The organism is Candidatus Dojkabacteria bacterium, from assembly GCA_016927995.1.
In the GTDB taxonomy this organism is placed as follows: Bacteria; Patescibacteriota; Dojkabacteria; order JAFGLO01; family JAFGLO01; genus JAFGLO01.
This window is the reverse complement of record JAFGLO010000007.1, coordinates 1-56,607: the sequence shown is the minus strand read 5'-3', so window position 1 is coordinate 56,607 and position 56,607 is coordinate 1. Positions and strand designations below refer to the sequence as shown.

At 37.4% G+C, this 56,607-nt stretch carries 63 protein-coding genes and 1 tRNA gene (1 of these 64 only partly in view); 18 read left to right on the top strand and 46 right to left on the bottom strand.

Annotated elements, in window-relative coordinates:
* Nucleotides 1-870, bottom strand: partial view of a DHH family phosphoesterase gene (locus JW962_02050; protein ID MBN1374094.1) — the 5' portion only. The gene continues 150 nt to the left of window position 1, outside the view; 870 of the gene's 1,020 nt are visible here — the first part of the coding sequence; its start codon is at nt 868-870; its stop codon lies beyond the left edge, outside the window.
* A 109-nt stretch (nt 871-979) separates the two neighbouring features.
* On the opposite strand from JW962_02050, the gene JW962_02045 reads away from it, so the two are divergent.
* Nucleotides 980-1,537 (top strand): HD domain-containing protein, encoded by a 558-nt coding sequence (locus JW962_02045; protein MBN1374093.1) that lies wholly within the window; start codon nt 980-982, stop codon nt 1,535-1,537.
* 42 nt (nt 1,538-1,579) lie between these two features.
* Here JW962_02045 and JW962_02040 read toward each other — a convergent pair whose 3' ends face one another.
* From JW962_02040 to JW962_02015, 6 genes are all read right to left on the bottom strand, one after another.
* Complete coding sequence (locus tag JW962_02040; protein MBN1374092.1) at nt 1,580-2,080, bottom strand: hypothetical protein; 501 nt, start codon at nt 2,078-2,080, stop codon at nt 1,580-1,582.
* Nucleotides 2,081-2,259: 179 nt separating this feature from the next.
* Nucleotides 2,260-2,661 (bottom strand): hypothetical protein, encoded by a 402-nt coding sequence (locus JW962_02035; GenBank protein MBN1374091.1) that lies wholly within the window; start codon nt 2,659-2,661, stop codon nt 2,260-2,262.
* Nucleotides 2,661-3,113, bottom strand: coding sequence for a hypothetical protein (locus JW962_02030; GenBank protein ID MBN1374090.1), 453 nt, complete (start codon nt 3,111-3,113; stop codon nt 2,661-2,663). The genes JW962_02035 and JW962_02030 overlap by 1 nt, the downstream gene beginning before the upstream one ends.
* A gap of 100 nt (nt 3,114-3,213) precedes the next feature.
* A complete protein-coding gene (locus tag JW962_02025) occupies nt 3,214-3,753 on the bottom strand; it encodes a hypothetical protein (GenBank protein ID MBN1374089.1) in 540 nt (179 codons plus the stop codon).
* Nucleotides 3,754-3,758: 5 nt separating this feature from the next.
* Nucleotides 3,759-4,898, bottom strand: coding sequence for an ABC transporter permease (locus JW962_02020; protein MBN1374088.1), 1,140 nt, complete (start codon nt 4,896-4,898; stop codon nt 3,759-3,761).
* A 63-nt stretch (nt 4,899-4,961) separates the two neighbouring features.
* Nucleotides 4,962-5,723 carry an ABC transporter ATP-binding protein gene (locus tag JW962_02015; GenBank protein MBN1374087.1) on the bottom strand — a complete coding sequence of 254 codons (762 nt, stop codon included), beginning with the start codon at nt 5,721-5,723 and terminating at the stop codon, nt 4,962-4,964.
* A 307-nt stretch (nt 5,724-6,030) separates the two neighbouring features.
* Between JW962_02015 and JW962_02010 the strand changes: the two genes are divergently transcribed.
* Together JW962_02010 and JW962_02005 are read left to right on the top strand one after the other, a co-directional pair.
* Entirely contained in the window at nt 6,031-7,647 is a 1,617-nt protein-coding gene (locus tag JW962_02010; protein MBN1374086.1) for a hypothetical protein, read from the top strand.
* 195 nt (nt 7,648-7,842) lie between these two features.
* A complete protein-coding gene (locus JW962_02005; protein ID MBN1374085.1) occupies nt 7,843-9,555 on the top strand; it encodes an ABC-F family ATP-binding cassette domain-containing protein in 1,713 nt (570 codons plus the stop codon).
* Between the two features lie 48 nt (nt 9,556-9,603).
* Here the strand turns inward: JW962_02005 and JW962_02000 are convergent, their stop codons facing one another.
* The 3 genes from JW962_02000 to lysS all read right to left on the bottom strand — a co-directional run bounded on the left by JW962_02000 (nt 9,604) and on the right by lysS (nt 13,921).
* Entirely contained in the window at nt 9,604-10,521 is a 918-nt protein-coding gene (locus JW962_02000) for a 2-oxoacid ferredoxin oxidoreductase (protein MBN1374084.1), read from the bottom strand.
* 4 nt (nt 10,522-10,525) lie between these two features.
* Entirely contained in the window at nt 10,526-12,271 is a 1,746-nt protein-coding gene (locus JW962_01995) for a 2-oxoacid:acceptor oxidoreductase subunit alpha (GenBank protein MBN1374083.1), read from the bottom strand.
* A 117-nt stretch (nt 12,272-12,388) separates the two neighbouring features.
* A complete protein-coding gene (gene lysS / locus JW962_01990) occupies nt 12,389-13,921 on the bottom strand; it encodes a lysine--tRNA ligase (protein MBN1374082.1) in 1,533 nt (510 codons plus the stop codon).
* A 77-nt stretch (nt 13,922-13,998) separates the two neighbouring features.
* On the opposite strand from lysS, the gene JW962_01985 reads away from it, so the two are divergent.
* Nucleotides 13,999-14,430, top strand: coding sequence for a hypothetical protein (locus JW962_01985; protein ID MBN1374081.1), 432 nt, complete (start codon nt 13,999-14,001; stop codon nt 14,428-14,430).
* 273 nt (nt 14,431-14,703) lie between these two features.
* Here the strand turns inward: JW962_01985 and JW962_01980 are convergent, their stop codons facing one another.
* The 4 genes from JW962_01980 to JW962_01965 form a co-directional block, all read right to left on the bottom strand.
* Nucleotides 14,704-15,360, bottom strand: coding sequence for a hypothetical protein (locus tag JW962_01980; protein MBN1374080.1), 657 nt, complete (start codon nt 15,358-15,360; stop codon nt 14,704-14,706).
* Between the two features lie 406 nt (nt 15,361-15,766).
* The gene (locus JW962_01975) at nt 15,767-16,339 is read right to left on the bottom strand and encodes a signal peptidase I (protein MBN1374079.1); all 573 of its coding nucleotides are present in this window, start codon (nt 16,337-16,339) and stop codon (nt 15,767-15,769) included.
* A gap of 9 nt (nt 16,340-16,348) precedes the next feature.
* The gene (locus JW962_01970; protein ID MBN1374078.1) at nt 16,349-18,433 is read right to left on the bottom strand and encodes an acetate--CoA ligase family protein; all 2,085 of its coding nucleotides are present in this window, start codon (nt 18,431-18,433) and stop codon (nt 16,349-16,351) included.
* A gap of 77 nt (nt 18,434-18,510) precedes the next feature.
* On the bottom strand, nt 18,511-19,308 hold the full coding sequence (locus JW962_01965) for an undecaprenyl-diphosphate phosphatase (protein ID MBN1374077.1): 798 nt from the start codon (nt 19,306-19,308) through the stop codon (nt 18,511-18,513).
* A gap of 81 nt (nt 19,309-19,389) precedes the next feature.
* Here JW962_01965 and JW962_01960 point away from each other — a divergent pair, with 81 nt between their 5' ends.
* Nucleotides 19,390-19,773, top strand: a complete 384-nt coding sequence (locus tag JW962_01960; protein ID MBN1374076.1) for a hypothetical protein — start codon at nt 19,390-19,392, stop codon at nt 19,771-19,773.
* A gap of 9 nt (nt 19,774-19,782) precedes the next feature.
* Here JW962_01960 and JW962_01955 read toward each other — a convergent pair whose 3' ends face one another.
* Genes JW962_01955 through JW962_01945 form a run of 3 tightly spaced genes read right to left on the bottom strand, consistent with a single transcriptional unit; the run spans nt 19,783 to nt 21,919 of the window.
* Nucleotides 19,783-20,511 carry a hypothetical protein gene (locus JW962_01955; protein ID MBN1374075.1) on the bottom strand — a complete coding sequence of 243 codons (729 nt, stop codon included), beginning with the start codon at nt 20,509-20,511 and terminating at the stop codon, nt 19,783-19,785.
* A gap of 25 nt (nt 20,512-20,536) precedes the next feature.
* Nucleotides 20,537-21,238 carry an SAM-dependent methyltransferase gene (locus JW962_01950; GenBank protein ID MBN1374074.1) on the bottom strand — a complete coding sequence of 234 codons (702 nt, stop codon included), beginning with the start codon at nt 21,236-21,238 and terminating at the stop codon, nt 20,537-20,539.
* A gap of 18 nt (nt 21,239-21,256) precedes the next feature.
* Entirely contained in the window at nt 21,257-21,919 is a 663-nt protein-coding gene (locus tag JW962_01945) for a M48 family metallopeptidase (GenBank protein MBN1374073.1), read from the bottom strand.
* 292 nt (nt 21,920-22,211) lie between these two features.
* Here JW962_01945 and JW962_01940 point away from each other — a divergent pair, with 292 nt between their 5' ends.
* Nucleotides 22,212-23,018: a GGDEF domain-containing protein gene (locus JW962_01940; protein MBN1374072.1), complete on the top strand. Its 807-nt coding sequence runs from the start codon at nt 22,212-22,214 to the stop codon at nt 23,016-23,018.
* Nucleotides 23,019-23,051: 33 nt separating this feature from the next.
* Here the strand turns inward: JW962_01940 and JW962_01935 are convergent, their stop codons facing one another.
* The 4 genes from JW962_01935 to JW962_01920 form a co-directional block, all read right to left on the bottom strand.
* On the bottom strand, nt 23,052-23,702 hold the full coding sequence (locus JW962_01935; GenBank protein MBN1374071.1) for a GyrI-like domain-containing protein: 651 nt from the start codon (nt 23,700-23,702) through the stop codon (nt 23,052-23,054).
* A gap of 49 nt (nt 23,703-23,751) precedes the next feature.
* The gene (locus tag JW962_01930) at nt 23,752-24,543 is read right to left on the bottom strand and encodes a hypothetical protein (protein MBN1374070.1); all 792 of its coding nucleotides are present in this window, start codon (nt 24,541-24,543) and stop codon (nt 23,752-23,754) included.
* A 19-nt stretch (nt 24,544-24,562) separates the two neighbouring features.
* Entirely contained in the window at nt 24,563-25,060 is a 498-nt protein-coding gene (locus JW962_01925; GenBank protein MBN1374069.1) for a hypothetical protein, read from the bottom strand.
* 62 nt (nt 25,061-25,122) lie between these two features.
* Nucleotides 25,123-25,551, bottom strand: coding sequence for a hypothetical protein (locus JW962_01920; protein MBN1374068.1), 429 nt, complete (start codon nt 25,549-25,551; stop codon nt 25,123-25,125).
* Between the two features lie 270 nt (nt 25,552-25,821).
* Between JW962_01920 and JW962_01915 the strand changes: the two genes are divergently transcribed.
* From JW962_01915 to heR, 5 genes are all read left to right on the top strand, one after another.
* Nucleotides 25,822-26,079 carry a GIY-YIG nuclease family protein gene (locus JW962_01915; GenBank protein ID MBN1374067.1) on the top strand — a complete coding sequence of 86 codons (258 nt, stop codon included), beginning with the start codon at nt 25,822-25,824 and terminating at the stop codon, nt 26,077-26,079.
* Nucleotides 26,057-26,130, top strand: a tRNA-Pro gene (locus tag JW962_01910). The genes JW962_01915 and JW962_01910 overlap by 23 nt, the downstream gene beginning before the upstream one ends.
* Before the next feature lie 222 nt (nt 26,131-26,352).
* On the top strand, nt 26,353-26,814 hold the full coding sequence (locus JW962_01905) for a hypothetical protein (GenBank protein MBN1374066.1): 462 nt from the start codon (nt 26,353-26,355) through the stop codon (nt 26,812-26,814).
* Between the two features lie 47 nt (nt 26,815-26,861).
* A complete protein-coding gene (locus JW962_01900; protein MBN1374065.1) occupies nt 26,862-27,362 on the top strand; it encodes a nitroreductase family protein in 501 nt (166 codons plus the stop codon).
* Between the two features lie 63 nt (nt 27,363-27,425).
* The gene (gene heR, locus JW962_01895) at nt 27,426-28,187 is read left to right on the top strand and encodes a heliorhodopsin HeR (protein ID MBN1374064.1); all 762 of its coding nucleotides are present in this window, start codon (nt 27,426-27,428) and stop codon (nt 28,185-28,187) included.
* A 40-nt stretch (nt 28,188-28,227) separates the two neighbouring features.
* Here heR and crtI read toward each other — a convergent pair whose 3' ends face one another.
* Both crtI and JW962_01885 read right to left on the bottom strand, forming a co-directional pair.
* Nucleotides 28,228-29,685, bottom strand: coding sequence for a phytoene desaturase (crtI, locus tag JW962_01890; GenBank protein MBN1374063.1), 1,458 nt, complete (start codon nt 29,683-29,685; stop codon nt 28,228-28,230).
* Nucleotides 29,682-30,302: a carotenoid biosynthesis protein gene (locus JW962_01885; GenBank protein MBN1374062.1), complete on the bottom strand. Its 621-nt coding sequence runs from the start codon at nt 30,300-30,302 to the stop codon at nt 29,682-29,684. The genes crtI and JW962_01885 overlap by 4 nt, the downstream gene beginning before the upstream one ends.
* A 161-nt stretch (nt 30,303-30,463) precedes the next feature.
* Here JW962_01885 and JW962_01880 point away from each other — a divergent pair, with 161 nt between their 5' ends.
* Nucleotides 30,464-31,327 carry a hypothetical protein gene (locus tag JW962_01880; GenBank protein MBN1374061.1) on the top strand — a complete coding sequence of 288 codons (864 nt, stop codon included), beginning with the start codon at nt 30,464-30,466 and terminating at the stop codon, nt 31,325-31,327.
* A gap of 41 nt (nt 31,328-31,368) precedes the next feature.
* On the opposite strand, the gene JW962_01875 is transcribed toward JW962_01880, so the two are convergent.
* The 5 genes from JW962_01875 to JW962_01855 all read right to left on the bottom strand — a co-directional run bounded on the left by JW962_01875 (nt 31,369) and on the right by JW962_01855 (nt 35,574).
* Complete coding sequence (locus JW962_01875; protein MBN1374060.1) at nt 31,369-31,587, bottom strand: hypothetical protein; 219 nt, start codon at nt 31,585-31,587, stop codon at nt 31,369-31,371.
* 54 nt (nt 31,588-31,641) lie between these two features.
* The gene (locus tag JW962_01870) at nt 31,642-32,622 is read right to left on the bottom strand and encodes an NAD-dependent epimerase/dehydratase family protein (GenBank protein ID MBN1374059.1); all 981 of its coding nucleotides are present in this window, start codon (nt 32,620-32,622) and stop codon (nt 31,642-31,644) included.
* Nucleotides 32,623-32,924: 302 nt separating this feature from the next.
* A complete protein-coding gene (locus JW962_01865) occupies nt 32,925-34,238 on the bottom strand; it encodes an AAA family ATPase (GenBank protein MBN1374058.1) in 1,314 nt (437 codons plus the stop codon).
* Between the two features lie 11 nt (nt 34,239-34,249).
* Nucleotides 34,250-35,272: a tRNA-dihydrouridine synthase family protein gene (locus JW962_01860; GenBank protein ID MBN1374057.1), complete on the bottom strand. Its 1,023-nt coding sequence runs from the start codon at nt 35,270-35,272 to the stop codon at nt 34,250-34,252.
* Nucleotides 35,269-35,574 carry an RNHCP domain-containing protein gene (locus tag JW962_01855; GenBank protein ID MBN1374056.1) on the bottom strand — a complete coding sequence of 102 codons (306 nt, stop codon included), beginning with the start codon at nt 35,572-35,574 and terminating at the stop codon, nt 35,269-35,271. The genes JW962_01860 and JW962_01855 overlap by 4 nt, the downstream gene beginning before the upstream one ends.
* 53 nt (nt 35,575-35,627) lie before the next feature.
* Between JW962_01855 and JW962_01850 the strand changes: the two genes are divergently transcribed.
* From JW962_01850 to JW962_01825, 6 genes are all read left to right on the top strand, one after another.
* Nucleotides 35,628-36,917: a serpin family protein gene (locus JW962_01850; GenBank protein ID MBN1374055.1), complete on the top strand. Its 1,290-nt coding sequence runs from the start codon at nt 35,628-35,630 to the stop codon at nt 36,915-36,917.
* Nucleotides 36,918-36,960: 43 nt separating this feature from the next.
* On the top strand, nt 36,961-38,067 hold the full coding sequence (locus JW962_01845; GenBank protein MBN1374054.1) for a tyrosine-type recombinase/integrase: 1,107 nt from the start codon (nt 36,961-36,963) through the stop codon (nt 38,065-38,067).
* An 88-nt stretch (nt 38,068-38,155) separates the two neighbouring features.
* Nucleotides 38,156-39,190: a type IV pilus assembly protein PilM gene (pilM, locus tag JW962_01840; protein ID MBN1374053.1), complete on the top strand. Its 1,035-nt coding sequence runs from the start codon at nt 38,156-38,158 to the stop codon at nt 39,188-39,190.
* Nucleotides 39,191-39,194: 4 nt separating this feature from the next.
* A complete protein-coding gene (locus JW962_01835; GenBank protein MBN1374052.1) occupies nt 39,195-39,788 on the top strand; it encodes a hypothetical protein in 594 nt (197 codons plus the stop codon).
* A 53-nt stretch (nt 39,789-39,841) separates the two neighbouring features.
* On the top strand, nt 39,842-40,558 hold the full coding sequence (locus tag JW962_01830; GenBank protein ID MBN1374051.1) for a hypothetical protein: 717 nt from the start codon (nt 39,842-39,844) through the stop codon (nt 40,556-40,558).
* Nucleotides 40,555-42,159, top strand: a complete 1,605-nt coding sequence (locus JW962_01825) for a CapA family protein (protein MBN1374050.1) — start codon at nt 40,555-40,557, stop codon at nt 42,157-42,159. Before JW962_01830 ends, JW962_01825 begins: the two co-directional genes overlap by 4 nt.
* Nucleotides 42,160-42,236: 77 nt before the next feature.
* Here the strand turns inward: JW962_01825 and JW962_01820 are convergent, their stop codons facing one another.
* From JW962_01820 to lepB, 18 genes are all read right to left on the bottom strand, one after another.
* Nucleotides 42,237-42,419 carry a hypothetical protein gene (locus tag JW962_01820; GenBank protein MBN1374049.1) on the bottom strand — a complete coding sequence of 61 codons (183 nt, stop codon included), beginning with the start codon at nt 42,417-42,419 and terminating at the stop codon, nt 42,237-42,239.
* A gap of 200 nt (nt 42,420-42,619) precedes the next feature.
* Complete coding sequence (locus JW962_01815; GenBank protein ID MBN1374048.1) at nt 42,620-42,853, bottom strand: KH domain-containing protein; 234 nt, start codon at nt 42,851-42,853, stop codon at nt 42,620-42,622.
* Nucleotides 42,854-42,968: 115 nt separating this feature from the next.
* Nucleotides 42,969-43,547 carry a 30S ribosomal protein S16 gene (gene rpsP, locus JW962_01810; protein ID MBN1374047.1) on the bottom strand — a complete coding sequence of 193 codons (579 nt, stop codon included), beginning with the start codon at nt 43,545-43,547 and terminating at the stop codon, nt 42,969-42,971.
* 129 nt (nt 43,548-43,676) lie between these two features.
* Entirely contained in the window at nt 43,677-44,369 is a 693-nt protein-coding gene (rnc, locus tag JW962_01805) for a ribonuclease III (protein ID MBN1374046.1), read from the bottom strand.
* Nucleotides 44,335-44,802 (bottom strand): hypothetical protein, encoded by a 468-nt coding sequence (locus tag JW962_01800; protein MBN1374045.1) that lies wholly within the window; start codon nt 44,800-44,802, stop codon nt 44,335-44,337. The genes rnc and JW962_01800 overlap by 35 nt, the downstream gene beginning before the upstream one ends.
* On the bottom strand, nt 44,786-44,941 hold the full coding sequence (rpmF, locus tag JW962_01795) for a 50S ribosomal protein L32 (GenBank protein MBN1374044.1): 156 nt from the start codon (nt 44,939-44,941) through the stop codon (nt 44,786-44,788). The genes JW962_01800 and rpmF overlap by 17 nt, the downstream gene beginning before the upstream one ends.
* Nucleotides 44,942-44,981: 40 nt before the next feature.
* Nucleotides 44,982-47,297, bottom strand: a complete 2,316-nt coding sequence (locus JW962_01790) for a hypothetical protein (GenBank protein MBN1374043.1) — start codon at nt 47,295-47,297, stop codon at nt 44,982-44,984.
* Nucleotides 47,290-47,622, bottom strand: coding sequence for a hypothetical protein (locus tag JW962_01785; protein MBN1374042.1), 333 nt, complete (start codon nt 47,620-47,622; stop codon nt 47,290-47,292). Before JW962_01785 ends, JW962_01790 begins: the two co-directional genes overlap by 8 nt.
* Entirely contained in the window at nt 47,622-48,212 is a 591-nt protein-coding gene (locus JW962_01780) for an RsmD family RNA methyltransferase (GenBank protein MBN1374041.1), read from the bottom strand. Before JW962_01780 ends, JW962_01785 begins: the two co-directional genes overlap by 1 nt.
* A gap of 255 nt (nt 48,213-48,467) precedes the next feature.
* Nucleotides 48,468-49,316, bottom strand: a complete 849-nt coding sequence (gene miaA / locus JW962_01775; GenBank protein ID MBN1374040.1) for a tRNA (adenosine(37)-N6)-dimethylallyltransferase MiaA — start codon at nt 49,314-49,316, stop codon at nt 48,468-48,470.
* The gene (locus JW962_01770) at nt 49,309-49,752 is read right to left on the bottom strand and encodes an RNA methyltransferase (GenBank protein MBN1374039.1); all 444 of its coding nucleotides are present in this window, start codon (nt 49,750-49,752) and stop codon (nt 49,309-49,311) included. Before JW962_01770 ends, miaA begins: the two co-directional genes overlap by 8 nt.
* A 103-nt stretch (nt 49,753-49,855) precedes the next feature.
* Nucleotides 49,856-50,497, bottom strand: coding sequence for a hypothetical protein (locus tag JW962_01765; protein ID MBN1374038.1), 642 nt, complete (start codon nt 50,495-50,497; stop codon nt 49,856-49,858).
* 41 nt (nt 50,498-50,538) lie between these two features.
* Nucleotides 50,539-52,026: a bifunctional (p)ppGpp synthetase/guanosine-3',5'-bis(diphosphate) 3'-pyrophosphohydrolase gene (locus JW962_01760; protein ID MBN1374037.1), complete on the bottom strand. Its 1,488-nt coding sequence runs from the start codon at nt 52,024-52,026 to the stop codon at nt 50,539-50,541.
* A gap of 2 nt (nt 52,027-52,028) precedes the next feature.
* Complete coding sequence (locus JW962_01755; protein MBN1374036.1) at nt 52,029-52,373, bottom strand: YraN family protein; 345 nt, start codon at nt 52,371-52,373, stop codon at nt 52,029-52,031.
* 82 nt (nt 52,374-52,455) lie between these two features.
* A complete protein-coding gene (dnaA, locus tag JW962_01750; protein MBN1374035.1) occupies nt 52,456-53,814 on the bottom strand; it encodes a chromosomal replication initiator protein DnaA in 1,359 nt (452 codons plus the stop codon).
* A 147-nt stretch (nt 53,815-53,961) separates the two neighbouring features.
* Complete coding sequence (locus JW962_01745; GenBank protein ID MBN1374034.1) at nt 53,962-54,843, bottom strand: ParB/RepB/Spo0J family partition protein; 882 nt, start codon at nt 54,841-54,843, stop codon at nt 53,962-53,964.
* 23 nt (nt 54,844-54,866) lie between these two features.
* Entirely contained in the window at nt 54,867-55,634 is a 768-nt protein-coding gene (locus JW962_01740; GenBank protein ID MBN1374033.1) for a ParA family protein, read from the bottom strand.
* Between the two features lie 64 nt (nt 55,635-55,698).
* Nucleotides 55,699-56,319 carry a signal peptidase I gene (lepB, locus tag JW962_01735; protein ID MBN1374032.1) on the bottom strand — a complete coding sequence of 207 codons (621 nt, stop codon included), beginning with the start codon at nt 56,317-56,319 and terminating at the stop codon, nt 55,699-55,701.
* Nucleotides 56,320-56,607: the final 288 nt, after the last annotated feature.

Here is a 56,607-nt window from a genome sequence, read left to right as displayed (position 1 = left end):
AAACGAAACTCTAAAAGTTTTTTTATTATCAGTATGTGGAGTAATAGTAAATCCCCATTTATTTCCATTTGCGGCACGTAAATATGTATGAACATATGAATGATTTGCCTCCCCTGCCTCATATTTTGTGCCCTTTGTTTCCTTAAACCAATTATTTAAAAATTCACGACTATAAAAACTGTATGTATAATCAGATGTAACTACAGTATTTTTTAAGAGTTCTGCAATAATAAGTAGTTGAGACCGTGTATATCGCACCATTTTGTTTGATAGTTCTTCAATTAGAATTCCGTGTTTAAAACATTCTGTTACCAATGCAAATGTTGACTTTGGATACCTTAGGGGGTATAGAAATCGCCCGGTATCGGCGACAATTGAAGTAAGTAGTGCTTCTGCGGAATCTCGATCAAGTGTTATTATGTCGTTGAGTATTTCGTAGATCAATTCGGCTGTTGAAGAGGTCTCTTTCTGAATGTATAGGTCAACACCCATTTTATTAATAATTGGATGGTGGTCAATAATCACTGTTTTAATTTTAGCTTTTGTTATCTTGGCTTTTAGCTTCTCCGGATCTTCCTTGGCAAATCGTTTAAACTCATTTCCGTCAAGGAAAATTAATAAATCAGGCTTTTGATCCGCAATTGTTTTTACTAAGGGCTGTAGTTTTATTTTATCGGAAAATTTTATAAACGATAGATTTTTTGCAAACCCATCGTCTACCGACATAATAATCTTCTTGTCAGGATAGTTGGATTTTAATATCTGATATAAAAAGGAAAGGGAACCAATTGCGTCAGGGTCAGGGGAAATATGTGCAGTGATTGCAATCTTCCTTGCAGATGAAAGGACATCTTTTAATTGTTTATCCACAGTTGAGCAGTTGATGAGTTTAAGTCGAATTTTTGATTATAGTTAATACGTAATATTAAGTAAAGTCTGGTATACTAGCTTGAGCAGATAATATAAACAGGCGATACATATGACACGTGAAGCTGCAATGCAAATTGTCGATGAGCTTATCGACAAACCCAATCTTAAAAAGCATATGCTTGCTGTAGAAGCAGCTATGATAGCTTATGCCAAAAGATTTAACGAAAATCCTGAGCTTTGGGGAATTGCCGGACTTTTACATGATGCTGATTGGGAGAAATATCCGGATGAACATCCTGCAATTATTGTAAAGAAGTTAAGGGAAATGGGCGAAACTGACCTTGCTCATGCTGTTAATTCTCACGGATACGGATATAAAGACTGGGATAAGCGTGGCGGAGAAAAGCCCGAAAGTTTAATGGCTAAAACGCTTTGGGCTGTCGATGAACTTACTGGATTTATTATTGCTTGCTCACTTGTTCGGCCTGACAAAATTGATGGATTAGAGGTTAAATCGGTTCTTAAACGGTTTAAAGAGAAAAGTTTTGCCTCAAACGTTGATCGGGATGTGATTTCCAAAGGGGCTGCGGAGATAGGTGTTTCAATAGAAGAGCATATTCAAACGGTTATTATTGCTATGCGAGGAATAAAGGATAAATTATTTTAGAAACGTCCCTGCTACGCAGGACAAGTCGCGGACATGTCCCTACTATTTCACTACTCTATAAATCCATAAATACTCATTGTGACGAGTTGGAAAACGATATTCCTTTAAAAGTAGCTTTTTGTAAAGCCTTAGGTTTTTGGTTTTGGGTATTTCGAACATATTGCTAATTACCAAAACACCAGGTTTAAGTTCTTTTTCGATTTTAGGGATTATTATCTGTTTCATAAATTCAGGCATTAAGAAAACATATAAAACATCGGCCTTGCTTATATCAACATTTCTTATATCACCGAGGATTAGCTTTAAATCTTTTGATCTATTAAGTAAAAACAGCTTTCTAATCCAGGCGAGTGGAAACACAATTGGGTCTTTTTCCACGCCAACTCCCTTGACTCCAGGTATCTTTTTTATAAGACAGGCTAGAACTTTTGCGTCTCCACAACCTAGATCGTAAATAATCGAGGCACGAGGAATAATTTTATGCTCTAGAATCTTTTGAATTGCAAGCTTCCCTGATGGAACAAATGGGACTTTGTCTCCCACCCTAAATGAAACAATTAAATATACAACTCTTATTACAATTAATATAAATAATAGTTGGCAGAGTAGTCTAATTGTTATTAGTACAGTGTAAAGACTCAATATTTTTATAATTCAAATACATTTTACGTGGTTCCACGGTTTAATCATTGAAACAGTAAAGGATTTTACAAGAATATTTTTTACTCTATGCAACAATCTACTGCTTCTTTTACCATTTTGCCAAGTTTTGACCAAAAATTTGATGATTTCTTCGAAGATTCGGTAGCTTTTGTTTGGGACTCGGTGTTTTTTGACAAAGTTATCGGGGTGGAATCCGATGCTAAGTTCTTTTTTGAGTAGATTGTAATTTCGATATCGCCTATCTCTAATTCAACCGATTCAATATATTCTTTGTTATTAAGTCTTGTATGTTCGAGTTCTGTATAGTCCGGAAATGTTTCACGCAGAAGTTTTGCAGTTTTTTTAAAATCACCAGGGTTTACTGAAAGTTTTAACGAACCGTTTGGTTCTTTTTTTATAACAGAAAAGGAGATATTAGCACGGCTGAGTGCTTCAAGAAATAAGGTAATAGCATTTTTCATTAGGATTTAGAGGTTGTTTTAATGTCAGTTACTTTGATTACTCCCATATTTAATGCCCAAAAGAGTGAGTATAAACCATAAGCTTTATCAAATAGATCCGTTGCTTCCTGAGAATCTCCCTGGGACAATTTTTTGGTTCCAACTTCCATTAGGCGATAACTTGCGGCCAAAAGATGCTTAGAAATACACCAGACTTCGCCTTCATAAGCCTTAATAATCTTTTTAAGAAGTTCTTTTCGCATCTCACGAATTTGATCTAACAGTTCGTAGTAAGCTGAATCACCCGTCTTGGCTCCGCTAAAGAAAAGATGTTCTTCAATACTGATTAAGTTCATAATTGCAATAGACAAGTCCTGATCTGCTGATAAATCCAGCTTGTTTTTCTTTTTAAGACTGTCATATTTTTCGACAAGTTCTTCTACATCTTTAATTTTTACGTCGGATTCTTTCATTTGCATTGAATTTTAGTTTAAGTGTTGGATTATACAGTGAAACAGTGAAACAGTGAAGTAGTAGAGACATGTCTATGACTTGCCTAGTAAAGAAGTGAAACTATTTATAAATGAAATAAAGAATGATGCTTGTTAAAAGTAATCCCGCAACCGGTAAAACGACCTTCTGAAACGGAAAAAAGCTTTTACCATTGTTTTTTTGTTTTAACAGATTGTGAATGTTGCTAAAAATTACAAAAGTGATTGAACCTACAGCCATTCCAAAAAGAAGCTTATCAATACCCCAAGGTATAGAGTAAGAGATAACATTTTGTGGATTACCTACAAGTCCAGTTAGGGTAAGCGGAATTAAAAACGCAGTAAAAACAGACAGAGTTATTAACAGATTTCTTCCTGGGAACTGTTTTCCTTTTTTATCGAATGCCGAAATAATCATAAAAATAATTGTAACGGCAATTGCACCTAACCATGTTCCTGTAATTGTGTCGTCAACTCCAAGGTATTTTGACAAGCCTGCACTTGCGGAAACGGCGACCAAACAAAGCGGACAGGCGGCGGTGAGTGCATTTACAAGAATAATAGATCCAACGGTTGCAATAACTCCTCCAGTGGTGCCTTTTGCTTTGTTTTTTTCTGTCATGATTGTTAGTCTGCTTCCCATTTAAAAACTCTGATGGCAACGAAATATATACCAATTCCCCATACGGATAAGGCTAAAAGTTCGGGCCATACGTCGACAAGGCTTAAGCCTTCAAATGCGATTTTCCTCATAGCATCATTAAAATATGTAAGTGGCAATGCTTTCCCAATTGATTGTAGCCAAGTCGGAAAGAATTCCATTTCAAAAAATGTGCCCGACAAAAGCATTTGAGGTAAAGTGATAATGTTTGCAAAAGGTGAAATTGCTGCATCTGTCTTTGCAATTCCGGATATCATAAAGCCGAATCCCATGAAGATTATAAGTCCTATAGCCGATAAAAGTACCATGCTTATAAATGTCTCCACTCCATTACTCAGAGTAAATCCAAGGAAGAAATATCCAAGTAAAATTACAAGCATTGCCTGAAGTAACGAAATGCTGAGTCTACTAAATGCTTCACCAACTATAACATAAAGTTTTTTAACAGGTGTTGCAAAAAAACGCTTTAGAACAAGGGTTTCTCGTAGTCTTAGGAATACAAACGCAGTTGCAAAAACACCCATGTTAAGTAGTGAAAAGCCTAATTGTCCTGGCAGGATAAAGTCTATTGCTTTGTATTTTCTACCCTCGACCTCCGATACTGAAAGTGATGTTAGGAATCCGTCTACCGGAGCTGCAGCAAGATTTATTTTGTCTGAAATTCCTGAAACAACATGTAAGAACTGTCCAGACATTTGGGAGGCGTTACTTACGGTGACCGTAATTTCGTACATCGGCAATTGATAGTCTCTTCGCTCGATGAAAATTTCCGCATCGAGTTTTCCCTTCTCAAGCTTTTCCAAGATCTCTGTATCTGAAAGGTCATATTCAAAGGTTACGCTTTCTGACTCACTAAGGCTTTCGAATATTGGGTTTGTTGTATCTGATCCTTTGCGAAGTGCTACGTCAAATGAAAGTCCCTGATCATCCAAAAGTCCAAAGATGCTTACAAAAATTATCGGGAAGATAAGTCCAAAAATTAGACTGCTTGGGCTTCGCAATGTTGAGATCATGCTAGCCTTTGTAATTGCAAGGAGTGCTTTTAGTTGATTATATTTTCTAGGAACCGGTTTTGTTTTTTTGTCTTGCTTTGTGCTTTTTGCCATTTAGTTTTTTTTTAAGTTATTGTTAACTTTCGGACAGGTTTTTAACCTATCCTTACGAAGATCTTATTCTCTAAGTTCTTTACCTGTTAAGTCAAGAAAAACATCGGCCAAACTTGCAGGTTTTATTACCTTTTTAGATTTGAATCCACGGTCCAGAAGCTCCTGAACAAGATTTTGGGGTGTGTCAATGGCTACAAGCTTACCATTATCCATAATTCCTACCCTATCGCACAGCTCTTCAGCTTCTTCCATGTAGTGGGTAGTCATAATTATTGTTACTCCTGTATCACGAATAGATCGTATTAAATCCCAAATGTTTACGCGAGTTTGCGGATCAAGACCTGTTGTTGGCTCGTCTAGAAATATTATCCTGGGACGGTTTATGAGCGTTACTGCAAGAGAAAACCGTTGCTTTTGTCCGCCTGACATTTTAGAAAATTCGACCTTGGCCTTGTCGCCCAGTCCAACAGAGTCAAGAACTTCTTTTGTATCAACCTTTACACCATAAAGTCCTTCAAAGAGTTGGATAAGTTGAGTTAAATTGAGTTTGGGATAAAATCCTGACTGTTGAAGCTGAATTCCAATAAGTCTTTTTATTTTGTTTGGATCTTTGTTTATTGAATACCCGGCAATGGTTACGTCGCCATCTGTTTCATCCCGGAGTGTTTCCATTATTTCAAGGGTTGTAGTTTTTCCTGCACCGTTAGGACCTAAAAGTCCAAAAATTTCGCCTTTATAAACATCAAAGCTTATGTCATTTACTGCGACTAGATTTCCGTACCGCTTAAAAAGGTTTTTTACTTCTATAATTTTTTCGCTTTTCATTTATTGAGGTAGATTAACTTACAAAACCTGTAAGTATACATTGTTTATTAAAATGAGTAAACAGTGCTTGGTGGATAGTTAGTGTGTGTTAGCCCTGGGGCCTGGGGAGCAAAATTAGCTAAATGACAGTACTCGTCGATTTCACAGAGAGATATAATGACACGTATCTTAAAATTGTCAGAGTTTGTACACACGGGAACATCTAATTTTGCTCCCCAGGCCCCAGGGCTAACACACCCTAGAGCCCATAGTTCACTTTTTTGTCACTAACTGATATAATGTTATCATTAACTTTATTCATTCATAAATGAAGAAATTCAATATAAAGGTTCTTGCCGGTGTTTTGACCGGACTTTTCTTGTCTGTATTTAGTTCTTTAGCCTTGGGATTTACAGGGCTTGTGGGATTTGCAGCACTTACAAATATTGAAGTCCCGTTAGCATCCCCCGTTATTGATTATACCGAAGGGCTTTTAAATGTTTCTTCATTTGTTCCATATCCATATGAGTTTACCGATATTACCGAGTCTTTACTTCCTGAACTTAAAAAAGCTACGGAGGAAGGTGGATATACCCTTGAAGAGCTTCTGAAAGAAATCGGACTTAACAATAAAGATATAAGTAGTATTCCGGAGAAAGATCGCCCATCGAAGGCAACATATGAATTTTCCTTTTCATCAGAGGAGAAAGATCTCGATACTCGAGAAACCTCTCTTGAAAGTTTTTCGATGACAATGAATATGCTAACCGACATAAGAACCCAGGATATAAAAGGTGATTTAACCGTTAATGTGAAGTCTTCTGAATGGGATGACACAGAAGAAGAAGAATACGATGCAATAAACGAAATGAATCTTGAATATGGGTATATTACAACAGACGAAATTATATTTGGAAAGGTCACAATAGATGAAGATTATGTGAAAGAGAATATGGACTCCGAAGCTTTAGAGTATGTTAACAAGTGGGTTTATTATGATATATCCGAGATTATTGAAATCTACAATGAACGATATAGCGATCAGATTGAAACAATAAATGAACCAACGGCTTTCGAGCTTACTGACGAAGAGTACAAGCTTATTGAGAAAATTCTAACAAGTGATGAAATTCAGCCTGAGATTGTTGACTTGCCCGGTAAGACATTTGATGACGGGCGTGCTCGTTGCTATATGTGGTACTGGGATGAGAAAAAGATTTCAGATTTTGTTGATTATCTTGAGAAGGAAATAGATTCCGAGGGTGATTTTTCAGATTTTGATGATCTTAAAGAGATGCACGTTTCATTTTGTACTGATAGAGTTACAATGAAACTTTATGAGATTGAATTTGGAATGACCATTGAAACCTCGTACTCCGGCTGGAATAATACCATTAAGATGAATTTTTCAATTGCCGTGGACGGATACGGAAAATACCTTGACATTTCCCTTCCTAAAGAAGCAAAAGATCTGGGTCCAATAATTGATGAAAATATTGACTGGGAAGAAGTTTTTGACGAACTTGAGCGTGGTGGATTTCCCGGTATGTTATCCCTTCCTGTAAGTGGTCTTGATGTTTCTTATGATCTGTCATATTACAACTACGAGGAAGACGTTGGTAATTATACTTTTAAATTTGAGTATGACGAAGAATTTAACTCAACAATATACAAATGTTTAAACGATGATTGTGTGTTGTCGGATTACGATGAGTACTATGACATGTTGGATGCTGCTAGGGGCTACATTTATGATTATGATTACGACGATGATGCAAACCGATATTACGAGTATTATACAACAGCTGATTATGTCTACACATTAACCTATGATTTAGATACATACGACTTTATTTCCGGGAAGAAGTGTCCGATAGGATCAAGTACCGGTTGTATTGAAATTACCGAGGATCAAACCTACGAAGAAATCGGGTATTGGAATTAGAACAGAAAAGAAGTGAAATAGTGAAGCAGTAAAATAGTTAGGACGTGTCTCTGACTTGTCCGGTAAAATAGTAAGCAGTAACTGTTTTGGGGTTCACTTAAGTATTTCTCATTGGTTATCTGACTCACGTATTCATCAACTTTCTAGCTTACCTCAGCCAACGGCTGATCCGCCTTTGGCAGAAACCTATTAACTATGGAACTTATTAAACTTGAAAATATACAAAAATATTACGGCACTACGCTGATTTTTGAAGATGTAAATGCTACTGTGCTAGATCGATCAAGAATTGGGCTTCTGGGTGCCAATGGTATAGGGAAAAGTACATTTTGTAATATTATTGCCGGTATTGATACTGAAATTGCAGGTAGTGTTTGGCAGAAGCCGGGGTGTGAAGTTGCTTACTTTCGTCAGTTGTATAGAGATTACGAAACTTCTGAGCTTAATAAAACTGTTTATGACTACGTTGTTGAGTCACAAAAGGCTCTCTTGGATATAGAAACCAAGTATTATGAAGCTTTAAAAACAATTTCCAATGACTCCTCCCCTAAGAATATGCAGAAACTTGCTGTTGCGCAGGCAGAATATGAACGTCGCGAAGGCTACTCACTTATTGATCGGGTTGAGAGTACGTTAGAAGGATTAGGAATAAGGCAAGATGGTTCAGGGTTTCGGAATATTCGTTGGGACAGCAGGCTTATGGATCTCTCAGGTGGTGAGCGTAAAATCGTAGAATTGGCAACAATTCTTGTGGGCAAGGGCTTTGACGTTATGATTCTTGATGAACCATTAACTCACCTTGATATGCATGCCCGAGAATGGTTTATTGAGTTTATAAAAGGCTTTAAGGGTGCTGTGATTATTGTTTCTCATGATAGATATGTTTTAGATGAACTTGTGGATACGGTTTGGACCTTTGAACAGAAAAAGTTTAGAGAGATGAAGGGAAATTATAGTAAGTATAAGGCTGTTAGAGGTTCCGAAATTGATTCCATAAAACATAATTGGGATTTGTATCAGAGAGAACTTAAAGATAAACAAAAGAAGCTTATACGGGCTGCTGAATGGATGCGTGCAGCCGGATACGAAGGCGGTGCAGTTACGCTTTATAAAAAACTTAAACGTGAGGTTACTGAACTTAAGGAAAATCCTCCACCCGACCCGCGTGATTTTGAAAAGATTTTTGAGTTGACCTCCGGGAAGGTCGAACGCTCCGGTCAGATTACGGTTAGGTTTAGAGATTTTAGCTTTGGGTTTAAAGGTAAGCCGCTTTTTGAAAATGTAAATATTGAACTTAACAACGGTCAAAAGAGAAGACTGGCTGGGAATAATGGAAGTGGTAAAACCACTCTTTTAAAGATTATTCTTACGAAGTATTGTTTGGACAGAAATTCTGTAGGAATGGGTTTGAAACCTGTCCCGGAAGAGTTTGGTATAAGTAAGTTTTTTGCTGAATATTCAAAGGTTATTGAGTCCTCCGATATTTATATTGGTCCCAGTGTTTCAATTGGATATTACTCTCAAAGTCAATCTAACCTGCCCGAGAAGCTTAAGGTGAATCAGTTTTTACACTCCTTGGGTTTGGAAAAACGTGGTCAGGTTTACTCGATGCTAAGGCGCTTTTCGTTTGAGCGCGACGACGAGCACAAGCTTATTAGGGATTTATCTGGTGGTGAAAAATCGCGCCTTCAGCTTATGAAAATAATGATAGATTCTCCCAATTTTCTGCTTCTCGATGAACCTGTTAACCACTTGGATATTGAGTCTCGTGAAATTGTCACCGAATTTTTAAGGCGGTATCAGGGAAGTATCTTGATTATTTCACACGATAAGTATTTAGCTGACCAGGTGGTGGACAAGGAGTGGATGGTGGAAAAGAAGGGTGTTGTATTAAGTCCTTCTCCTTAATAATGTTGATCCCAAGGCGTTGTTTTTTATCCGTGGTATAAGGCTCGTCTACTTAAACTCCTCCATTAAATCATCAATATTGGGGACTTGCGTCTGGCTAACTAGTGAACCTTTCTTAAGCGGCTCAAACTTATCAACCAGTGTGTCTTTTTCTTGCCTGTAGAATACCCCAAGTGGTATTTTGTCCTCACGGAGTGCAAGCTCCATTGCCTTAAGTTTGTTTGCACTGTCGTGTGCTTCTATGTTCATATTTCTTACCATTGATTCGTCAATATCAACTTCCGATCGGTATGGATCTTGTGTTTCTAAACCGTAAACCATGTCTTTGTAATATTCAAGCATATCAATTTTACTCCAAGTTACGCATTGGGTAAGAATGTCTACAATTGCGAACCCTTTATGAAGAATTGCCTTTTTAATAATCTGTTTTAGATGTTGTGGCTGACCCACCCACCCACGGGCAACAAATGTTGCTCCTACTGCGATTGCCGTGGAAACGGGATTTAATGGTTCGTCTACAGCTCCGTATGGTGTGGAAACGGTTTGAACTCCTTTTGGTGTTGTGGGTGAGGTCTGGCCTGTGGTTAATCCATAAATCTGATTATCATATACCAATACGGTTATATCTTCGTTTCTTTGGGCTAAGGAAAGAAAGTGTGCTGCGCCCTCCCAAAACATTCCACCATCACCTATTATTGAGATAACAGGTAGCTTGTGGTTTGCGTACTTTGCGCCAACGGCTGGTAATAAAGATCTCCCATGTAATGATTTTACTGCGTAGGACCGAACTTTGTCGGCTCCATTTCCGTTACAGCCGATGTCGTAGGTGATAACAACCTCGTGAGGTGCGATCCCCATTTGGACCAAAAGCTGTGTCAGAAGTGCTTTTATTGTGAACGCGCCGCAACCTGGGCACCAGGTTGGTTCTATTCCCGTTTTGTAGTCATCATTTGTTACTGTTGTCATGGATTTATTTGATAAGATTAGTTAGCTGTTCTACTAATTCGTCCACAAAAAATGGCTTGCCATCGTAACGAAGGATAACGTGATCGGGCTTTCTGCCGGCAAGGGCAAGATCGTCTTTTAGTTGACCAGTTGAGTTGTTTTCTATAAGAATGAGCTTTTTGTAAGGTCTTAGGAGATTGCCCAGCTTTTCATGGTCAAGCGGATATAAGTATTTAAGTTGCAAAAAAGCAAATTGCCCAACGGCCTCGTTGCCTGATTGCTCTGATGCTCCATTGTTCAATTGCTTAATTGCATCTTCTATGGCTCCCTTTGTACTACCCCACCCTATGATTAGCGTTTTAGCATTCTTTGGTCCGGTAATTTCGGGTTGTGGCAAATCGGATTTAATTGCTGCGACCTTTTTCATGCGTTTGTCTTGCTGCTTTATGCGCATCTCCATATCTTCTGTTGAGTAACCCTCTTCTGAGTGCTCATCACTATTTGCAACATAAATTCCATCTTTTAGTCCTGGTATTGTGCGGGATGTTATACCGTCGTGGGTATCTGTAGTGTATCGTAAAAAGTTCTTGGGAATATCTTTTTCGGAAGTGATAAGTTTGCCACGATCAACTTTTACAGGCTTAAATTCAGGAGTATCATAAAAGCTTTCTGCGACGTGCTTGTCTGTAAGAATTATTACTGGACATTGGTATTTGTCGGCCATGTTAAGCGCCTCTGCAGTTAATTCATATGCTTCTTCGGGATCTCCCGGGGCAATTACAATACGTGGGAATTCGCCGTGGCTTGAAAACTTAACCATGTTAAGGTCGGACTGTTCCTGCCAGGTTGGTAACCCTGTAGCGGGTCCTGTTCGTTGTGCGTTAATAATTACCATAGGGATTTCCGAAATTCCAAGCACGCTTACAAATTCCGTCATAAGATCGTATCCACCGCCCGATGTTCCTACCATTGAGCGTAAACCTCCAAAACTGGCGCCTAAGGCCACTCCAATTGCTTCTATTTCCGTTGCGGATTGGCGTACTACTACACCCTTTTGGGGTCCGTGTTTTGCTAAGTAATGCAATATGTTTGTAGCAGGTGTCATTGGATATGCACTGTAAAACTTACCACCGGAAGATATAAAACTTAACGCACATGCTTCGTTTGCTGTGAGAACAAGCGATTCGTGGGGATTTTCCGGAAGCTTAAGCCCTGTTTTTATATCTAATTTTGTACCTTCTACTAAGTCAAAGCCTAGTTTTGCTGCAGCTTGATTAGATTTAATAATATCTTCCGACTTATGGGCAAAAATCTTTGACAAGGTTTTGTTAAGGGCATCTATTGGATAATCACAAGTCGCCATAATTACACCCATTTGAACGCTATTTTGCATTATGGCAGGATATTTGTTTTGCTCTAAGGTTTCTTTTATAGGGAGTGCAAGAATCTGTAGGTCTTTTCTATCTGTTTCTGGGAATTGTAGAGTTTTATCGTATATGATTACCCCGTTTGGGGAAAGCTCTGGGATGTGGATTTCGAGGGTCTCTTCGTCGAGTGCTAAAAGTATGTCGATTTTCTGGGTTGACGAGGCAATCGGTTCTACAGAGAAGTCAACCTGGAAGGTATTATGTCCACCACGGATTAGGGAGGGGTATTCTGTATATCCAAATGTGTAAAAGCCTAGGGTTTGAAGGGTTTTTTGCAAAAGTAGCCCTATTGATTTAATTCCTGCGCCTGCTGGTCCGCCGATCTTTATGGAAAATCTATTCATAAGTGATTTATTAAGATTAACAATCCATTATATATCGAAAATGGTTGTGGGTAAAATGACATGGATTTTTCCTTGTTGTAACCCTATGCCGGTTTAAACCCGCCCCTACGGAAATCATTATTTTGCAAGCACATATTTCTTCCCGTAAATCTTCTTTGTGGTTTCGTCCACGTCGTTTCGCATTTGCGGAAAAGGCACTCCTTCACGAGCAGTAACATCTTCGAAGAACCAAAAGACTCGCTCGCTCATGCCATAACCGAATGCAGGAGGCATTCCGTACTCAAGCATTTCCACAAAATCAATATCCATCATTTGAGCTTCAGAATCCCCTGCTTCACGCATGTCTTGCTGCTCTTTAAATCGTTCGAACTGATCTATTGGATCATTGAGTTCTGAAAATGCGTTAGCAAGCTCACTTCCTGCAATAATTGGGAAAAATCGTTCAACAATGTTAGTCCTTTCAGGATCAGACTTAGAAAGTGGCGACAAAAACTTAGGAATTCCAGTAACAAATATGGGACCGGCAATGTCTTTTCGGATTACTTTCCATAAATTGTCCACTACCCTGCTTCTGTTCATGTCTTTTTCTACGTGTCCCCCGGATTTTTTAAGTACAATCTTTAGGGACTCTACAGAATCATTGTAAATGTCAACGTTAAATCGGTCTTTTAGAAGTGTTCCAAAATCCTTTTCCTCCCACTCTTTGCTTAAATCAACGTCAAATCCACGAATTTTAAACTTTAGGGTTCCAAAAGTTTTTTTAATAACGTATCTAAAAAGCTCTTTTGTAAACTTCATTCCCTCTTTGAAATCTGCATAAGCCCAGTAAAATTCCATTGCAATATGCTCGGGTAAATGCTCTGCATCTATTCCTTCATTTCTAAATCGAGGACCAATATCAAATACCTTTTCATATCCGCCACCAAGTAGCCGCTTTAAAGGAAGCTCGTGAGATATTCGTAGGTAAAAAGCCTGATCTAATGCATCATAGTGGGTGACAAACGGCTTTGCGTCTGCGCCACCGGTTACAGCCTCTAATATGGGGATATTTATCTCAACAAACCCTGTTTGAATCATAAAATCACGCACTGCCTGCCAGAAAATGGAACGTTTAACAAATCGGTTGCGAACTTCAGGATTCATTGTCATGTCAAGATATCGCCTTCGAAATCTTTCTTCCTGATCGGACAAACCTGCCCATTTTTCGGGTAAGGGTCGAATAGCCTTTGTTAGAAGCTTAATGGTGTCAACTAATATTGAGATTTCGCCTGTTTGTGTTTTGGTAACTTCGCCAGTGGCTTCTACAATGTCACCAATATCTAAAAGCTTAAGTTCGGAAAATCCAAGTGTTTGAGTTTTAATATCTAGTGGTTTGATTTCATCTTTTTTTATATATAACTGAATTCTGCCTGATGCGTCCTGAATCGTTGCAAATGCAAGCTTTCCCATTTCGCGCTTTGTCATTATGCGACCAGTTAATGTAACAGTTTTGCCCTCGAAGTCTTTGTAATTTTCAACAATTTCATTATTACTATACTCTTTATTTGAGCGTGCAGGATATGGGTTAATTCCCAATTCTCTTAGCTTTTTAATCTTGGCAAGTCGCTGATTTCGTTGTCCAATTAGATCGCCTGTTGTAACCTTGCTCATCTATAGATTAAAGTATATTATTTAGAATAGCTAATTTTAGCACATCTACCGATATGTGGGAATTAATAGTGAGTAATATGGTTCCGCCACCTTTGGATTCTATGGGGCTTTTCTTTTCTCAATTGTCTACGTTCTGGTTGTATATTCTTATAAATGCGACCATAGAGGTCCCTATCTATTTGTTTATTACACGCTTTTCTAAAACCAAAACAGAATATAGTACATTTCAACTTATAACATTGTTTACAATTATGAATTTTGCAACTTACTCTATTTTTTTAACATATGTTGAAATGTCTTCGGAATACCTTTGGTTTTTTAAATTTTTTGAGATCGTACTTCTGGGAGAAATTTTTGTTGTTGTTACTGAGGCTATAATTTACAAAATCATGATGAAGGCTGAATGGTATAAAGCATTCGGCTTTTCTATTTTAGCAAACTTGGTATCCGCACCCATATGGTATGTTATAGGGCCATCGGCTACTTTTCTCTATTGGATTTTTAGCTAATACTTTGGCTCTTCTCTGAGGCTTTATCGTACAAATTTTTATTAAATATAAAGATCAAGCAAGCTTTAATAATTTCATTGGTTGCAAATTTGGCTTCGGCGCCTTTGGGGCTTGTAATTTCCTGGCTGCTATTAGCGATTACGGGATATTAGTCCTAAACCCTAAATTTTAAACAAAGGTAATAAAAAAAGGGTGCGGTCCACCAGAGGCGGACCGCACCCTTAAAGTTTAGCTTTTAGAGGGTATGAAAGGAGGTAAATGCCCTACCCTAATTTACTGAGCGGTAATTTCCGGAGTACTATTATTGTATGCACTGTTTGTGCTTGAAAAAGCTATTTGATAATTTACAACTGTATCAGTAGGTGGAAAAATTCCGTTAATTGCAATCATGCTCAATGTGACTTTATATTCTACGGTATTATCACCATACTGACTGAATCCAACATAGCTTTTAGGCTTTGGCGTATTTACTGCATCATCCAGAGCTCCTTCATAAATAATCTGAGAAAAGCCACCTGGAGTTGTAGCTGTTTGCTCAATTCTTATGTGGATGTGTTCAGCGTATTCACCTGCTCCAATTGGGGAAATGAGTGTGGCAACTTCTACAGGAGCTTGCCATTCGCCTGTAACATCAGGTGCATTTCGCAAGTACACGTAAAATTCTGTTTGCCCACCAGGAATAAGCTCCTTTGAGCCAAGATTTAAACCTGTTTTTTGGTAACCAATAGCGTCACCTTGCCTGTAGTACTCGTAATTTGAAGTATCACTTACTGCCACTTGGAGATTTGAATTAACTAGTGCTGGTCCATTCTCACTTATTACAATGGAGCCAGTACCCCAAGTATAATCCCCGCTGGCGGCCTTAGTTGTCCCAAATACCAACGAGGCTAAAAGCCCCATGGTTGTTAGGACGGTAAAGAGTTTTTTCATTAATTATTTTATTTAAATTAGATAACTCTTACATATAGGAATACGTTGGGTTATACCAAAAGTAACAAGATTTTTTGGTATCGTTTTCCGTGCCATTTTCCGTGCCATTTTCCGTATCATTTTCCGTAGGGACAGGTCTAGACCGACACGGTTGCGTAGACATGCTGGTGAATGAGAGTTTTGGCGAATGGGGGTGCGGGTGTGCGCAAGCTGTGTTTCTATCGAATCATTTTTTTTGTAGTCATACGTAGAATATGGGTTATCTAGACTTTCGTCGTGTTAATCAAAAGTGGATACTATTACCAACTTCTATACATGGGTGTCGGTCTAGACCTGTCCCTACTACGGGGTTTACGGGGGTTACGGGGTTTACGGGGGTTATGGGGTTTACGGGGGTTATAAGAGGTTACGTATTATTTACATATCTGGCTTTTATCCAGGAAAAAATACTTACTGCGTTAAGCGTAAGAAGCATTGTGGCAGGAATTATTAGTAAAAGAATTATTCCAATGACGCTTCTGCTAAAAAGTGCCCAATTACCTATTGCCGGAATAATTTTTATCACCTTTCCTTGAATCATCTCTTTTGTAACCTGAAACGGGTCTTGAATTTCGTTATTATCGCCCTTCGTTACAAAGGTTTCATCTCCACTTGTTTTCTGGAAAATGTTGATGATCCTATGAGTTATTGTTTGATTTTCGTCGTTTGGATCGGTATATGTGATTATGTCGTCTTTGTGGTATGTATATACTTCATCAATTATTACAAGGTCGCCTTTTTTAATTGTTGGTAGCATACTTTCCGATTCTACTGCATATATTTTTACTCCAAACAGATATTTATCTTTTGTGATAATTATTGCTAACTGAACAAAAACGACAATAGAGAACAAAACAATTAAGATTGATATAAATACTTTGGCAACGGGATAATAAAATTTAATGTATCTATCTGTAATTCTATCAAAAAACTTTTTCATTATCCTGTATTATACAATACATCGTATATCGACTGCATACCCGCTTTCTCTGGTTAGGATCATTGGGTTAATCTCGATTTCTTTTATTTCCGGAACATTTAGGACAAGGTTGTTGAGGATTATTATTGTTTTTAAAAGCTCTTTTATATCGTACCCGGGTTTTCCTCTAAAGCCTTTTATTAGTTTGTAAACTTTTGGTGAAGTTACCATATCCAAAATATCTTTGTTTGATACCGGAGCTACACTTTGTGATATATCGTGGAATAACTCTGTTGTAACTCCACCTGATCCGAACATTATTGTAGGACCAAAGTTTGTGTCGATCTTTACGCCCAGAATTGTTTCAAGACCGTTTAAAATCTGCTTCTGAGCCATTATTGTATGGTTTGAAATCATTTCGGAGTTAGCTGTATTTGTTAATTCTGAAAATGCAGTAGCAATTTTTTCGGGGGTATCCAGCCCTATTTTGACTGCGGAGAACTCTGTCTTATGTACAATCTGAGGAGAATCAAGCTTAAGTACGATTGATTTATGTGTGCTTCCAAAAGAGATTGCTTCTTCGGAAGAGTTTACCGTTATGTAATCGGGAATTTTTATTCCTAGGGTTTTAAAGATTTCATTTGATATAGTTACCGGAACTACATGGGAGACTACAGCCACTTTTTGTAGAATAGCACGGATCTTTAAGTATTTCTCCTGATTTTCTTTTTTGTCCGACGGATAATTTGAGGCAAGTATTTTATTTTTTTGGATTTGGTAGTTATTAATGTGTGTAAGTACTGAAACTGCATCTTCTGGAAATTCAAAACAGGGAATGTTTCGCTTTTCAAGGACGTTTAAGCCTTTTATTACCTGGGCTCCGCCAATAAATGAAGTAAGAATCGGTTTTGTGGTTTGCTCAATTATTTTGCTTATGGCGTTGGCCGTTTCGGGAATTTGAGTCATTGCCTGAGGAGTTAGGACAACAATGATTGAATCAACATTCGGATCTTTAAATACAAGGTTAAGGGCATCTTCATACCGTTTGGCAGGTGCATCACCCAAAAGATCTACAGGATTTTTCACGCTTGCGGCGGTTGGTAAAATCTTTTTTAGGTTCTTTTTTGTTTCTTCTGAAAGTTTGGCAAGGGTAAGTGAAGCTTCTACTAAAACATCGGTAGTATGTGCTGCCGGTCCTCCGGCATTTGTTACAATTGCAACTCTTTGGGTTTCGGTAATTTCGTTCCACGATACAAAGCGGGCCATATTAAAAAGCTCACGCATTGTCGAAACTTCGATTATACCGTTTTGCTTTGCGGCTTGTTTGGCAATTTCTATGTCCCCTACCATACTTCCGGTATGCGAAGAGATTGCACTTTTACTTTCCTTAGATTTTCCGGGCTTTAAAAGAATAATCGGTTTATAAGGTGATATACTTCGTACAAGTGAGGCAAATCTCCGACCGTCTTCGATGTCTTCTAGGTATAGTGCAATGCATTTTATTGCTTCTTCATCTCGAAAATTTTCCAAAAAATCGGTTTCTGTAAGATCTGTTTTATTTCCCAGTGAGATAAAATACTTTACTCCAACGTTGAAAGTTGCAGTCCAATCAAGGATTGATGTTCCAAATGCTCCGGATTGTGACAAAAATGCTACATTTCCATCATTTGGCATGAATGATGCAAACGAGGCATTAAGTTTTGAGCGTTGAGTAATAAGCCCAAGACAGTTCACCCCAAGAAGCCGGGTATTTGAGTCTTTGAGCCGCTCTTTTACCTGTTCCTCCAAAAATGCACCATGCTTTCCTGTTTCAGAGAAACCTGCGGTTATAACAATTATGTTTGGTACTTGTTTTTTTACACATTCCTCGACTGCCGTGGGCACATATTCTGCCGGAATAACGATTACTGCAATATCCGGAATGGTTGGAATATCTGATACTGAGGCAAAGGCTGTTATTCCTTGTATTGTCTCTGCTTCAGGATTTACAGGATATACATCTCCCTCAAACCCGCCGGAAATTATGTTTTTTAATACGCGCGAGCCAATTTTTGATGGATTGCGTGATGCCCCAATTATTGCAACGGATTTGGGTTTTAGGAGTGAGCTTAACATGGGCAGCAGGAATAAAATAAACGACGTCTAATTATGTTGTCATTATATACAATCCGTAGAGACAGGTCTAGACCCGTCTACGAAAGAAGGAGTAATGTAATAATCCCGAGAATTATTCGATAAATGCCAAACCATTTAAATGTGTTGGTTTTCATTGCTACGAATAAAAGCTTTATCGCAAGAAGGCTTGATAAAAACGAGGCAATAGATCCGACGATTATGACTAGCAAGGTCTCGGAATTTGGGTGAGTAAAAATATCGTAAACACCTTTAACCGATAATGCTGCCATAACAACCGCCGACATGTAAAACGAGAATCTGGCTGCCGACTCCTTTGTGAGCCCACTGAAAAGTCCTGCAGTTATTGTTACGCCTGATCTGGATACACCTCGAATAAGTGCAATCGGTTGTGCAAGTCCAACGACTAGTGAGTCTTTTACGGATACCTGGTCGAGTATTTTTTTATTGTTTTTTACTAGGGTTTCAATAAACAAAAAGACTATACCAAGGGAGATAAGTGATATGGCAATAACAACATGGTTGCCGGTTAGCTCTTCGATTTTGTCTTTAAATAGAACTCCTACAATGAGTGTTGGAATTGTGGCAATTACAAGTTTAAACCCCATCGAATTAAAAAATTTCGGCAATTTGCCGAGTGATTTAATTGTGTCAGTAGCTATTTTCCAAAGATCTTTCCAGAAGAAGATTAAAATGGCTAGGAAACTTGCCATATGCACAAATTCGTCAAACACGATACTTTGAACTTCCCAGCCTAAAAGTTTGGGTACAAGTGCCAAATGTCCTGAACTTGATATTGGTAGAAGTTCGGTGATTCCTTGGATAATTCCTAAGACAATGGCTTGAATGATTGTCATTTGTATATTGTGAAATATTAAGCAGGCTATTATAAAGCGGTTTGGGTTTTATCGCCAGTTAATTGGTGTTAAAATACCGGCATGGATTACTCAACAACGGTTGTTGTTCTGGCAACTACAATAACAATTTTTCTGTCAGGATTTTTAATTTTTATTGTTGTTCGATTTTTACTTAAACGAAATGCAAGAAGAATCCATATTTATATCTCGAGTTTTGTAATTATTCTTATCTTTTTCCCGATACTTGGGGGAGTTGATATGTTGATAAAAAAACAGATTTTTTCAAAATACAATGTTTGGTATCAATTAAATGAGCTAACCTTTGATAATCTTGGAAACCTTATGTGGGAACGAGACTCTGTTCCTTGTGATGTTTTAAATAAGGATAATTGCAATCGTCGTGATGGTTGTTTCTATTACGAAATTGATGATCTTGATATTTGTACTGATAATAGACTTGAATAATAAAGTCCGCTAATCTTCTTCTATTAGATTCCCGCTTACGGCGTCGACAAAGTAATATTTTACCGAAAAGGGACAATCATATTCGTCTAGTTCGGTTTTACTTTTTTCGTCAACCCTAAACACCCACTTCTCCGTTGTCTTGTCGTACATTAGGTATATATCGTATATGTTATTTTCATTGTCCAATCCTGCTGCTTTTGCCGTAGTATAAACGGTTTCAGAAGAGACAAAGGCTGAAATATCTGTTATATATGGCTGGTCTTCGTAGATAGCTGTAAGACTTTCATATATCGAAACGCCGGCTTGAACCTCCATCACATTGTTTTTTAGTATTACTGTACTGATCTCGGCTTTGCTAGCAGAATAAATATTTGCACTCCAGAAGTTATATTTACCTGCGGTTGCGCCATAAAACTCTCTAGAATTTGCTTGTTCAACAGATTCAGTTACCGCCTGCAGCATGCTTATTTGGGCGTCGGGTGCCCAGGCTTTTGCTGATTCGAGAAGTTTTACATATGCTTCGGTACTTGATAAAAATGTGACCTCCGGAATATTTGTGATTGTCTCGGACTCATCTTTTTCCGGATCTTCCGTTTCCTGAATTTCTTGGTTTTCAGTATTCGGGTTATTCTTGGGTCTTGTGAGAATAAAAATAGTCGTGCCTGTTGCAATCAAGAGCGGTAAGAGGATGATTGAAAGTCGTGTGATACTTTTGTTGTTTTGGGAGTTTTCTGACATTTTTAGGCTTTTTATTAAGTGAGGTTTATTGGCCGATAAGATAGATTACTAGCTTTTTGTGGATGTTAGGGATTAACTTTTTCCATTCCCCTATCGGCATTGTTTTTATAACTTCCGTAGATGTTGTAATGTCAACAGCTAAACAAAGCTTTGTACTGTTGCTGCATACTGACAGCAAATCATTTAAAACATGCTGAGTTCTAAACGGTGTTTCCATAAAAATCTGTGTTTGGTTATTTCTTTGTGAACAGTTTTCCAGCAATTTTATTTTTGATTTTCGAGCAGTCGGGTCTTTGGGGATATATCCATTAAAGCAAAAATTCTGACCGTTTAGTCCCGAAGCCATAAGTGCAAGAAATATTGATGATGGACCAATAAGCGGAACAACCTGGTACCCTGCTCTATGAGCCTCCAATACAATGTTTTTCCCTGGATCCGCTATTGCGGGGCAACCTGATTCCGATATTATTCCAATATTTTCTCCAAGAGATAGTGGATTTAAAAGCCCCTTGGCATCTGATTTATCTGCATGTTTCCCCCAAGGGATAAATGTTTTGGATTGAACCTTTATAGAAAGTGCAGCAAGAAATCTACGTGCGGTTCTTATATCTTCGACTATAAATGTGTTTATATTTCTAATATTTTCCTTGGTGTGATCGGGAATTGAGGTTATGGGATCTCCTCCTATGTCTTTAGGGATTAAAAATAGTTTACCTTTTGTGCTCATGGGTCTAGTATAACATTTTTATATTACAAACTTGTATGAGTTTTCTCTGAGCCATTTGCGTTCATTCTTAAACATTGGACGATAGACTTCTACGATCTTCCAGAATACTTTGCTGTGGTTAAGCTCTTTAAGGTGTGAAAGCTCATGAACAACGACATAATCGATGATTTCCAGCGGAAGCATTACAATTCTAAAGGGAAAGTTTACATTTCCTTGACTTGTACATGATCCCCATCGGGTTTCAGCGCTTGTAATTTTTAGAGAATTGAACGACAGATTCATTATTTCTGACCAGTTGTTAAGTTTTTTCTTAAGAATGAACCGGGCCTTTTTCCTAAACCAAGCTGAAAGAAGATCTTTGGCTTTCTTTTCTCCCTTTGGAATTATAAGATTTCCGTTACTTAGTGTTACACTTCTTATTGATTCGTTAAAATCTATTGGAAATAGTTCCCCAAGATAATAAAACTTGTCACCCGGCTTATATGTATGAGCATATTTTTTACTGCGGCTAATTCTAGCTAGATTTTTATTTATCCAATCTCTTTTTTCTGACACAAATTGTAGTACTATTCTTTCGGGAATGTTGTAAGGTGCCTTTATTATTACTTTTCCGGAATTGTTTATATGAACGGCAATTGTTCTTCGTTTACCGTATTGTATATGATACTTAACCATTGCCAAGTATATCGTATTTTAGTTGAATTTTAAATGAATCTAACTTTACTTCTGATATGTTACCGTGGTATAATATCATTTAGAGCGCATGTGGGGACAGCCTCCAAAATAAGATAACGGGATAACAGCTATAAATATCCCTTTTGTAACAAATAATAAGAACAAAAGGTTTCTTGATAGTCTTGTACATAAACTTTCATCTGAACTTGATCTTTCGATTATAAATAGAATTATTCTTAGATCAATTGTTGATAGAAAGAAAGTTGTTGCCTGCTCTATTCTCATTATTAAAAACGATTTGGTTATTTCTCATGTTTGTTATGATAAAACGGCGCGTTGTAAGTCGACGGATGAACATAATGAAGATGTAAGCGTTTCTTTTGATTTACCCACTGTAAGAATTAACGCAATAAAAAATTCTGACTTGTCTGCAAATTACTCGGCTAAGGCGGATATGGGCTTTGTTGTGAAAGCAATCCCTTTTGATATTTTAAAGGATGTAAAAGGTGTTATTGATTTAATTGTTCCCGAACGGGAGAAGTTCACAACCCAGGATGAACAGCTCTTTGACGAGATTATAAAAGAGATAAGACCGGTTCTTGTTAGAGGAATGAAGTATAGAAACGTTATTGAGAAATTAAATCGTGACGCTTTGACCGGGCTTTATAATAGAGGTCATTTTGATAAAGACATAGAAACACTTGTTTTAGATGCCCAAAAGTATAAAACGCATATTTCCTGCCTTATGATAGATATAGACTTTTTTAAAAAATACAACGATAGTTACGGTCATCAAGCCGGTGATAAATTACTTACGACCGTTGCTAAACATATATCGGGAAATATTCGTCCCATGGACAGAGCCTATCGATATGGAGGTGAGGAGTTTGTTGTTTTGTTGCCCGATACGGAAAATATTCCGGCTGCAAATGTTGCAAGAAGAATCTCCGGGATTATTTCCGCTCTCGATTTAAACATCACTGTTAGTATAGGTGTTTCAACTCTACCCAGTGATGCGGCAAATGCCGTGGAACTTGTAAAGATCGCGGATATAAGGCTTTATCGCGCTAAGGAGCTTGGTCGAAACCGGGTTGTAAATAATTAGAAACTGGGTTGTAAATAATTCGTAGGGGCGGGTTTAAACCGACACCCCATGATTGTATAAGTCCCTACGGATGGGATATCGTATAACCGTCTTCATTTTTAAGGGATCTGCCTTTCGTGGGTCTGAAATATATATTTCATGATGTTTTCCATTAAGTTCGAATCTGTTGTCATTGATAAATTTGTGAAGTTTATCAACAGTTGTTTCTTCGGTTTTGTAAGGACCAATATGCATTATCTGGACGCTTAGACCTTCTTTAAATTCCACGAACTTTATGTTTTCGGCAATTGGGTTTTTCTTTTTATCGATTATCTGTTGAATTGCGCCAAAAGAGATTATTCTGTCAATAAATTCCGGTTGACGAATCATTAGTGTCCATAACCACTTGTTTCTATCCGGCGTAAATCCTTTTGTTTTAATATCTTTTGACCACCACAATCCCTCGAGTGGCGCCATTACATAGTCATAATAACCCGGGATTTCCAAGCCTTTTTTAGGCATTGATTTTATTGTGTAGGAAACGGAATAAAGAGCTTCGACTGATTGTGCAAACTGTTTTGATTCGGGGGCCCCTATCCCATCAATCATAAGAAAGTTCATTTTGGGAACGTCTATTGTTATTGGTTCGTCAGGTTTAGGCATATAAAGAGGTTTCTCCTGTTTTTTGAAATCTAGTTTTGCCAACCTTTTCTTAACAAATTTAGTTATTTGTATAGGCTACATTATTTTTATATTATTGTGAAGGTGTTATTTTTTCAGATATCTCAAGTTGCGCATATTTAACTGTAATTTCGTTAAACTTGTTTATCGTTTGATTTTGATAATATCCGTTAAAGTATATGTTTTTAAGAATGCGTAGCAGTGGACTTAACGATAATTTATTAGTCTTACCGTGAAATTTCATGGATTGTTCTGATAGTTTAAGTTTGTTAAGTGATTTTGCTATTGCCAAAAGCTCAGTTTCCCAATGTGTTTCTTCGAGTGCGGACCTTGTAAGTGCGTCATATAATATGTGTTTGTTGAAGATGGTTGCTATTTGAACAGGTTTCTCAAGACCAAATCCTAAAAAGATGTTTTGTAAGAGCGACAGGCAAAAATCGGCAATTTTGTTACTGCCATTTTGGGTTATTGTTAAGACATCCTTGTTTCGAAGCACAATCTGTTGTACTATTGCATTCATTGTTTCATCAAGTTGATCATTTGAGAGTGAGTTGTCTACAAATCCGATATACAAGCCTTTTGCATTTAGCATTCCATATTTTACCGAGAAGCCATAAGGTTTGTGGCTCCTATATGCAATGATTTTTGTGTTTGGATAATGTTTAATTTTTAAAAGATTAATTGTGGTTTTTAGATATCCTCCATTTAGGATTATTATTAGTTCGTAGCTTATGTGTGTATCATTTAAAAATGAATTGATCTCACGAATTGTACGTATTACACGGTTATCATCTTTGTAGAAACTGAGAACAAGTGAAAGTTTTATTGGACTACTATTCTTGGGCAGGGATTTTTGTTCTCCCACGCTCTATTTTAACAGGTTGTTATTTTAATTTATAGTCAAGGTATTCTTCCGGATTAAAATCAGGGTCTCGTACAATATCCATAGGAATCTTGTAGAGTCGTGAGTATACAATTGGCTCATTTGCCAAGAGCTTAAGTTCGTTGTTTTGAGAAACGAGTTTGGTGTTGTTTACCAACCTATATTCTTTCCAACCTATTTTTATACTATCTTCGTCTGTAACTTCCAAATTTACAAAACTACTGTTTATTACATACAAGCCACTTCCCTCTACTTGGCGAATGCACCTTGGGTTCCCATCGTTGTCTTTATAAAATATGTACAGTGTGCCTGCCCAACCGTCATCCATAGACCATGTTGTATCTTGAAGGGTGTGCCAGATACCTGTCTCTGTTTGCTCTGCTGTATGATTTTCCCTGTTTTGTATAAATTTTGAATCTTTAATTATCCACCAGACAGACACTCCCAAGACAATAATTCCAATCAAACTAAGTCCAATTTTTATGGTTCGCTTTTTCATTTTTTGTTAGTAGCTTGTTTAAGTTAGTTTAATATGAAGTATAACAGCAAGAGTTTATCGGATCAAAACTTCTCCCACTCTGATATGGGTCCCTTGATTAACTTAAATATCGGGTGTGGATATATTTTCCCTGTAGCTCTAAGGACTTTATAGAATTGTGGTGCCCTACTCCTCAATTTTTTGAGTAAATGGTTTAGTTCAAAATCTAACTGCCCCCTAGTTATAGCTATCTTGGGTTGGGGATCTACTTCCCGGTATTTATATTTTGAAAATGAATATCCCCTACGACTGGCTTCTTTGTGAATGTGCTCTAAGTAGTTATTGATCAGGGACTTGGGATTACTTGAGTTTTTAAATCTTATAAGTTGTGGATGATTTTTATAACCCTTGGTTTTTCCTTCCAAAACGGCTTTTGCTAAAAGTGATTCTCTCCACAGTGCTATAAGTCCTTTGGCGTCTAGATATTTGGGGTGTATTGACCAGAGTCTCATATGTATAGTAGTTCAGTTAAGGAATTAATTTGTTGACCTACCCAAGATGTCTGCAATATGATTATTTCGTGCTGGTGACCAGATCGAATGGTCTAAAAGTGTTTCATCTATGTCTAATAGGAGTGTTTTCATACTGTATATTTTATCAGATAAGTGTTACTATTTCTGCTTGTTTATTGTATAATAATAGCATATACGGAGTGTAGTTCAGTTGGCTAGAATGCACGGTTTGCCTGTCTATCGACAGATAGAGGACCGTGATTTAAAGTTATGAGTGGTTTTGTATATTTGCTAGAAAACGAGTTTGGAGAAAGGTATGTTGGTTCAACAACAAATTTGAAGAGAAGAACGGAAGAGCATAATAGTAAGAGAAGTAATTATACTAAAAGATCTTCTCAATGGAGATTAATATATTATGAAAGATTTGATACAATTGAGCAGGCAAGAAAGTACGAGCTTGAAATAAAAAGAAGCCGATTTAAGCGAGACAAGTTCTATCAAAAAGCGGAGTGTAGTTCAGTTGGCTAGAATGCACGGTTTGGGACCGTGAGGTCGTGGGTTCGAGTCCCACCACTCCGATTTGATCTTTACATTATGGAAGTAGTGTGATTGAACTCCACGACCGTTCTTATCAAATTTTTCCCTTTCTAGGGAAAGTTAGCCCGCTTAAGGGTTTGCGGGCTGGGATTAGCTTTGCTTAAGAGGCTTTGTCGTTGTGCTTTAGCACAACATGTTTGTTTCGTCGCAGCAAGGTCATTGCGACGACCACTCCGATTTGGAGGTCTGATACTTACAAGAAACATGGAAGAAAAAATAACAAAATTAATCATTCGGCCAAGCTATAAAAAGGCCGTATTTGTGAATAGCCTGTTAGGTGGATTCATTTTTATGTTTTTGTTTCTCTCAATACTTGTTTTCGATGGTCAACTGGATGTCATTACTCCCTTTGCACTGTCTGTATTTTGCATGATTATTATAGGTATCAGTTTTGGACTATATATGATAACAACGAAAGTTATCATAGAGAATGATTATCTGGTGGTGAAGCAGCTAGTTTCGGTCCAGTCTATTTTAATCTCGGACATATCTGTTATTGAGGAACACGTGCGTCGTAAAGGTAGCGTGGTAATTGTTTTTATTTCTGAGAACAAAAGAACCAAGGTATTTTTTGGATATAAACTTTTTGATGAAAAGGATATTGCGAGGCTGATAAACATCCTGCAGTCGATAAGTCCCTCAATCAAGGACAAGTTTTCTGTTTAATGATGGTTTGTGTATAATCTGAATACAGCTAACTTTAGGTTTTAATAATGCACAATCTTTTTAAAAACCGCAAAAGTGTTAGAAGTTTTGAACCGAAATTCCAAATTACCGATTCCCAAGTTAAAGAGATTCTTACAGCAGGAATGGTCGCGCCTTCTGGCATGAACCTTAAAGAGTATGAATTTGTTGTTGTAAAAGATAAAGATACCCTTAAAAAGCTTAGTGGACTTGGCCAGTATCAAGCATTCCTAGCCGATTGTAGCGCAGCAATTATTGTAGTGTCTACGGAAGGTAGATTCTGGATAGAAGATTGTTCACTTGCGGTTGGATATATGATGCTAGAGGCTGTTAACCAAGGGCTTTCGTCCTGTTGGGCTAACGTTAGAAAAGATGACGGCGACCGCGAGGCGCTTGTTCGAAAAATTCTAAATATTCCAGATGATAGAAGGGTTTTATGTGCACTTGCTATTGGAAAAGCTGCAGCCTCCCCTAGCCCGCATACAGAGGATGAATATAATAAATCTAAGGTTCACGAAGAGAAATGGTAAAATCCCCCAAAAAATTCTTTTAATTTGCTATACTAGGATAGCTTAAGTTAACCAGATTTTTATATGGGGAAATTTGCGAAACTTCGCACGTACAACTTCTGGATGGGTGTTTTCCACCTAATTCAAGGAATTTTGATGCTAAGCTTAAGCACCGATTTTGCGTTGCCTGTGATTGGGAATTTTTTAGAGTTTAATCCGGCTACTCAGAGTTTATCACCATACATAAAAACACTTTTTGAGATACCAATTGGCCCAGCTGTGGCACTTTTTCTTTTTATGTCTTCATCTGCACACTTTATTCTTACCCTACCCAGAGTATTTGACTGGTACGTTCGAAACCTTAAAAAAGGAATAAACTATGCACGATGGATAGAATATACATTCAGCTCTTCGGTAATGATAGTGATTATTGCCATGCTTGTCGGAATTTATGAGTTTAGCTCCTTGATTTCCATGTTTGGGCTTAATGCAATGATGATTTTGTTTGGACTCATAATGGAGGTTCACAACCAAACTACGAAAAAGACAAACTGGCTTTCATTTATCTTTGGATCGATAGCCGGAATTCTCCCGTGGGTAAACATTGCACTTTATTTGGGATCATACATTGGAAAAGAAGCTTCCCCACCCGACTTTGTATATTGGATCTTTGTTTCAATCTTTGTTTTCTTTAACTGTTTTGCCATAAACATGGTGCTTCAGTACAAAAAAATTGGCAAATGGAAAGATTATACCTTTGGCGAAAAAGTCTATATTTTCTTAAGCCTGTTTGCTAAATCTGCGCTTGCTTGGCAAGTCTGGGCCGGAACCTTAAGGCCAAACTAGTAAATTAGTATAGTTTTTGGGTCCTATGGTTTTGTGAACCTTACGGCATATTAGCAACTAGTTTTCGTACAATCATGGACGAAATTATACCTGTTGGGACTCCTACACCGGGATTTGTATATTGACCGGCATAAAATACATTTTCTACCCGTTTGTCTTTATTTAGAGGTCTAAAAAGAGCCGTTTGGAATAGAGTATGTGCAAGTCCAAATGCCGAACCCTTAAAGCTGTTATAATCAGAAGTAAAATCTCTGCGTGAGAAAATCCTTTGAGTAACAATGTGTGGACTTATTGACTGACCGGTTAATTTCTCGAGGTGAGTTATCATCTTTGTAGCGAAAGCCGCTCTTATTTCTTCTGAATCGTTAAGTCCCGGTGCTACAGGCACCAAAATAAATATTGATTCACTTCCCTGTGGCGCTACACCAGGATCGGTTTTAGATGGTACATGGAAGTAATATGATGGTGTTTCCGGCCAATCAGGGTTTTTATATACCTCTTTGAAATGAGTTTCCCACGTGTCATTAAAGTATAAGTTATGATGTTCAACTCCATTTAGCCTTTTGTTTATACCTATGTAAATATTAAATGCAGAGGGTGACATAACTGCTTTGTCCCAATTGGTTCTTTGGGTTTTGTCGGAAAGCACCCTTGTTTCAAAATATTGCCTATCAGCCGTATTTACTACGGCATCGGTATTGTAGTGACCTTTTGTTGTTTCAACGGTTTGGGCAATACCGTTTTCTATATTGACTTTGGTGACCGGTTCACTGGTTTTGATAGTTACTCCAAGCTCTTTGCAAAGTGATTCCAGCGCTTTTACTACTTCATACATTCCACCCATTGGATACCAGATTCCAAGGTTAAAGTCTGCATGTGATATTAAATTATAAAATGCAGGTGTGTTATATGGTGATCCGCCAAGAAAAACGGTTGTAAACTCTATAATTTTTTGAAGATCTTTTGATTTGAAAAACCTGGTTATATATTTGTGAAAAGTTTTTAGTAAATTTAATTGAGTAAGTTTGTATAAAACATCGGGTTTTAAAATGTCTGTAAGATTTTCATAGTCAAAATACATTAGATTTTTTGTTGCGATTTCATAAGTATCTTTTGATTTGTCTAGATATTTTTCTAAGGCTTTGCCTCCACCCTGCTGGGCTCTCTCAAAAAGCGATTTGTTTGCGTTAATGTCTTTGGTTATATTGTAGGAATTTCCGTTTGATATAAATACTTTGTAGTGTGAATCAAGCTGCTCTAAGTGATAAAAGTCCGAAACTTTGTGTCCAAATATTGCGAAAAATTCATCAAACACTTCGGGCATCATATACCAAGATGGTCCCATATCAAAAGAAAAGCCATTGGATTTCCACATTCTACCTCTGCCACCTAGCATCTCGTTTTTCTCCAAAATAGTTACGTTATTACTGTCTTTTGCTAAAAGTGCAGCAGTTGCAAGTCCGCTTATTCCTCCTCCGATTACGATAATTTTTTTCATTGTATATAAGTAAGGTTAAGTAAAAAGAAAAATATTGCAATTAACCAAAATACTGTCTTGGATAAATTATCTTTGGGTTTATATCCATTGAGAACTAAGGCTCCTATAAAGCTTACTAAAAACCATGAAATATAATTGTATAAAGGTGGATTTTTCCCAAACCAGCTCCAGAAGTCAAGTTTAATGGCAACAGGTTCTATTATTATATCTATCGCTGTCATTAGACTTGCTACACAAAGGCTTTTAATAATTGGATGCTTTTGGTCCTTGAAAATATTTAAGGACCCAAGCAAGAGTACAACCCACAAAAAGCCAATTAAAGGAGGTGTACTAATGATTTTGGGTCCGAGACGGGTACTGTATTCATAGTTTCCATAAATGAATCCCGTATTTACTCCAATGACTTCACTTATAAAGGTAATTAAATATGTAATAGCTACTGGAAATAAAAGATTTTTGTTTTCTTTGGTTTCAAGAAAAAGGATTAACAGCGTAATCACTGAAATAACAAAGGGGGTTAAGGTAAGAAAGCTGCTTCTGAGTGACCTTATTGTAAGCCCTATAACTCCACAGAATAAGACAATGCCTATTGTGTATACAAATGTTGTTTTCTTCATAATCGTATTTTCGTAATATTAAAATAGTGCAATTTAATAAATTTTGCAAACATTCGGACCTGGAATTAACATCACAATATTTATTAATACCCTTGATAAATACTTTACAGTTATTAATATTCAGATTATAGTATTGACTACATAAGATTAAGCGCTATTGCATGGAACCTATTAGTTCAAACCTCTCACTTCACACGCGTGCAATTATCACAGTATGCAAAACTTTGAACATACCCTACTCTTTTGTACACAAAGATGGTATCTGTCTAAAGGTAACAATTGGTAAACCCTATTTTTTCATTCATCATCACCCTGCCTTTGATAGTGTAGATATTTCAAAGATTTGTAAAGACAAAGATCTAAGCTATAGTATTTTAACCGCAGATTGTGATCCGGAATTTATTCCAATGTGGAGGGCCTATCTGGATCCTGATGTTAAAGATGAGCATAAAATGTGGGTTAAGTTTAAGAACATGGATGAAATTATTACTGATATCGAGAAATACTTTAAATACCCGGTTATTGTGAAGCCTAATAAAGGGTCGCTAGGACTCAATGTAAAAAAATGTGAAAATGGTGAAGAAATTAAAAGCGCACTTGGGGTGATATTCGAGAAGACTCCTGACTATGACTATTTATCCGTAGTTCAAGAGTTTTTGGACGTAGCGTCTGAATATCGCGTAATTGTATTTAGAAAAAAGATACTTTTAGCATACAAAAAGGATATATCCAATGCTACATTTGAGGGTAATCTAAGTCCGCTTCATTGGAGTAATTCAAAGGCGGTAATAGTGACTGATGTGAATTTAATTGCAAGCTTTCAACCTATTGTTGATTATGTATTTGAAAAGCTTTCGGCAAATTATCTTGCGTTTGATATTGCCTTGGATAAAGTAGGCAAGTTATGGCTGATTGAGCTTAATAGCTCTCCGGGGTTCTCACATTTTGCTACAGACAATGGTGAAGATTTAATAGAAAACATATATGAGTATATCTTTAGTGAGCTGTTAAGAATAAAAACTTAAAAAATCAGGGTTTGTTTAGGGAGCCGTTTAACTTCTCTTTATTACGATTTGGGTTTGGCTGGAACCTTTTCTCCATATTTTGAAGGAAGTTTGCGTATAGTATCGACCTTTGTGGATTTTTGGGCAAGCTTTGCTTTTATATCTGCTGCTTTGGTTTGAAGGTTCTGTAACCTTTCAATATGTTCAAGACTTTGTGGTACGGTGCGCTTAAATTTTGAAAGATTAGATCGTGCTTTCATTTGGTATGCACTGGTTCTCATGGACTTATTTTTAACAAAGGATAAATTAGATATTTTCTATTATACCAAAAGTTTTTAAATTTCAATATTCTGCCCTTTTCGCCAACGGATAATTGCGCTAAGCGTGTCTATAAGCGGTCTAACTGTATAACCCAGGTCGGCACTTGCTTTTTTAAAACTCATCTCGGCATTAGAGTTCAAAACGTTTATGGAGTATGGTGTAAATACAGGAGTAGTTTTTGTAGTTCTATAGTACAAGACAGCAAGCGGTGCTACAAATTTTGCAAACCAGGTCTGCATTCTAAATTTAGGTTGTTTTATTCCCGTAAGTTCAGACAGGCTGCGGAACAGTTCTTTAACGGTTATTGTATATCCGGAAAGAATATAGTCTTCACCGGATTTGCCTTTTTCCTTTGCCAGCCAAAGTCCTCGTGCAATATCACGTACGTCAACAAAATTATAGGCACCATCAAGATAAAATCTAAATTTCCCCTTGATGTAGTCGTTTATAAGGTTCCCCATTTCTGAACCTTTAAAATCATATGGACCAATAACTCCGGATGGATAGGTAATTACGGCATTAAGCCCCGCTTTTATTCCTTTGAATATTTCACGGGTTCCCAATATTTTTGTTTTTGCATATGGGCCTAAAACTTTTTCGGGATCGCCTAGTTTTTCTGTTAGTGGAATTCCTTTGGGTGGTTCATGTAAAGCGTGTACTGAACTTGTATATACTAGTCGCTTTATACCTGTCTTCATGCAGGCGGCAACAACGTTTTTAGTTCCATTTATATTCACGTCGTACATGAGATCTTCTTTACCTGGCGATATTGCAACAATTCCTGCTAAATGAAAGACATATTCTGCCTGGCTAAAAGTTTTTATAAGAAAATCAAGATCACGAACGTCGCCTTTATACATTTTTACCGGAAGATCTTTTAGTACGGGATCGTTTTGGGGATCCAAGTCCACTACCCCAACCTCTTTTTCCATGGTTAAAAGGTATCGAACCAGCACATTTCCAAGATGACCCGATGCGCCCGTAACGATTATCATAATATTCCATTATACGTTTTGGGTAGGGACAGGTCTAGACCGACACACAGTTGTAGATTCGTTATTAGGTAATCATTCTGTAAGTTGGGGGTGCGGGTGTGTGTAAAGTTGTGTTGGATCTTATTATTTCTTTCAGGACCCCCGTAAAATATGGATTATTTAGACTCTAATCATATCGTTTGGGAAGTTAGAGTCTTTCGTGGATTTTATGCACACATGTCGGTCTAGACCTGTCTCTACAATAATGAACGAATAAATGACGAAACGGATGATGAACGAATAAATGATGAAACGGGTGATGATTAAACAATTGATGAAACAGATTGCAAGAAATCTGTAATTCGTTGGTCGACTTTTATGTCGGACGGTTTAACAGGTCGTGAAAGGGTTAACCCTTCTAAACTTGTGCACCTACTTAGGGCAACATAGGTTTGCCCTTCGCTAAATGCACCACGTTCAAGATCAATAACAACTTTTTCAAATGTTTTACCTTGGCTCTTGTGGATTGTAATTGCCCAGGCAAGTCTTATAGGAAGTTGAATAAATGAACCAACAACCTCTTTTTTTAAAGATTTTGTTAAATTGTCCCAGCTTGTTTTAAATATTTCCCATTCGTTGGGGAAAATTTCATGAGTTGTATTTTGTCCAGCTTGTCCGTCGAGCTGTACAAGTACAGATCCATCCTTGAGTTCTGTAATATTTCCGAGTGTTCCGTTTATCCATCTGCCGTCTTTGTCGTTGTTTAGCATCATTATTCGAGCACCCTTTTTTAATTTTAGAATTTCTTGTGTTGGAAATGCGTTTTCTTTAAAATCTCCGGAAACATACGCGGTATATGTTCTTACCGGGTTAGAAATAGTCGCTAGTCTCTGCTCATTTACCATATCGGCCTTCTGATTTGTGGTTGTTAAATAAATTGAGTCTGTTTCGGAACTTGTTAGCTTAAAGCAATTTTGATTTAGGTATGTTAACCCTTGAAATGATGCGTTGCCCTCTCTTATGGAATTAAGAATATTTATAAACTTTTCGTCACGTTGACGATAAATTGTATCAAGTGTAAATGCACTTAGAGCTCTTTCTTTTGTGATTCGTTTTATAACTTGAGATGAAAAAAAGTATGGGCTTTCATACATTATTGAAAATTCATCCATTTCGTCTCTTTGTAGTATGGGTGGAAGCTGGTATAGGTCGCCAAATGCAATTATTGGAAGCCCACCAAACGGTTGATCTGATGCTTTTGAGATTCGAAGAAATGTATCTACAAAGTCCAAAAGATCTGCTCTAACCATAGAGATTTCATCAATGATAATGCAGTCGAGTTTTTCTATTACTTTGTGTACGTTGTTGGATTTGTTCTTCGCCTTGGCGAATACATCTTTTATGGTAGTTGCTGGGGTAAATCCAAAGAATGAGTGGATTGTTTGTCCGCCAATATTTACTGCTGCTGCGCCTGTTGGTGCAAGTAGTACGGAATTCTTAGATGTGGTCTCGAAAAAGTGTGTAAGTAGTGTGGATTTTCCTGTTCCTGCTTTGCCTGTGATTAAGGTGAATGGTGGAATATCCTTTTCAAGTGTTGAAAGAATAGATTTCCAAGTACGATCGATTGTTATGTTCATGGGGATATTTTTTAAACCTGCGATAAAATTGTATCACAATCCTCGTATGTTTCACATTCCATAAATTTTTGCTTTAGATCTTTAACATCGGGAAGCCCCTTAAGGTACCAGACAATATGTTTTTTAAGCGGATCAATATACTCAGGGGCGAAAGCTTTATAAAGTTCAATATGTTTTTTTATAAAACTTAACTGACCCTTCAATGTGCGAGTTACTTTATGCCGCGAAAGTAGATCCACATTTCCCAAGAATCCACGGCCAATTAATATACCCTCGGGGGTAATCTTGAGCTTGCTTGAAAGCTCGTTTTGAGCATTATAGTTTTCGTCTGTAAAAAATGCTTTACCTATATCACCGTTTCCTAAAATCGGGGTTTGCATAAGTTTATTTATTTTTTGAATATGTTTCCAATTTGCCGATCCGGAATACATTTGGGATTGGGTTCTACCGTGAATTGTAATAAGATCAACTTTGAGCGTATCAAGAAATTTCCACCACGTATCGGGCATTACTTCTTTGATTCCTAGTCGTGTTTTTATACTTATGGTCAATGTTTTTTTCTGTGGTCTCAAAAATCCTGCTGCCCTCGTCTTATTTACTTCTGCTAATATTTTTTTAACCTTTGAATCGGTGCTGTAATCTGATTTTAATCCTGTACGGATAGCGGAAATAATTGATTTTACCGTCTTTTCATTTCCGATTAATGCTGAACCTGCGCCACTTTGAACAACTCGCTTTTCCGGACAGCCTAAGTTTAAATCAATTCCGTCAAATCCCATTTGCTTGGCAATAAAAGCTGCAATTTCGAAGTACTTAAGCTGAGATCCATTCCCAAAAAACTGAGCGAATATTTTGGGTTCTTCTGGTCGGTAGAGTAAGCGCTTTACGTGCAAATCGGGTTTCTCGTATAACCCTTGTACATTAACAAATTCGGTATAGACTGTATTTATCATTGGAGAAAACTGTTCTACCATAAGTCGAAACGGAAGATCGGTTATTCCATCCATTGGGGAGAGTGCGATAATTTCTTTCATAAGGCTTTATTTAACACTTCAAGGTTATCATCTGGAGCTATTAAACAGTAAACGGTATCGCCACAGCTTTCACACTTAAATTCTATCTGCTGCTTGCCTTTGCGAGTTACGATTTTAAGCGGCTTTAGTATACCGTGGCAGGTATTATTTCTGTCGCCGGGTTCTATATCTACGTGTAGCCCGTGTAGACAGAAAGGACAGTGGTCTCGGTTTCCTACCTTAAGTTTTGGGACCTTCCTGCCGCAGTTTTTGCAAACGAAAGGTTGGTTATTATTTTTATATGCCATGTGCAATTTTATCATAATGAGTGTAACCTAGGATATCTATATGTTTAAGTTAACTTGTTTTAAACGAAATGGACAAAACGCGTAAAATACTTTTAATTATCGCAGGGTCAGTGCTTTTGACCACTTTGACAGTTGCAATAATATTGGCCTGGAAAAGCAAATCAAATGATTCAAAGGTTAATGAAATTAATTCAACAGATGGTGTGAAAGTTGTCGAGGCTTCTAATGAGTTTGGACTAGATCTGCTTACTGCGCTATACACACCTATACCGCATCATGATGCCCACAAATATTCTATATTTATTTCCCCGTTAAGTATTGAAATTGCTCTAGCACTTGCGGCTAACGGCGCCAATGGAGAAACTCAGGAGCAGATGCTTTCGGCACTTGGACTTAATGATATAGAGATTAACAAGCTAAACGAGCAGTTTAAGATTCTTCAAGAGTATCTTACCGATGCCGAGTATTTAGATACTGCAAATGCAATTTGGCTTAGTGAGGAATACCATTTAAAGGATGAGTTTGTTAATGTGGCAAAGAACTATTTTACATCTGTAATTGACGGTTTTGATCCGGAAAATCCATTAGAAACGGCTTTGGCCATTAACAACTGGGCTGCTGATAATACCAACGACAAAATAAAGGAAGTTGTAACTGCAAATCTGCTTTCTAATATTAGAATGATTCTTGCGAATGCCGTTTATTTTAAACAGGATTGGCAATACCAATTTAATCCCGACAATACTTTGCCAAATCAAAAGTTTACACCGGATTGGATGATAGATTCTGATCCAGTAGGCGATGTGTATGGTCCTTTTTACGTTGATCTAATGGCTCTTTACGACCAGGAGCTTAACTATTACGAAGACAACACAATGCAGATAGTTGAGCTTCCTTATGCGAAAGAAAATTTGGTTATGTATGTTGTATTGCCAACAGAAGGAAATACGGTTTCAAGTCTTTTGAAGACTTGGAGGTTTGAAAGCATTTCGGACTTAGAAGCTGCTATGGAGCTTAATGAAGGGACCGTTCTATTTCCCAAATTTGAACAGAAATATAGTGTTTTCCTGAATCATTTCTTGAATAATATGGGTATGGAACTGGCTTTTTCGGATTCTGCAGACTTTTCCGGCATTACAGACGATTGTTCACTGGCAATAGATCTTGTAAAGCATGATTCATACATAAAAGTTGATGAAGAAGGAACAGAAGCAGCTGCCGTAACAACGGTTGGGTTTGATATTGTGTCTGTGGAAACTGATGAGTTTTACTTTAAGGCCGATCACACATTTATGTATATGATTGTTGACAAAAGTACTGATACAATGTTATTCGTGGGAATCTTTAACGATAATTAACGTAATGTATTTGGTATAAGAGGTTCTGATATAATGATATATCATGCTAAAGCTGTTTTATCTACCCAAACAAGACGATTACCTACTCGAACTTACCGCAAGTAACTACAGTGACAAGACCACAAAAAATTATAAACGCGACCTTTCCGTATTTGCACTTTTTATTGATAAAGAAGGCGAAAAGTTTGGAAACATTTCAAAAAAAACAATAACGCTATATAAAAGCTATCTTCAAACTGGAGAGTATTTAAAAGATTTAAAGGTACTGCAGCGGCTACATCCAGAAAAAGGTGGGGATCCTATTACAAGGGAGACTGCTTTGAAAGCTTGCCTTGATAGTGGCACAGTGAAACAGCAGAACAATGAAGTAAAATCGAGGCAGCGCATTGATGTACCAACCTATCGTGGGCGTTATGGATACGGCAAGGCACCGCAAAAGGGTTTGCAGGCTTCAAGCATTAACAGATTTTTATCATCGCTTAGGTCGTATTTAAAGTATTTAGTTGATTTTGACTACGACTGCCCTATTCCACCCGATGCCATAAAGCTTATTAAAACTGAGCGCAAAAAGTCGCAGGTAGCCGAATTTGACGAACTTTTAAAGCTTATCGAGGCACCAATGGAATTTGAAAAAGACGATAAAATTGCACTTCGCAACCGGGCCATACTTGAAGTGCTTTTCTCTACAGGTTTGCGTGTATCTGAACTTGTATCTTTGGATCGTGATCAGATTAACGAAAACGGTAAGATTTATGTTATCGGTAAAGGGAAAAAGGGTCGGTTTGTATATCTTACTCCGCGGGCCCTTACCTGGATTAAAGAGTATTTAAAGATTCGTGAAGATGATAAACCCGCACTTTTTATACCATATCGTGGTGGTCGTCAGGGTGAAAAAAACGCCAGAATTTCTACAAATTATATTGAAGAAAAATTATCGGCTTATCGAAAACTTCTGGGAATTGTTGTGCCTACTACTCCTCATAGTTTGCGACATGGATTTGCAACATATTTGGCCGAAAATGGAGCATCACCTGCTGCAATTCAAGTACTTTTGGGGCATGCAAGTCTAAATACGACTACAAGATATGTTCATGCATCCGATAAATTTGCGGAAGATACTCATAAGAAATTCCATCCGCTTAAAGAGTAGCTGGTTTTGTCATATTTCGGTTGACACGGATTCCTTAATATTCTACTATTAGAGTAACAATTAGTCTGTTAATTTTACTGCCCAAAATATGGCTGAGCGTTTACCCGATCATTTTGGAATAGATTTTGGAAATCATTCTGTAAAAGCTGTTTATCTAAAGAATTTTGCAAGCAAAACTCCGGAACTTGCAGGAATAGGAAATATTAAAACTCCATTTGGGGTTTTAAACAGTGAAAACGATGTTCACAAAGACAGACTTGCTTCTGTTGTTAGGCAAATGATTAACGATGCAGGAATACGGGTTAAGCAAGTAGTTGCTGCTGTTCCTGAATCAGTAGTTTCAACACGAGTCTCTACATATAAAGGTGTAAAAGAAAGTGAGCTTGCTCAGGCAGTATACTGGGATGCTAAGCAGTCTTTACCTGTCCCAATAGAGGAAATGCAAGTTGATCACACCGTACTTGGTGAGAAAAAAGAAACCCAGGAGTTTCTTGTACTTAGGGTTGCTGCTACAAAAAAAATTATTCAAACTTACATTGATGTACTTGAACGTGCAGGGCTTGAACCAATTGCAATAGAAACCGAAGGTGTTGCTATTGCCCGAATGATAAAACATACAACCGGGATTCCTGAAGCAATTGTACTTGATTTTGGTTCTCAGACTACTGACATGAGTATTGTGAAACAAGGTAATCTTGTATTCTCTCAGAGTATTTCTACAGGGTCGGATTCGCTTACTAGATCCATTATGAACGATTTTTCGCTTGAATATCCACAGGCTGAAGAATACAAAATTAAATATGGACTCGAAGCCTCACAACTTGAAGGGAAAATATTTAATTCACTTGAACCAATTGTAAAAATCATTGTAGGAGAAGTTGTTCGTGGCATTGAATTTTACAAATCACAAACAGGGTTTTCATCGCCCAAAGATGTATATTTGGTAGGTGATGGGGCTCTGCTTCCCGGGCTTGCACTTTATTTAACCGATCAACTGGGGCTTAACATTTCACTTGCAGATCCTTGGCAGAATTTTAAGATACGTGGCGAATACGAGAAAATTCTTGAAAATAGTCGATCAGCCTACGCTGTTGCTGTAGGACTTGCTTTAAAAGATATTTAAAACTATGGCACTAGATAGATCAATAAACCTGCTTCTTCCTCCATCAGCTGAAGAAGTACGAAAGGTTGAGGTAAAAAGCACAATAAATGTTTCCAGTGTAATCGTCATTTTTGTTATTGTTTTTGTAGGAGTGATTGTACTTTTCTTTAATCTGTACTTTAACATTCAAATAACCCAGGCAAAAAAGGAGAAAGCAAAAATTGAAGGGTTAATAACCAATCGAAAAGATACTGAATATAGACAACGTTTATTAAACGACAAATGGATTTCCTATACAACAGTAAGAGAGCTAACAATTTCCGACTATGAATCCAAAATTAGGGTTTTAAGGGCTGCTCTACCCTCGGCATGTACTGTAGACGGATATTCTTTCTCTAACGACTTGGCATTTTCTTTTCAAGGAACCTGTAATTTATATTCCGAAGTTTTGTCAGTTGCCGATAGTCTTGCCGACAATGATATTATATCGCAGGTAATTGTAGTGAAAATTGGATCATCTGACTCAAGCAGAGGAATTGATTATTCAAATATTAACATCAGTGAGTATGCGTATCGCATTGAAGGATATTTTTCATTAAGTTCAGTTGCTACTAAGTAATGGCCGTTATCGGAAGTCAAGTAAAGGGTAATAAAAAAATAAGAAAGAGCATAATGAGTTCCCTTGCAACGATATCAAAAGGATTAACCGTATCCGATATTGTTATCCCCATAATAGGTGTTTTAATTCTTGCAGGTGTCGGAATCTTGATTTTTCCTTACATACAGGGAATTTTTGACAAGAACAGTGAGTACACTCAGCTAAAAAATGAGATTTCCCAACTTAAAGAAAAATATACAACACTTGAGCAGATAAACGTAACGTCACAGGTTACAATTCTTTCTAAGCTCAATTCATTAATCCCAACAAACATGGAAGTCAGCACGCTTGCAATTCATGTAAAAAGCCTTGCTGAACGTTATGGACTTGTTGCAGAAAGTATCACACTTCAACAGTCCGATCACCCTGGAATAACATCAATAAGCGATGTGCGGGGGCTTTCGGGATTGGTATTTCCTGAGGGGCTTAATGTAGTTGCCGGCCCGTTTGTTTATGTAGGTGATATTACAAACATAGGATCATTTCTTGATGAGTTAACAAGTAAAGGTGTTTTGATCAGCGTTAATGATCTGGCAATAAGGCACGTAGAGGGATTCTCCGACACAATTGATGCAAATCGTTATACAAGTATTTCGGATCCATGGAGAATTACTTTTAACGTGGTATGTTACTCCCTTGAGGACCCTCAGGATTTTTCTATTATTACACCTGTTGCTGTTTTTGACACAGCAATAATAGAATCAGAGCTTGAATATCGAAACGTTGAATGAAGAAACCTTATATTTTAGCATTTATAATAACCGTCATTGTCTCGAGTCTTTGTATGAGCTGGTACTTTAAGAGTGTAAATTTTCTTGCTGAGAAATCCGGTGTCTCTGTTGCGGCAAAACCCTTTGTGGTAAAGGTACTTATACTTCCAATGTCTGTAGATCCAAATGTAAAAGAAAGATTATCCGAGTCAGGCTACTTTTGTTTGAACATTCCTTCGAACGTTGTTTCTGTAGGAGGTTTAAGGTTTAACTACGAAAGTTATTTTCCTAACACTGATGTTGTTTCTCAACCTATTCTTGAAGAGATATACTTTGCTGCTGTTACAAACGTTAAATCAAAGATTGAAGACACCGACCTCTTGGCAACTTCTTCTATAGTTTCGACTCGTGCTACGCTAGAAAAAATTCCGGTATTTTTTACTCATCCAAATCTTACTATTGTTGATACAACTGCTGATGTTTATGCTGCACTTGATCTTGATAGAACGCTTGTAGGGCTTGTTCTATTTACCGAACTTAGTCCGCAATATCGTGCTTTAACTGTTGATGGAATTAGTCCTTTTGATTTTGACGCGGATTATCCTTTACGATCATATCTTATAACTGATCGTTCCATGCCACTGTCATTCGATCCATTGACAAATAGAGATCCTGAAAAGTTACTAACGGTTACTCAAACAGGCGTTACTGCAATTACAAGATCACTTGCTGCAAAGATAGAGCGCGTTGGTCAGTATGATTGGCCATCACAAAGGATTGCGGAATATCTTCGTGCGTCAGACATTGCACACACAAGTAATGAAGTTTCTTTTGTTACGGATTGTTCTCCTGTGGATAGTCCTACCTATAGATTTTGCTCTCATCCTAACTATGTGGAATCGTTAACTAATGCGGGAATAGACATTGTTGAACTTACGGGAAATCATAATAATGATTATGGCTCCAGCTGGAATGCATTTTCCATTGATATGTATGATAACTTAGGTATAAAGCATTTTGGTGGAGGAAAGGATGCTGTAAGTGCAAGTGAAATTTTGTATATTGAAGAAAAGGGTACAAAGATTGCATTTATTGGATACAACTTTTACGATTGGTATTACGGTAATTCATATGCGCTTGCTACCGACTCACACCCGGGAGCTAATGCATACGAAAGTGATGAAAACATGAGGCAAGATATTGGAGAAGCAAGTGAAAATGCAGATATTGTTATTGTGGACTTTCAGTTTCAGGAATGCTGGTGTTATGATGGACTTAGTAGTTGTTATTTACCTGTTGGTATTCCTAACCAAAGGTATTATTTTGAACTGGCTGCAGATTACGGGGCTGACATTGTTGTGGGAACTCAGGCGCATACCCCCCAGGTTATAGAGAACTATCAAGATAGTGTGATTTTTTATGGTCTGGGAAATATCTTTTTTGATCAGGCAAACTGGCAATGGACTCGTGAGGCAATGATAATTACCCACGTGTTTTACGAAGGGCAGCATTTATCCACGGTTGTGCACCCTATTTATTACGAGGGTGCATCAATGCAGCCCGAGATCTTGTGGGAAGGCTCACACAGAGAATCCTTAATGGATAGATACTTTCAGAGGTAAGAAGACTACCTTAACTATCTCGAGAGTTAAGAGTTTGGTCGACAGGTTTGTTTGGAGTTCCGTAATGGTGTGAAGAATTACGAGTTCCTGATGGATTTAACCCTTTTTAACTTCTCCCTAACATAACGTTGTGCTAAAGTAGCGAGCTCTCCAGTTGCAAATATAGCGTTTGCTTCTGCCAGAGCACGCTGTTTAGGTGAACTTTCAGGGTTCTCGGCTTCAAGCTTTGCCAAGACGTATTCAGCCTTTGCAGCTTTCATGGCATTATTAATAATATCTTCCTGTATTAGTTGGCTGAGTTTCTGCTGATGTAGGAATTCTCTGTGCGGCCTCTTCAAATGAAGGTTTCTGGTTCGCTGTGATTGGATCCGCTACTGCTCTTGGGTCTGGTGGTGTTGGTTGAGAAAATCTATCTGGTACCATTGTTTTGTTTGTGAACTTAGGTGTTATTTAAGTTGTTTTATTCTAACTCCAAAACGGCACGAATGCCTGTTTTAATGGCTTTGATTTTTATAATGTCGCGGATAGCATTTATTGTGCGTCCATGCTTCCCTATTACAAGTCCTTTGTCTTCTTCTTTAACGGAAATTTTATAAACTTTGACATTTGGCATTTCGCCGTCGAGCTCTTCGATTTTTATGTCTTCCGGACTATTTACGATGCTTTCAATTATGTGTTTTATAAGCTCTATCATGTGTGAGCAGAAAAACTTATATATTTTTCATTGTCTCATTGTTACACAAAATAGTCAATTGCATAATTTTAGGGCGAGAATTAGGGTCACCTTATGGACTTATTTTGCACAAGGGTTAAGTCGTTGCTTCCGGTGTAGGTTCCTTGGGCTTTGGCTCTTCAGCCTTTGGTTCGTCAACTTTAGGTTCCTCGGGCTTTGATTTTTCAGCCTTTGGTTCGTCAACTTTAGGTTCCTCGGGCTTTGATTTTTCAGCCTTTGGTTCGTCGGCCTTAGGTTCCTTGGGACTTGACTCTTTCACTGTCTCACCGGCTGGCTGCTCTACGACTGCTTCACTACTTGACTCCTTCACTGTTTCACTACCTACGGGTTGGGCTTCAGCAGCTTTGGCTGCAAGCTTTTTTAGTTTTCTGTTTTCTTGTTTTTTAATACCCTCTTCGGCGATTTTTTTGATTCGTTTGGGGTTTCGTGCAATTTTAATAAGAGCCATGACTTTTTCTGTTGGTTGTGCACCATTCTTTAGCCATTTATCGACCTTTTCGAGGTCAAGTTTAAGTTCCAATGGCTTTTGGGTTGGATTGTAATAACCTAGATCGTCCAGGAATTTTCCATCTCTTGGCCATTGAGCATGGGCAACAACTATTCTGTAGTTTGGAACGTGTCTTTTTCCTTTTCGAGTTAAACGGATCTTAAGCATTGATATATTTAGTTATCTTAGAATAAAGCTAAATCGTGCCAGACTTTGAAACTTGAGGATAGGTAAAAAGCCTAGGATACGAGTTTAGAACTTGTGTATATTACAATAATAATGAATCTTTGTAAATGGTTACGATAATTTCTTAAGGGCTTGCTCTGCCGCAGCTTCTTCCGCCTTTTGTTTTGAATTACCCATTCCTACTCCAAGTTGTTTTTGATCTACACAAACCGAAACTGTAAATTCACGTTCATGTGCCGGACCCAGCTCTGATACTAGTTTATAGGTCGGTGTAGTTTTGAATTTTGTTTGAGTTATTTCCTGAAGTTGAGTTTTGGGATCTTTGTATCGTTTTTCTTTTAATATTTCGGGTAGTTTGGGTGTAAGCGTTTTAAGAACAAATTTTTGAGCTGTAGCAAAACCTGCATCGATATACAAAGCTCCGACTATTGATTCATAAATATTTGCAAGAATGTATGGCTTATCTTCACCACCACTTTTCCGCTCGGCAGTGCTCATTCTTATTACTTCCGACAGACCAAGTTCATTTATTACATCGGTTAATGTTTCAGTACGAACAAGTGCCGATCTAATTAATGTTAGATCACCTTCTGCTTTATCTTTAAATTTAAAGTAGATGTATTTTGATATGACAAGCTCAAGTACAGCGTCACCTAAAAACTCAATTCGTTCGTTTGAAAAGATTTTAGGATTTTTTGCTCTAAATGATCTGTGCGTTAGTGCTGTGAGTAATAACCGTTTATTTTTAAACGTGTGTCCGGTTACTTCTTCAATTTTCTTTATGTTCTGAGAATACTGCTCCAAGTAATCCGCTAATAAATTGAGTTTGGTTTAATGAGGCAAGTTCTTTTGAAATTTCAAGAGCCTCGTTGATTGCAACTTTTGGTGGAACTGTTTTTCCTACAAATCCTTCAAAAATTGATACTCTTAGGATGCTTAACACGACTTTGTCTATTTCTTCGATTGGTCGTTTAGGGGCATGATTTTTTATGATCTCATCGATCTTATGTAAGTCTTCTATTATTGCTTTTAAGCTCTCGTTGAATCTGCTCTCCTTTATTTTACCTACATTTGCTGTTCTAAGAATCTCTTTGTAATTAATGTCCGCAGCAGAAATTTCTTTTTTGATGTCTTCAAAGAATATGGTATATAAAACAATTATAAGAGCAACCCTGGTTCTTCTAACTATATGCTCCGGTTGTTTTATGCTTATGTTGGCGTTATTTGTAGAATCCACAGCGTGGGCACTTTTGATGAGGTAACTTAGGGGCATTACACTTTGGGCACAATACGAAGTTTATCTTTTTAAGCTTGTCATGAGCCCTTCTTCTGCCCTTTCTGTTGGTTGATATCCTTCTCTTTGGAAGCGGTGTCATTAGTTTTAAATATAATTTATTGATAAATCATGGCAGTATATCACACTGACGGAAGTTTTTGAAGCACTTTCCGGATTCCTGAATACGATATGCCTTGCTCGTATAACTTAGTCGCAAGCTTAATTGCATCGGTCGAATCAAGCTTTTTGTCATTTGTGATAACAAATGTTCTTATATATTCGAGAATTTCGTAAATGTCAGGAAGTTCAAGTACGGCCAGTCCTTCAAGTTTTGTGAAAAGCCGTGCATCAATAAGATGTTTTATCTTTAAGAGTGTTAAGTTTTCTATTGTTGTATGTGGAAGTTGCCTTTCGGAAAAATATTCCTTTGGAAGGCTACTAATTGTTAAAAATATTATGGTTTGGGTAAAATCTAGGATTCTTTTGTCGACAAGAAGCTGACCTTTTGAAAGAATTTGTAAGATAATTTCAAGTGAGGACGGTTTAGCCTTCTCAATATTTTCAAAGAGAATAGTTGCCGGCCGATCTGCTTTCTTAATGTTAGTAATAATATTGTCTTTTTCCATATTGATTATGATTATCTTCTGGTTGGGAAATAACGTTTCGTGTATAACCTTTAATAAGTGACGTTTGCCCCACTTTTGTGGTGCAACAACAAGAAACGAAAGAATGGTTTTTACTTCTTGGTTGTCGAATATCATTTTTCGCTTAAGCGCTTTGAATATCTTTTTTATTGTGTGTTTTTGCCCGATTACCTGGGCATATACTTCCTCTTCACGCCTACTTAAATATATTATTGATTCAAGTTCCTCCCTTGTTTTATTGAGTAATTGGGCTGTCGATTTGAATATCCGCCCGGAGTCAACGTTTGGAATACTAAATCTTTCCAAATATCCTATTGTTGCCGAGACTCTGTCTTTAACGGGATACAAAACGTCCGAAAGGATATATGCGGCATACAGTGCAATTGTTGTCGGCCTAAGTTCCAAAAGGAAGTTTTGAATTGTACTAATGTCTGTTTGAATATCTTCCGGAGTTGGTGAAATCATATCCATTCCAAGGACCTCCCGCAAATCGTAATTTTGGGCAACGTTGCTGTTAAGAACCACAAAGATTCTACACTTCCGGGTTGTTAAAATTTTTGTTAGCTGTTTAATAAGGGTTTGTGTTCGCTTAAGGATCCCGGGATTTTCGTCCCACCCGTCAATAAATACAATTGAATTTTGTTTTATTGCCGAGAATGCATTTGTAAATGAAGGTCCAATTTCCGTGTATAATTCATATACTTTTAGTAAATCAACTGAAAGTACCGGTCCCCTATGTTCGTGTGATGTAGTGTTTATAAAGTTTTCCTTTTGAAGTGTGTTTGGAAAAAGTGCTACATTGGGTATAGGCGGAGCTTTAAGCACGGAGGTTATCCTGATGCTAAGTGGTGCACTTGTGCGAATTGATTTTGCCCAAATTTGGCTTATGCATTTTTTAAGTAAGCTTGAGTGTGGAACAATCAATTGGTTTGAAAACTGTAAACGGATTTTGGTTTTTATAATCTTTTGCTCTGATTCGATTTGAGTTGCAGCAATAAGTGTATGATAGTTATCGACCTGTGAAAAATTTGTATAGAAGTACGGGAAGACGTATAGAAAAGTCGAGAACAGATTTTGAATAGTTACTGTTGGATTATTGGTTTCTATTGCAAACTGAGTAACATATGTTAAAAATGAGTTTAGTGCTGCAAGATTAAGCTTTGGAAATTCTTTGGGATTAAGACTGTCAAGATCAAGATTAATCTCTAGTGAATTTAACAATTTTTCACATTCAGGTTGGATTGCAGCAAGTCTGAAAAGCACAAGTGAATCCCATGTGTTTTCTTGGACCGACAGTAGGATAAGGTTTATGACATCTTCATCGAAATAATTAAGATAGTTGGTTCTGGTTTGTGAAATATTGGACAGATCTATAAGTCTTAGGTTTGGTAATATATAATCGGAGGGAATAAACTGCTCGACTTTGTATATCTGCGTATAGATTGAATATATAACCCCTGTAAAAAATATTAAGGATAAATGAAAAAAGAATGAAATTACGGTTTGTTGGGTTTGGGATAACTCTGCTAAGAAGACAAGATTTATAAAAAGGCTCTTGTATGTGAAAGGAATGCCTAATAACATTCCCGGCAGGAGTAAAATTGAATAAAGAATAACTCTAAGACCTAATGTTTGCTTTCTTTTTTTGATTGTTCTAAGGTTTTTGGCAAGTGTCGCTGTCGATAATGTAAAGAATCTATCCTGAGTAAGTACTGAAACAGTATACTCGTTATCACTAATTAGCTCATAGGGGAACTCTTCGTATGATATTGGAATCTGATTTTTTGATTTTATTATTACCGATCTATCCATTTGTTATCGGGCTTAAGACTAAAAGTAAAATGTTAATTATTGGTAAAGTCGTCCAAGCAATAACACATACAATTCCAACGAAAAACACTAAAGCATCAATTGCGTAAGTTAAAATATTTATCAGAATAATAACTATTCTTAGAATAATTCCGGAACCTTGAGTCTTTAGTATGGCAAAGCCTTCGTGTGGATTTATAAATTCGGTGATTTTAAGAATAATAATCTTTGAATGTTTTAATATGTTTATAGGAACGGTGTAATACCACCAGGTAACAAAGTCTTTTGTTGGAAGCTTGATTGCAGATATAATCGTTTTAAATTCCATTACTCAAAGAAGTAAACTGAAGCTATCGAAACTGCGTATTTCTTTTGCTTATCAAGAGACAATGTGCCAAAACTCGATTTAATATCTTGGGGTGGATTTATGGTTTTATCATGCTTTAGGATAACAATTGCTTTGGGCTCGAGAAATTCACAGAGTCGTTCAAGGATGTCGGTAATCTTCTCCGTTGTTATTTTATTGTATGGTGGATCAATGAACACAATTCTGTATTTTTCTTCAAGTGAAGCACTGGCTCCGAGAAAATCTTCAACCTTTATGTTAAAAAATGATGCTCTGTGCGAAAACCTTGTTTTTTCAAGATTTTTGTAAATAAAGCTCTCCGCTTGTTTAGACTGATCAACAAAGTCGCAATATTTTGCTCCCCGAGACAAAGCCTCTATTCCGAAACTGCCTATGCCGCAAAACAGATCGAGTACATTTGCATCGAGTATTGCTGTTTGAATTATTGAGAATACACCTTCTTTAAAGCGATTTGAGGCAATCCGGATCGAAACCGAAGATTTTAAGCGCCCTTTTACGTATGGAGTTTCAAGCTTTATACCTTTTGCTTTTCCGGCTTTTATATAACTCATTGGTAGGCAGTATCGAAAAATGAATAATAAATTATACAATACATTTCCCCGTAGGGACAGGTCTAGACCCGCACCCCTTGATTTCAAACGTACTATTAGATAAGGGTTTTCGGAGGGGCATCTTTCGACCACCTACACCCTCTTTACAAATATTGATCTGGCGGTTGTTTTGTAAAAGGTTAGAGCGGCTAGTGTCTTAAAATTTTTCGTGATATATCATCCAAAATTTGGACTACTGTAAGTCTAGACCTGTCCCTACGGAGGGGTATGTAATTTTTTCATAATCCACCTGCGTTGGTACCTTGCATATTGCCTGTGGCGGATAATTATGCGTTCTTTAAGCTCGGTAAGCGGAATATCACCGTTTATGAAATCTACAGCTTCCTTATATCCCATTGTGGAAAGTCCGACACAATCTTTGGGATATTTTTGTAAAAGTCTTTTTGTTTCTTCTATAAGCCCTGCGTCCAACATTTTTTCCACACGAACCTGCAGCTTCTTCTGAGTTTCTTCTTTTGTTGGAATAAGAGGTATTGTAATGAAATCGTAGGCAATGTTTTTTTGTTCTGTAACCTTTCTATTGTCTAATGCAACTTCCAGCCATCGTACCAATCTACGTTTGTTGTTCCGTTCACCATTATCCATGTTTTCCCACACATCAGGACGTTTTGTTTTAAGTATTAACTGAAGTTGAGGTAAGGCTTTCTTTTCAAGCCGGATACGCTTTTTAATGTTAGGTTTTGTTTCTCGAAGCGTATATCCCTTAAGGAGTGCTGTTATATACATTACTGTTCCGCCGACAACAACAGGGATTTTGCCTGCAGCATGTGCCTTTGCAAAAACATGTTCACACTCTTTTAAAAAATCATAAACAGTAAAGCGTTTGTCGGGGGTAACAACATCTATCAAGTGAAGAGAAGGAATGAGTTTTTTGTGTTTTGCCTTTAAAAGTGCTTCCTTGTTTGTTCCTATGTCCAGTCCCTTATAGACTTTACGAGAATCAGCTGAAATAACAGGTGAATCAAGTGTTGATGCAATTTTTATTGCTAGTGTTGATTTTCCTGTGCCCGTTGGTCCGAAAATAACAATTACCTGATTATTCATTGGGAATGGCATACATAACAATTGAGGCGGCGATTGCAACATTTAATGATTCCTTTCGACCGTTCATTGGTATTTTTATACTTGGGTATTTTTGAGTAAGCGATTTGTCCACTCCGTCAAGTTCGTTTCCAACTACAATTGCGATATCTTTTGGGTAAGGATATTTCCTGAAATCGGTTGCAGATTTGGTAAGCTCCAGACAGATAATTCGAGTTCCATCCTTCTCAAGCTGAGATAGGGCATCGGATGCAGTTTTAAAGTATTGCCATGGTACTGTTTCTTCCGCAAAAAGTGCTGTTTTCTTGACTTTGGGATTTTCCGGGGTTGGTGTATAGCCGCATAAAAAAAGCCTGCAATCCCCTCGCCCATCGGCGGTTCTAAATATTGATCCCACATTAAATGCGGATCGAATATTGTCGAGGACTAAAGTAATCACAAAAATTAGGTCTTAGATTAATGATCGAGATATTATAGCAACAACATAAAAATAAGTATTTCTTGCTTTACTAATTTACTGTTCTTCTAATTTCTTAATTCCCCTACTTTACCAAAAGCACAACCTTTCCTTCCGTATCAAAGTCAAGTTCAAAATTTCGACCTTCAGCCAATGTGAATTCGTAGATTGAGGTCTTGCCGGAATATACTCCTTCAACAGTTGGCGCCCAATTTTCAACTAGATTGTATATGCAGGTTTCTTCTGCGCAGGTACCGTTTATATAATTAACTGTTAAATCTTTGGTTACATTTTTAAAGGTAACGTTAAGGGTATTTCCTGTTTTTTGAGTTGTGTATTCAATGTTTTTTGATGCAGTAGCCTTTGTAACGTTCCATTCAAAATGCATTACCCCGGCTTCTACACGATATGCAAATCCTGTTATTGAAAAATCGGTATAATTTCCGGAGGTTGATGATGTATTTTCGGTTTCCTCTTCCTCTGGCTCTTCCTCGTTCTCTTCTTCGGGGTTTTCCTCTTCTGTTTCCTCTTCGGCTTCCGATGATTCTTGGTTGGAATTCTCTTCGTTTTCATCTTTTGTTTCCTGCTCTTGTTCCTGAGTATTCTCTTTGTTTTCTGTATCCTTGGTTGAGTTCATTCCCGTGGTTGCGTACCAAATTAGGCCACCACCGGCAAGAAACAGAAAGATAATAAAGGCAATGGTTCCTATGTTATTTTTTTGCTCCATAGGTTTTTTAAGAATTTAGATACTTATTCAATATAACATACTTAAGTAGCTCTGTCACCGGTTTCTAGGTTTCTGAGAGATTTTCGAATTTGGCTAAGGGTTTCTGTGTCCTTTGCAATCTTAAGCCAGTCTTTCCTTACGTTTGGCTTTTTCGTTGTAATTATTTGGACAATGTCGCCGGTTTTTAGTGTGTCTGATATTTTTGACATTATGCCATTGATTTTTGCACCTCCACAGTGCTCGCCGACTTTTGTATGAATTTTATACGCAAAGTCAATGGGTGTTGCATCCTTGGAAAGTCGTATTACATCGGATTTTGGCGTGAAAACGAATATAGAATCTTTAAAAAGATTAAGTTTGTAAATTCGCTTATCTGTCGGATTATCTTTCCACTGCTGAAGCTTGTCGAATACATAAAGATCCTTATCAAGATCTTCCTTAAAAACTATTTTTACTTTGTATGCAATATGGGAAGCAGGACCATACTCATTGAAAAGATGCATTTCAGGTGTTTTAATTTGAATCTCTGTCTGAATTTTTTTACGTTGATCTGTAAACATTCTAATGTGTAAACTGCGGTAGCCGTTAGGTCGTGGATTTGCTATATAATCACGTCCCGTATTATCGTATGTTCGTGGAACCTTTTCGAATTTCCCTTTTATGAGGTTAAATGCCTTATAACAATCTTCTACGGTTGGCAATAGTATAGTGGTTCCATATTTGTCTGCAATTTGATCAATGAACCCTAAAGGAACGTTTGACTTATCTGGTATTTCGGACCCAAACCCTCGAATCGTTTTCTCATATGTACTGTAAATACCTTTTGTTCGTCCAAAGATTTTTATAGGTCGAAGGTTTTGACTTGCAAGAAGATTTACAAGCCTTTTCTTAAAGGATTTATGATAATTGGGGTCTTCATATTTTTTTAGAACTTGTTTGATTTTCTGGTACTCAGAAGGGTTTTCAACCATGAATGCAAGATCATCAAACTTACGCTTTAGTGCAGCCATCCCAATAAAATCGGCAAGTGGAGAATATATTCGTTTTATTCTGTTTAAAAGCCGTTTTTTTTCGCTAGGCGGAAGATTTTCGTAGTTTTCTAGATCTTCAAGTTTATCGAATAATTTCACAATTAGAATACGAATGTCGTTGCTAGTGGACAATAAAAGTTTTGTGGTTAATGATATTGTTGTGTGTTTGTCATTTACTTTGTAAACCAAAGACTTAATTGCTGTGTAATTTTTTATTAGCCGAACCAGAGTTTTTTCTTTGGGAAGCAGTTTATCGATTTCGGATTCTTTTATAAAAAGTCCGATATCATGAAGAATTGCAAGTTTAATCGTATTAAGGTCAAGGTTTTGATTTAAACAGTCGTTTGCAACATTAAGGCTATGTGAAAGCATACTTTCGCCCCAGCTACATGTATTATTGGCATAGACTTTTTGGGCAAGAGTAATCACACTCTCAATTTCGGCAAGATTTTTCGGGTTTGTTTTATTTATTTGTGCCAAGAAAGTTGGTTGATCCATTTTTAGATTGGTTCCAATAAGTATGACTTGATCAAGATTCCGTGGGATAGAGTGATATGGATAATCAGTATTTGTATATTAGCATATATGCGTGGATTTATTAACTTTTGAGAATAAAATGTTTGTAGTAATCTATTAACCTTTTGAGGTGTTACATTACTTAATGAGTAGTGGCTGTTATTATTGTCTGTTTTTACCTCCACTAAATAAAGGTCTTTTGCCTTTCGGCAAAGAATATCTATCTCACCAAAACGTGAAAAAATATTGGTTTTTAAAATTGTATAATTTTGGTTTCTCAAATATAGCTTTGCCAAATCTTCACCAATTTGACCAATATATCTACTCATTTTTACGTCTGTAACACCTCCCGGATATACTTTAGCACCATGGAGTTCTCAAAGAAATAGTCCAATATGGCATGTTGAAAGGTTAGAGGGTATTTTGTCTGATTCGTTGGCGAAGTCGTTCGATTTTTTCACGAACAGTATCATCCTTAAGAATGAGAGATGATACTCTTTTAACTGCATTAAGAACGGTTGTGTGGTCAGTTTTCCCTAAGAAACCTGCGATATCTTCAAGCTTGTGTTTTAGGTCTTCACGAATAATGAACATTGCGACTTGTCTTGGCTTTGCAATTTGTGCACGTCTGCTTGAACCTTTAAGCTCTTTAACTGTAACATTAAATTCTTTTGCAACGGCTTTAATAACCTTCTTTGGACTTATCTGGCGCTGCTTTTGCTCTATGTCGCGTTTAAGAATATTTTCAATTTCCGCCGGTGTAGGAATTATTCCGGTAACGGTTTTCTGGTTATAGATTCGATTTAAGGCACCTTCAAGTTCACGAATATTTGACTCTACTGAGCTTGCAATTGAATTGATACATTCTTCGGGGAGATGTATCAGGTTTTGTTCACATTTCTTTTTAAGAATTGCTATGCGCATTTCATAAGTAGGTTCAGAAATATCGGCAACCATGCCCCCTTCAAACCTGCTGCGCAACCTATCCATTAGATTTGAAATTTGGGAGGGAGGTCGATCAGATGCAAACACTATTTGTTTATTTGCAAGATATAGTTCATTAAATGTATGGAAAAGTTCACTTTGAGTTTCCTGCCAGTTTGAGATAAATTGAATGTCATCGATAATGAGCAAGTCGAGCTTTCGGTATTTCTGCCGAAATTCGGTAGTCTTTCCTGACCTAATTGCTTCAACCATTGAGTTCAAAAAGGTTTCACTTGCACAGTAATATATTTTTCGGTTGGGATTGTCATTTAACATACGATTCCCGATTGCATGCATTAAGTGTGTTTTGCCTAGCCCTACCCCGCCATAAATAAACAGTGGATTATATGTTGCTCCGGGACGTGCTGCAACTGCTTCTGCCGCTGCATGTGCAAGTCTATTTGACGGACCAACAATAAACGATTCGAAGCTGTAGCGAATATTTATGTTTGAGTTGCCGAGGACTTTAATAAGAGAGTTTTCGTCTTTTCCCGTTGAAAAAAGGGGGGTTTTTTCTATAGCCTCTTTGCTAGACAGATTCTCGTCTATTACAAAGGTTACTGCAATGTGGTTACCTACAAGCTGGCTTATTGTTTCGGTTAAAAGAATTCTGTGTTTTGATTCTATCCACTCACGGACAAATGGATCGGCACATCCGATTACTGCAACGCCGTTATTTAATTTGTTTAGATTTGCGCGAGAGAACCATGTGCTTATGGTTGTACTTGAGACTTGGGTTGATATTGTTTCTAAGATTTTATTCCAAAGTGTTTTGGGATCATTCATTGTAAAATAATAGAACTATTCTTAGGTTTTAGGCAGTTGTCGGGAGATTTCAGAGAGAGTTTACCACATGGATTTCCAAGGTGCAAATAGCTATGGTAAAAGTTATTATCCTGTTTACAATCTAGCAGAACCTTAAATATTATACGATTATTGATTTACAACCTTCTTGAAAATCTGTTCCAATTCGGTTTCCGTCTTATAGCGCATTACGAGTTTTCCTCCATCTTTTAAGGGAACAATTCTGACAGGGACATCAAGATATTTTCCAAGGTCTCGTTGGATTTTTTTTGCACCGCCGGATAGAACATATTCAATAATCTTTTTAGAGGAATCTTTATTGATATCGCCTTTGCGGAGTCTATTAACAAGATCTTCTGTGTCACGTACAGACAGATTGTTTTTAACTGTAATTTTAAATGCTTGAATTTGTAAATCAGGACCCAAAAGCCCGAGAATGGCTTTTGCATGACCTTCAGAAATTACTCCGTTCTGGAGTGCATTGATAATTTCTTGCGGAAGTTTAAGGAGCCTGGTTTTATTAGAAATAAACGATTTGGATTTGCTAATCTTTTTTGCAAGTTCGGTAAGTGAAAGTTTAAACTCTAATAAAAGTTGTTTGTATGCTCTGGCCTCCTCAATTGGTGACAGGTCTTCACGTTGAATGTTTTCAATAACAGCAATTTCTAGCATATCTTGTCGGGACATATCTTTTATAACTGCAGGAATCTGCGTAAGTCCTGCTAACTTGCTTGCTCTAAGCCTACGTTCGCCGATAATTAGTGTGTAATTGTCTTCTATGTCTTTTGTAACAATAATTGGTTGAAGTACCCCATTTTGACGAATCGACTCAGCTAACTCAAGAAGTTTATTCATCTCAAAGCTTTGTCTAGGCTGATAAGGGTTTGCTTTGATTTTTGAAATGTCAATTTCAATAACACCTGCAGTATTTTTGTTTAGTGTTTGCGCTGTTTCGTCGGATATTAAAGCCGACAGTCCGCGACCAAGTCTTGTTTTGGAATCTGATTGCATTTTAGATGGCAGTTAAGTTATTTTTAAAATCGATTAGCAAGTTCAGTAGCAAGCTCTTCGTATTTTTGTGCCCCTTGTGAAGTTGGGTCATAATCAAAAATGCTTTTTCCGTGAGACGGGGCTTCGGAGAGGCGGACATTTCTTGGAATAATAGTTTTAAAAACCTTATCACCAAGATGCGACCTAACATCATTTGCAACTTGCTCAGATAGTTTTGTACGTGCATCGTACATAGTCAAGATCACGCCACCTATTTCCAGACCGGGGTTTATTCCCTTTACTACACGTATAGTCTCGAGCAATTTTCCAAGTCCCTCCAGTGCAAAATATTCACACTGAATTGGAATAATTACTGAATCTGCGGCAACAAGTGCATTTATTGTCAGAATTCCTAGAGATGGAGGTGAATCAATGATTACGTAATCAAGAGATTCTTTAAAGTTGTCGAGCGCTGTTTTAAGCTTTGTCTCTCTCGAAAGCATGTTAATCATTTCAATTTCGGCACCGGCCAGTGAAATACTTGCGGGTGCAAGAAAAAGGTTCTTTAACGAGGTTGTAACAAATATGTCCGAAAGTTTTTTTTCGCCGATTAGAACATCATAGATTCCGGGGCTTTCTTCATCTTCTTTTTTTGAAATCGTGTAACCAATACCCGAACTTAAATTTGCCTGAGGATCAAGATCGACGAGTAGAACCTTTTTTCCTTTTTGTGAAAGTGCTGCGCCCAAGTTTATTGCAGTTGTGGTTTTTCCGACTCCTCCTTTTTGATTTATAATAACGAGTTTTTTCATAAAGAATTCCTATAAATATCTACATAATAATACAATAGAAAGCAGGAAATGGCAAAACAGAAAACTATTTGTACTCCGGTTCTTTAATAAAAAAAATGCGCCTATCCGGACCGCTTGAGAAGACAATCGAAGCTTTTCCTTTAAAAAGGTCAAGTGATACGGCTCCAATATCTCTACTGTCTGTGCTTCCCGTACGATTATCACCCACAAGGAAGTAATATCCTTCCGGAATTACAAATTGGTTTTCGTCGCCTTCCTTTAAAAATGCACCTCCGGGGGTGCAAATATCTGGACTTATGTATACAGATTCATCGAGCAGTTTCCCGTTTATATAAAAATGGCAGTCTTTTATTGCAATGGTTTCGCCTGGGAGTCCAATAACACGCTTTATGTAATCGCGGTATTCGGTTCTTTCAAAGATGACAATCTCTCCCCTATTTGGTTTTCTAAAATTGTATGTTTGTTTTGATGCAACAACAAAACTTTTGTCGTGAATATTGGGTTCCATTGATGATCCGAGTACTTCGTGTGGAGTTGCTAAGAATAGCCAAGCAAAAACAGCAATCAAAAATGAAATTAGGAGTGGTTGAATAAACCATAAAATTGAAGAAAAGAACTTTATAATCGGGTTCTTTTGTGGGCTTTGTTCAGGGGATTTGTCTCCTCTTAATTCAAATTCGCTCATGGCTTCAGTATACAGTGAAATAGTGAAACAGTAAAGTAGTGAAATAATGAAGTAATACTCTCCGGAAAATACCTATGAGAGAAGTGGCAAGCTTTAACAAAAAAATAAAACAGATAAAGGGTTCACTTCGAACATAGGAATCGAGGGAAGCTTAAGCAGTAAAGCAGTAAAGCAGTGAAGTAGTGAAACAGTGAAACAGTGAAGTAGTGAAATAGTAAAGTAGTAAAGTAATACTCTGGAAGCCCGGCATGCGAGCAGAGATTCACCTTAACAAGAAAGCAAAACAAG

Excerpts from the sequence above, each read along its gene's own strand:
- JW962_02045 (MBN1374093.1), top strand. The coding sequence starts at position 980 with ATGACACGTGAAGCTGCAATGCAAATTGTCGATGAGCTTATCGACAAA.
- JW962_02035 (MBN1374091.1), bottom strand. The coding sequence starts at position 2,661 with ATGAAAAATGCTATTACCTTATTTCTTGAAGCACTCAGCCGTGCTAAT.
- JW962_02030 (MBN1374090.1), bottom strand. The coding sequence starts at position 3,113 with ATGAAAGAATCCGACGTAAAAATTAAAGATGTAGAAGAACTTGTCGAA.
- JW962_02025 (MBN1374089.1), bottom strand. The coding sequence starts at position 3,753 with ATGACAGAAAAAAACAAAGCAAAAGGCACCACTGGAGGAGTTATTGCA.
- JW962_02020 (MBN1374088.1), bottom strand. The coding sequence starts at position 4,898 with ATGGCAAAAAGCACAAAGCAAGACAAAAAAACAAAACCGGTTCCTAGA.
- JW962_02015 (MBN1374087.1), bottom strand. The coding sequence starts at position 5,723 with ATGAAAAGCGAAAAAATTATAGAAGTAAAAAACCTTTTTAAGCGGTAC.
- JW962_02010 (MBN1374086.1), top strand. The coding sequence starts at position 6,031 with ATGAAGAAATTCAATATAAAGGTTCTTGCCGGTGTTTTGACCGGACTT.
- JW962_02005 (MBN1374085.1), top strand. The coding sequence starts at position 7,843 with ATGGAACTTATTAAACTTGAAAATATACAAAAATATTACGGCACTACG.
- JW962_02000 (MBN1374084.1), bottom strand. The coding sequence starts at position 10,521 with ATGACAACAGTAACAAATGATGACTACAAAACGGGAATAGAACCAACC.
- JW962_01995 (MBN1374083.1), bottom strand. The coding sequence starts at position 12,271 with ATGAATAGATTTTCCATAAAGATCGGCGGACCAGCAGGCGCAGGAATT.
- lysS (MBN1374082.1), bottom strand. The coding sequence starts at position 13,921 with ATGAGCAAGGTTACAACAGGCGATCTAATTGGACAACGAAATCAGCGA.
- JW962_01985 (MBN1374081.1), top strand. The coding sequence starts at position 13,999 with ATGGTTCCGCCACCTTTGGATTCTATGGGGCTTTTCTTTTCTCAATTG.
- JW962_01980 (MBN1374080.1), bottom strand. The coding sequence starts at position 15,360 with ATGAAAAAACTCTTTACCGTCCTAACAACCATGGGGCTTTTAGCCTCG.
- JW962_01975 (MBN1374079.1), bottom strand. The coding sequence starts at position 16,339 with ATGAAAAAGTTTTTTGATAGAATTACAGATAGATACATTAAATTTTAT.
- JW962_01970 (MBN1374078.1), bottom strand. The coding sequence starts at position 18,433 with ATGTTAAGCTCACTCCTAAAACCCAAATCCGTTGCAATAATTGGGGCA.
- JW962_01965 (MBN1374077.1), bottom strand. The coding sequence starts at position 19,308 with ATGACAATCATTCAAGCCATTGTCTTAGGAATTATCCAAGGAATCACC.
- JW962_01960 (MBN1374076.1), top strand. The coding sequence starts at position 19,390 with ATGGATTACTCAACAACGGTTGTTGTTCTGGCAACTACAATAACAATT.
- JW962_01955 (MBN1374075.1), bottom strand. The coding sequence starts at position 20,511 with ATGTCAGAAAACTCCCAAAACAACAAAAGTATCACACGACTTTCAATC.
- JW962_01950 (MBN1374074.1), bottom strand. The coding sequence starts at position 21,238 with ATGAGCACAAAAGGTAAACTATTTTTAATCCCTAAAGACATAGGAGGA.
- JW962_01925 (MBN1374069.1), bottom strand. The coding sequence starts at position 25,060 with ATGAAAAAGCGAACCATAAAAATTGGACTTAGTTTGATTGGAATTATT.
- JW962_01920 (MBN1374068.1), bottom strand. The coding sequence starts at position 25,551 with ATGAGACTCTGGTCAATACACCCCAAATATCTAGACGCCAAAGGACTT.
- JW962_01915 (MBN1374067.1), top strand. The coding sequence starts at position 25,822 with ATGAGTGGTTTTGTATATTTGCTAGAAAACGAGTTTGGAGAAAGGTAT.
- JW962_01905 (MBN1374066.1), top strand. The coding sequence starts at position 26,353 with ATGGAAGAAAAAATAACAAAATTAATCATTCGGCCAAGCTATAAAAAG.
- JW962_01900 (MBN1374065.1), top strand. The coding sequence starts at position 26,862 with ATGCACAATCTTTTTAAAAACCGCAAAAGTGTTAGAAGTTTTGAACCG.
- heR (MBN1374064.1), top strand. The coding sequence starts at position 27,426 with ATGGGGAAATTTGCGAAACTTCGCACGTACAACTTCTGGATGGGTGTT.
- crtI (MBN1374063.1), bottom strand. The coding sequence starts at position 29,685 with ATGAAAAAAATTATCGTAATCGGAGGAGGAATAAGCGGACTTGCAACT.
- JW962_01885 (MBN1374062.1), bottom strand. The coding sequence starts at position 30,302 with ATGAAGAAAACAACATTTGTATACACAATAGGCATTGTCTTATTCTGT.
- JW962_01880 (MBN1374061.1), top strand. The coding sequence starts at position 30,464 with ATGGAACCTATTAGTTCAAACCTCTCACTTCACACGCGTGCAATTATC.
- JW962_01875 (MBN1374060.1), bottom strand. The coding sequence starts at position 31,587 with ATGAGAACCAGTGCATACCAAATGAAAGCACGATCTAATCTTTCAAAA.
- JW962_01870 (MBN1374059.1), bottom strand. The coding sequence starts at position 32,622 with ATGATAATCGTTACGGGCGCATCGGGTCATCTTGGAAATGTGCTGGTT.
- JW962_01865 (MBN1374058.1), bottom strand. The coding sequence starts at position 34,238 with ATGAACATAACAATCGATCGTACTTGGAAATCTATTCTTTCAACACTT.
- JW962_01860 (MBN1374057.1), bottom strand. The coding sequence starts at position 35,272 with ATGAAAGAAATTATCGCACTCTCCCCAATGGATGGAATAACCGATCTT.
- JW962_01855 (MBN1374056.1), bottom strand. The coding sequence starts at position 35,574 with ATGATAAAATTGCACATGGCATATAAAAATAATAACCAACCTTTCGTT.
- JW962_01850 (MBN1374055.1), top strand. The coding sequence starts at position 35,628 with ATGGACAAAACGCGTAAAATACTTTTAATTATCGCAGGGTCAGTGCTT.
- JW962_01845 (MBN1374054.1), top strand. The coding sequence starts at position 36,961 with ATGCTAAAGCTGTTTTATCTACCCAAACAAGACGATTACCTACTCGAA.
- pilM (MBN1374053.1), top strand. The coding sequence starts at position 38,156 with ATGGCTGAGCGTTTACCCGATCATTTTGGAATAGATTTTGGAAATCAT.
- JW962_01835 (MBN1374052.1), top strand. The coding sequence starts at position 39,195 with ATGGCACTAGATAGATCAATAAACCTGCTTCTTCCTCCATCAGCTGAA.
- JW962_01830 (MBN1374051.1), top strand. The coding sequence starts at position 39,842 with ATGAGTTCCCTTGCAACGATATCAAAAGGATTAACCGTATCCGATATT.
- JW962_01825 (MBN1374050.1), top strand. The coding sequence starts at position 40,555 with ATGAAGAAACCTTATATTTTAGCATTTATAATAACCGTCATTGTCTCG.
- JW962_01820 (MBN1374049.1), bottom strand. The coding sequence starts at position 42,419 with ATGAAAGCTGCAAAGGCTGAATACGTCTTGGCAAAGCTTGAAGCCGAG.
- JW962_01815 (MBN1374048.1), bottom strand. The coding sequence starts at position 42,853 with ATGATAGAGCTTATAAAACACATAATTGAAAGCATCGTAAATAGTCCG.
- rpsP (MBN1374047.1), bottom strand. The coding sequence starts at position 43,547 with ATGCTTAAGATCCGTTTAACTCGAAAAGGAAAAAGACACGTTCCAAAC.
- rpmF (MBN1374044.1), bottom strand. The coding sequence starts at position 44,941 with ATGACACCGCTTCCAAAGAGAAGGATATCAACCAACAGAAAGGGCAGA.
- JW962_01790 (MBN1374043.1), bottom strand. The coding sequence starts at position 47,297 with ATGGATAGATCGGTAATAATAAAATCAAAAAATCAGATTCCAATATCA.
- JW962_01785 (MBN1374042.1), bottom strand. The coding sequence starts at position 47,622 with ATGGAATTTAAAACGATTATATCTGCAATCAAGCTTCCAACAAAAGAC.
- JW962_01780 (MBN1374041.1), bottom strand. The coding sequence starts at position 48,212 with ATGAGTTATATAAAAGCCGGAAAAGCAAAAGGTATAAAGCTTGAAACT.
- miaA (MBN1374040.1), bottom strand. The coding sequence starts at position 49,316 with ATGAATAATCAGGTAATTGTTATTTTCGGACCAACGGGCACAGGAAAA.
- JW962_01765 (MBN1374038.1), bottom strand. The coding sequence starts at position 50,497 with ATGGAGCAAAAAAATAACATAGGAACCATTGCCTTTATTATCTTTCTG.
- JW962_01760 (MBN1374037.1), bottom strand. The coding sequence starts at position 52,026 with ATGGATCAACCAACTTTCTTGGCACAAATAAATAAAACAAACCCGAAA.
- JW962_01755 (MBN1374036.1), bottom strand. The coding sequence starts at position 52,373 with ATGAGTAGATATATTGGTCAAATTGGTGAAGATTTGGCAAAGCTATAT.
- dnaA (MBN1374035.1), bottom strand. The coding sequence starts at position 53,814 with ATGAATGATCCCAAAACACTTTGGAATAAAATCTTAGAAACAATATCA.
- JW962_01745 (MBN1374034.1), bottom strand. The coding sequence starts at position 54,843 with ATGCAATCAGATTCCAAAACAAGACTTGGTCGCGGACTGTCGGCTTTA.
- JW962_01740 (MBN1374033.1), bottom strand. The coding sequence starts at position 55,634 with ATGAAAAAACTCGTTATTATAAATCAAAAAGGAGGAGTCGGAAAAACC.
- lepB (MBN1374032.1), bottom strand. The coding sequence starts at position 56,319 with ATGAGCGAATTTGAATTAAGAGGAGACAAATCCCCTGAACAAAGCCCA.